We start from the raw sequence: 56,614 nt of genomic DNA, 5'->3' as shown, positions 1-56,614 counted from the left end.
GACGCGTCTACACCCAGGCGCAAATCCGGGTGTGCGTTCAGCCAGCTACGTTCGTCGTCAGTCAGAGTCAGCGCGCCAGCCGTTGCGGTCCAGGTCATCAGCGACAGCAAAAAAAGCACGGTCGGCAGTCTGGGCATAACGGTCTCGTTATGGCTCGGGGGAATGTTTCGAGTGTAGACGGGCTAGGCGGCGGGGGGGAGGTACGGGGGATTTAATCTGCATAAAGCAAAACCCCCGGCCTGGGCCGGGGGTTCTGTTATTACTCGTCGAGGAAGGAGCGCAAATGCTCGCTTCTCGTCGGGTGGCGCAGCTTGCGCAGTGCCTTGGCTTCGATCTGACGAATCCGTTCACGGGTCACGTCGAACTGCTTACCAACCTCCTCAAGGGTGTGGTCGGTATTCATGTCGATACCGAAGCGCATGCGCAGAACCTTGGCTTCACGGGCAGTGAGGCCGGACAGGACTTCGCGAGTCGCTTCTTTAAGGCTCTCAACAGTGGCGACATCGATTGGCGACTGCATGGTCGAGTCTTCGATGAAGTCACCCAGATGGGAGTCTTCGTCATCACCGATCGGGGTTTCCATGGAGATCGGCTCTTTAGCGATCTTCAATACCTTGCGGATCTTGTCCTCAGGCATTTCCATGCGTTCGCCCAGCTCTTCCGGGGTCGGCTCGCGACCCATTTCCTGCAACATCTGCCGGGAAATACGGTTGAGCTTGTTGATCGTCTCGATCATGTGCACCGGAATACGGATGGTGCGGGCCTGGTCGGCGATCGAGCGAGTGATCGCCTGACGGATCCACCAGGTGGCATAAGTCGAGAATTTGTAGCCGCGGCGGTATTCGAACTTGTCTACCGCTTTCATCAAACCGATGTTGCCTTCCTGGATCAGATCGAGGAACTGCAGGCCACGGTTGGTGTACTTCTTGGCGATGGAGATCACCAGACGCAAGTTCGCTTCAACCATCTCTTTCTTCGCGCGGCGGGCCTTGGCCTCACCGATCGACATGCGACGGTTGATGTCCTTGATCTCGGCGATCGTCAAACCGGTTTCGGTTTCCAGCGCGGTCAGCTTCTGCTGGCAACGAACGATGTCCGGTTGCAGGCGACCAATGGCTTCAGCGTATTTGCTTTTGCCTTTGGCCAGCGCATCGGTCCAGCTTTCGTCAACTTCGTTGCCCGGGAACTGGCGCAGGAAGTCGGCACGCGGCATGCGGGCATCACGAACGCAAAGTTGCATGATCGCGCGCTCTTGCTGACGCAGACGATCCAGGGCACTGCGAACACGCTCGACCAGGCCTTCGAATTGCTTCGGAACCAGTTTGATCGGCATGAACAGCTCAGCCAGGAGCAACAGTTCGGCGATTGCCAGCTTATTGCCACGACCGTGCTTTTTCAGCGCCTTGCGGGTGACTTCCATCTGATCGGAGACAGCGCCAAAACGCTGGGCTGCGATGACCGGATCCGGACCGCTTTCGGCTTCTTCTTCGTCATCCGTTGCTTCGGCGTCATCGTCGTCAGTGTCGTCATCCGCTTTCACGGCTTTCGGATCGATCGGCGGCGGCACTTCTGCTGCAGGCGGCGCAATGCCGTCGTCCGGGTCGATATAACCGCTCAGGACGTCGGACAGGCGGCCACCTTCGGTGGTGACGCGAGTGTACTCGGAGAGAATATGATCAACCGTGCCAGGGAAGTGCGCAATTGCGCCCATCACTTCACGGATGCCCTCTTCAATACGTTTGGCGATTTCGATTTCGCCTTCACGTGTGAGGAGCTCTACCGTACCCATTTCACGCATGTACATGCGCACTGGGTCGGTGGTGCGACCAATGTCGGTCTCGACCGCTGCCAACGCTGCTGCTGCCTCTTCGGCCGCAGCTTCGTCGGTATCGGCGTCGGCCAGCATAAGGGAATCCTTATCTGGCGCAACCTCGAATACGTTGATCCCCATGTCATTGATCATGCGGATGATGTCTTCCACCTGTTCCGGATCTGAAATATCCTCCGGCAGGTGGTCGTTGACCTCTGCGTAAGTCAGGTAACCCTGCTCACGACCAAGTGTGATCAACTCTTTGATACGAGACTGCTGTTGCGCTTTTCCGGACATAACACCCTATCCACTGAAGGTCTTGGCGGGCAAAAAACAAGCCGAGGATTATACCTGAGCTATGACCTCACGCGCCAGTTGAGGTCGGGTTTGATACAGCCATATTGCGTTTTAATAGGTCGCGCATCTGATTTGCGATCTGATTTGCTTCCTCCGGGGTCAATCCCGGCTGTCTGGCTTTCCTGATAAGTACTTCCAGGCTATCCGTGTGTTGAGCGGCCGATAACCTAGTAATGGTGTCTAAAAACTGTTGTTCAAGGTTATCGCCTGCAATCAGCCATTCCTTTTCTGCCAACGCTTTGAGCAATCGTCCCTGTTCGGTCCCGTGCCAGCGCGCCATTAGCTGAATTGAGTTTAGCTTAGGATTTTTTTGCACCGCCTCGATCAGGGCCACGAGCAGTTGTGCGTAGGTATTGCTCTCATTGGCAAAATGGTTGGCGGTTTCTACCCGGCCAGCCAGATCCGGATGATGAATGAGGGTGCGCAGCGCGATCAGCGTGGGCGCTTCGACAGCAATCGGTGTGCGCGGGGCGCTCGGTTGATCACGATCGCCGCGTTTGCCGTTCTTGTCCCACGGTTTCTTGTCCCACTTCTTGCCGCCGGCGCCGGGTTTCTTCGGCGTCCACTCCTGCTGCGGCACATACATTTCTTGTGACTGCGGCTGATGGTAGTCGCTGTAGTCCGGCATGGCGTCGTAATCCATGCCGGGATCGTAGGCCGGTGGCGCGTCCTGAGGGGCGCTTTGCACCAGTTGGCTCACCGCTTCGCCGCTGAGGCCGGTAATTTCGGTCAGGCGCTGACGCATCAGGATGCGCAGGTTCGCGCCCGGGACTTTATCGATGAGCGGCGCGGCGAGGGTGGCCATGTGGGCCTTGCCCTCCAGCGAACGCGGGTCCGACTCTTCAGTCAGCTGCTGGAAGAAATAGTCCGCCAGCGGCTGGGCATGCTGGTTGATTCGGGCGCGGAAAGCATCCGTGCCTTCGGAACGAACCAGCGTATCCGGGTCTTCGCCTTCTGGCAGGAACAGAAAACGTGCGCGCCGCCCGTCTTGCAGGCAGGGCAGCGTCGCTTCCAGTGCTCGCCAGGCAGCGTTGCGACCAGCCTGGTCACCGTCAAAACAGAACAACACGTTGGGTACGACGCGAAACAGTCGCTTCAAGTGCTCTTCGCTGGTGGCGGTGCCCAGGGTTGCCACGGCATTGCGCAGGCCTTGCTGGGCGAGGGCGATGACGTCCATATAACCTTCGACGACGATGATTTCGTCGAGGTTGCGGTTGTTCTTGCGTGCTTCATAAAGGCCGTAGAGTTCCTGGCCTTTATGGAATACCGGGGTTTCCGGTGAGTTCAGGTATTTCGGCTTGTCGTCGCCCAGTACCCGGCCACCGAAAGCGATGATGCGCCCGCGGCTGTCGCGAATCGGGAACATCACGCGATCGCGGAAGCGGTCATAGCGTTTGCCGGTTTCGGCGTTCTCGATCAGCAGGCCGGCATCGACCATGGCTTTCTGTTGCAGGGTGTCGCTGCTCAAATGTTTGAACAGGTTATCCCAGCCTGGCGGAGCAAAGCCGAGGCCGAAGTCGCGGGCAATCTCGCCCGTCAGTCCGCGGCCCTTCAGGTAATCCACGGCCGCTTTGCGTGATGGATGACTTTTCAGCGCTTGGCGGTAAAAGTCGGCGGCGGCGGTGAGTAGCGGGTACAGCGGCGAATCGGTCGGTTGCCGCGGTTTGTGCGGCCGGCCGCTTTCTTCGCGGGGGATTTCCATGCCGGCGGCTTTGGCCAGCTCCTCGACGGCCTGGACGAAATCCAGGTTGTCGTGGTCCATCATGAAGCCGAGGGCGTTACCGCCAGCACCGCAACCGAAGCAGTAATAGAACTGTTTGTCAGGGCTGACGCTGAAAGACGGGGTTTTTTCTTTGTGGAACGGGCAGCAAGCGGTGTAGTTCTTGCCGGCCTTTTTCATTTGCAGGCGCGAGCTGACCACATCGACGATGTCGGTGCGGTTCAGAAGGTCGTCAATGAAGCTCTGGGGAATTAGCCCGGCCATGGCGTTCTCGTCATCTGCGCTGAAAGGGACCTATAACGAAGTGCGGCCGAACGCGGGTCGTTGCTTGAGGCGCGCAAAAGATGCGGCTCGACCGGTGTCGTCTGCGTAATCGCTATCGGGGAGTGTATCTGCCGAAAATCCACTGACGTTAATACCAATCAGTAATCGACTGTTTGAAAGTGTTGCGCTGAATCCGCTGCGGCCTGTCGATGGCCTCGGATAGCTCAATAAGCGGGCACGCAAGCAGGTGCCTTGGGCTGATCGTCGTGAGAGGAATCAGTGGGTGTGCTCGTCAGTAGCCTTGGAAGGCTCGTCAGAAAAGACGTGCACCGCTGGCAAAAGAGCCAGGTCTGACGCTGTGAAGCAGATTTGTCTCGGTCGCGTCTGCGGCTTCGACGGTGAAGCATCAAGCGTTTTACGCAAATGCCATTAGCCCGGCTTGGAGCCGGGCTTGGCAGAAGCTTGCTACGATCGTCTGTGTATTAGTACAGACGAACGGCGCGGCGCTGTTCGCGCTGAACTTTCTTCGCGTGACGCTTAACAGCGGCTGCTGCTTTGCGCTTACGCTCAGAAGTTGGCTTCTCGTAAAATTCGCGGCTACGAACTTCAGCCAGTACACCGGCTTTTTCGCAGGAGCGCTTGAAACGACGCAGAGCTACGTCGAAGGGTTCGTTCTCTTTTACTTTGACGGCTGGCATCCAGAGCTACCTTCATTCATTACCGGGGTCAACATCCTCGCGGCAAAAGAGCACTTGAAGACGTCGGTTTTTAAGGGTTGCGGATGTTAACCCCTCATCGCTTGGAATGCAAAGCCTCTGATCGAAAACCGCTGGTCGGGGCATCACGTGGCGACTATTATGCGCGCCTTCGAATTCAGCCTAAACAAGGCGCAAACCCATGCTAGTACTGGGATTAGAAACCTCCTGCGACGAAACCGGTGTCGCATTATATGACAGTGAACGCGGGCTGTTGGCCGACGCACTGTTCAGCCAGATTGATCTGCACCGTGCCTATGGTGGCGTGGTGCCGGAGCTGGCCTCGCGCGACCACGTCAAACGCATGCTGCCCTTGATTCGTCAGGTGTTGGCCGAAGCTGACTGCGTGCCGACCGAGATCGATGCCATCGCGTATACCGCGGGTCCTGGCTTGGTCGGCGCGTTGTTGGTGGGCGCTTCCTGCGCCCAGGCGCTGGCCTTTGCCTGGGGTATTCCGGCCTTGGGCGTGCACCACATGGAAGGCCACTTGCTGGCGCCGATGCTGGAGACGCAACCGCCAGAATTCCCGTTCGTCGCTTTGTTGGTGTCCGGCGGCCATACGCAGCTGGTTCAGGTCGACGGAATCGGCCAGTACACGCTGTTGGGCGAGACACTGGACGACGCCGCCGGTGAAGCTTTCGACAAGACCGCGAAGATGATGGGGCTCAATTACCCGGGCGGCCCGGAGATCGCGCGCATGGCCGAGCAAGGCGTTGCGGGGCGATTCACGTTTCCGCGTCCGATGTGCGACCGCCCGGGCCTGGCATTCAGCTTCAGTGGCTTGAAAACCTTCGCGTTGAACACCTGGCAGCAAAGCGTCAGTGCCGGGGACGACAGCGAGCAAGCCCGTTGCGACATCTCTCTGGCGTTCCAGCAGGCCGTGGTGGAGACTTTGACCATCAAGTGCAAGCGAGCCCTCAAGCAAGCGGGCATGAAGCGCCTGGTCATCGCTGGGGGCGTCAGCGCCAACAAGGCACTGCGCACCTCGCTGGAAAAAATGCTCGGTGATATGAAGGGCGATGTGTTTTACGCCCGTCCGGAGTTCTGCACCGACAATGGCGCGATGATCGCGTTTGCCGGGTGCCAGCGCTTGCAGGCTGGCCAGCATGAAAGCCTGGCGATCAGCGTGCAGGCACGTTGGCCGATGGAGCAATTGTCGGCGCTGTGATGAGCCGCGCTCACGTCCGGTATTTAAAAATGCCGTTCGCGCCCGGCAAACAGGTCGCGTAGATTGCCGCGATGACGCCAGACAATCAGCCCGGTGAGCACGCTCATGGGCAGCAAGGCCGCCGGTTCCTGCCAGGCCAGTAACGGCAGGGTCAGCGGTGTGGCGATCAGTGCGGCGAGTGAGCTGGTGCGGGTCAGGTAGAACGTCAGCAGCCAGGCGCAGACCGCCAGCAGTGCCGCAGGCGGGTAAAGCCCCAGCAGCATGCCGGCCGCGGTGGCGACACCTTTGCCGCCGCGAAAGCGGAAGTACACTGGAAACAGATGGCCGATGACGGCGCAGATGCCGATCCAGGCCTGTTCTTGCAGCGAAAGACCAGCAAGAGCGGCGATCAGCACGGGCAGCAAGCCTTTGCAGAGGTCGCCAAGCAAGGTCAGGACGGCGAGTTTCTTGCCGGCCAGGCGCAACATGTTGGTGGCACCGGCATTGCCCGAGCCACTCATTCGCGGATCGGGGTTCCCGGTCAGGCGGCTGAGCAAAATGGCGAAGGACAGAGAGCCGAGCAGGTAGGCGAGGATCGCCAATAACCAAAACATGCTAACTATTCCGGGCGAGGACGCCCTGATTCTAACGGCGCATTGCGCCCTTGTCGTGCAGCGGAGAAAAGTGCTTGGACAGAGTGTTTATCGAGGGCCTGGAAGTCGACACCGTGATTGGTGCCTACGACTGGGAGCGAGGCATCCGACAGTGCCTGCGTCTTGATCTGAGCTTCGCCTGGGACAATCGCCCAGCCGCCGCCGGTGATGACCTGACCCTGGCGCTCGATTACGCGAGCGTTTCGTCGCGCATCCTGGCGTTTGCCGAGCAAGCGCAGTTTCAGTTGGTCGAGACCTTTGCCGAGCGTCTGGTCGAAGTGCTGATGAGTGAATTCAAGATCACCTGGGTGCGTCTCAAGCTGACCAAGCCTGGCGCTGTCCCGGCTGCCAAGGGCGGTGTGGGCGTGGAGATCGAGCGCGGATGTCGCTGACTCAGGTGTACCTCGGGCTTGGTAGCAATATCGAGCGTGAAACCCATTTGCAGGCGGGGCTTGAGGCCTTGGCGGCGTTTTTGGTGGATATCCGCTGCTCGGCCGTGTTCGAAAGCCAGCCAGTGGGCATCAAGAGCGGTCCGTTCTTCAATTTCGTGGTGTCGGCGTATACCGATCTGCCGCTGATGGAACTGGACCGTCGATTGAAGTTCATCGAGGCGGACAACGGTCGTTATGCGCCGGACCGCAAGGGTTTGCCGCTGGACATCGACGTCCTGTTGTTTGGTGATCTGGTGGGCAATTTCGATGGCTTGATCCTGCCGCGGGCAGAGATTCTGAAGAATGCCTTTGTGTTGTGGCCTTTGTCGCTGATTGCGCCGGATCGTGTGCACCCGGGTGTAGGCAAAAGCTTTGCGACCTTGTGGGGCGAAGCGCAGATTGATCAGGTGTTGGCGCCGGTGGCTTTTGAGTGGCGTGGCGAGCAGTTGACCCCTTCGAACTTGTTGTGAGGCGAAAAACGCCTTCGCGAGCAGGCTCGCTCCCACAGGATTTATGCAAAACCTGTGGGAGCGAGCTTGCTCCGGGCGGCGATCCGACGATGCTTTTCAGGCAGACGCCGCCTCTTTGTAAGCTTTCAGCGCTTTAAGCCGTTCACGCTTGATCGCCTCACCCAACTCCGGTCCCTTGAATCCCTTCTCCAGCAATGGCTGAACCGCCACGCTCCGCGCTGCCGTCGCCGCCCCGCGCAAATAATCCGCCTGTGGATAACTTCTCTGTTCCAGCCCTTTGCGCCCGCGTGCGTCCATCTCGCACGCTGCGATAAATTCCTCAAACCGCTGCGGCCGCCGGTAAACGTCAAAGCTTTGCAGCAACTCCAGCAAAGTCGAAGGTTTCAGCTCCAGAGCGCGATGGCCGTGGGTGTGATATTGACCGACCAGTAACGCCAATTCCTGACAATCCCTCGGCGCCTTGAAGCGTTCGTTAACCGCTTTGATCAGCTTCAGGCCTGTGTGTTCATGAGCAATATGGCGTGGCCATTCTTCCTCGGGCGTCAATCCTTTACCGAGGTCGTGCAGCAGGCAGGCCCAGCGCACGGTCAGTGGTTGTTTGTGCTGCGCCGACTGCTCGAGCACGCTCAACGTGTGCACGCCCGTGTCGATTTCCGGGTGGTGAGCTTCGGGCTGTGGAACGCCAAACAGCGCATCGACTTCCGGCATCAGCACCTTCAGTGCGCCGCACTTGCGTAGCACTTCAATGAACACCTGCGGCTGATCCTCCATCAACGCCCGGGAGATTTCTTTCCAGCTACGTTCAGCGGTCAGGGCTTGCAGTTCGCCGGATTCGCTGAGTTCGCGCATCAACTGAAGCGTCTCGGGAGCGACGGTAAAACCCAGCGCCGCATAGCGAGCAGCAAAGCGGGCAACGCGCAGGACACGAAGTGGATCTTCGGCGAACGCGGGGGAAACGTGACGGAGCAGGCGCGCTTCAAGATCGCGCTGGCCATGGTAGGGGTCCGTCAGGTTTTGCTGATCGTCCTCGGCCATGGCATTGATCGTCAGGTCGCGGCGGATCAGGTCTTCTTCAAGGGTGACTTCGGGACTGGCGTGAAAAGTGAAGCCGCCATAACCGCGTCCGCTTTTGCGTTCGGTGCGGGCGAGGGCGTATTCCTCGCCGCTTTTCGGATGAAGAAACACCGGAAAGTCCGCCCCCACCGGGCGAAAACCCTTGGCGAGCATTTCTTCGGTCGTGGCGCCCACCACCACCCAGTCGATATCGGTGACAGGTTTGCCGAGCAGGCGATCACGTACTGCGCCACCGACTTTATAAATCTGCATAAAAAACCTCCGTTAGCTCGACAGAATAACCGTTGCGTCGAACTTGCGGAGGTTCAAACAGGCTCAAAGATGAATGACGGCCAGGTCCAGTCGCCCGTAATCCCCTTCGCTGTGCTCGCTTCTGGGTGGAACATGATGGGTTTTCATCACTTGATCCCCTTGCAGGGTTTCCAAGTGAATATCGAAGCCCCACAACCGGTGCAGGTGCTTGAGCACCTCCTCGGTGGATTCGCCCAGCGGCTTGCGGTCGTGTTGCTGGTGACGCAGGGTCAGGGAGCGGTCGCCGCGCCGGTCGATGCTGTAAATCTGCACGTTAGGCTCGCGATTGCCCAGGTTGTACTGCGCTGCCAGGGTTTCACGGATGATGCGGTAGCCTTCTTCATCGTGGATCGCGGGTACGAGCAGGTCGTCCTTTTGGTCGTCATCGAGAATGCTGAACAACTTCAGGTCGCGGATCACTTTTGGTGACAGGTACTGCAGGATGAAGCTCTCATCCTTGAAGCTGCTCATGGCGAACTTGATGGTCGACAGCCAGTCGGTGCCGGCAATTTCCGGGAACCAGTGGCGATCTTCGTCGGTGGGTTCCTCGCACATGCGCCGGATATCCCGGTACATGGCAAACCCAAGGGTGTAAGGGTTGATACCGCTGTAGTAAGGGCTGTCAAAACCGGGTTGAAACACCACGCTGGTGTGAGATGTCAGGAACTCCATCATGAAGCCGTCGGTGACCAGGCCTTCGTCGTACAGGTCATTCATCAACGTGTAGTGCCAGAACGTGGCCCAGCCTTCGTTCATCACCTGGGTCTGACGCTGTGGATAAAAGTACTGGGCGATCTTGCGCACGATCCGCACGATTTCCCGCTGCCACGGTTCCAGTAGCGGCGCGTGTTTTTCGATGAAGTACAGGATGTTTTCCTGAGGTTCGGCGGGGAAGCGTGCATTGTCCTTGTCGCTATACTTGTCCGCGCCTTTGGGAATGGTGCGCCACAGATCGTTGATCTGTTTCTGCAGATGCTCTTCCCGATCCTTTTGCCGACGCCGTTCTTCTTCAGCGGAAATCGGGTAAGGGCGTTTGTAGCGGTCGACGCCGTAGTTCATCAGCGCATGGCAGGAATCTAGCAAGTCTTCCACCGCATCGATGCCGTGGCGTTCCTCGCACTGCATGATGTACTGCTTGGCGAACACCAGGTAATCGATGATCGAACTGGCGTCGGTCCAGGTGCGGAACAGGTAATTGCCTTTGAAAAAGCTGTTGTGCCCATAGCAGGCATGCGCCACGACCAGCGCCTGCATGCAGATGGTGTTTTCTTCCATCAGGTAGGCAATGCACGGGTCGGAGTTGATCACAATCTCGTAGGCCAGCCCCATCTGCCCACGGCTGTAGGATTTCTCGGTGCTGAGGAAGTGCTTGCCGTAGGACCAATGGTGATAGCCCAACGGCATCCCGACAGAGGCGTAGGCGTCCATCATCTGTTCGGCGGTGATCACTTCGATCTGGTTAGGGTAAGTATCGAGGGCGTAACGAGCCGCCAGGCGACTGATTTCCTTGTCGTAGGCCTGGATCAGCTCGAATGTCCATTCGGAGCCGGTGGAAATGGGTTGGCGCTTCTGCTCTTTGGCGGTCATGTCACTAACCTGCGCTGGAAGAGTTCACGGAAGACCGGGTAGATATCCCCGGCCGAGACCAGTTGCTGCTGGGCAAAAGTGTCAGAGAAGGCTTCGGCGATGCGTTCGTACTCGAACCACAGGGCCTGATGTTCGCGCGGGGTGATCTCAACGTAAGTGTAGTACTGCACGAACGGCATGATCTGGTTGATCAGAATGTCACGGCAGATCGGTGAATCGTCGTTCCAGTTATCGCCATCGGACGCCTGGGCGGCATAGATATTCCACTCGTTGCTCGGATAGCGTTCGGCCATGATCTCCTGCATCAGTTTCAAGGCGCTGGAAACGATGGTGCCGCCGGTTTCGCGCGAATAGAAGAACTCTTCTTCATCTACTTCCCGGGCGCTGGTGTGGTGGCGGATGAACACGACGTCGATCTTGTCGTAGTTACGCTTGAGAAACAGGTACAGCAGGATGAAGAAGCGCTTGGCGATGTCCTTGGTCGCCTGCGTCATGGAGCCGGACACGTCCATAAGGCAGAACATCACTGCCTTGGAGCTGGGGTTGGGCTGCTTGATCAGCAGGTTGTACTTGAGGTCGAACGTATCAAGAAACGGCACGCGATGAATCCGCGCGCTGAGTTTTTCGATTTCGGCTTCGATTTTCTGGATATCGCCGAAATTGTCCGGTTCTTCCTGCTTGAGTCGCAGCAGTTCCTCTTTGGCTTCACGCAGCTTCGCCCGGCTGCTGCCGGACAGGGCAATGCGCCGTGCATGAGCCGAGCGCAGGGTGCGGATGATGTTGATGCGCGACGGGTTGCCTTCGTTGCTGATCCCGGCGCGTACCGTTTTGAAGGTGTCGGTGCCGGTCAGGTTGCGTTTGACCAGGTTCGGCAGCTCGAGGTCCTCGAACATGAATTCGAGGAATTCCTCCTGGGTGATCTGGAAGACAAATTCGTCCATCCCTTCGCCCGAGTTGCCTGCCTTGCCGGGGCCTCTGCCACCGCCACCTCCGGGCGGGCGGGCAATGTGCTCGCCGCTGGTGAATTCCTTATTGCCGGGATGCACGACGGTTTGTTTACCGCCACGGCCATGGTGAAGCACCGGCTCGTCGATATCGCGGCCGGGAATGCTGATCTGTTCGCCGTGTTCCATATCGGTAATGGAGCGCCGGCTGACCGCCTCTTCGACAGCCTTTTTGATGTGATCACGGTAACGTCGCAGAAACCGCTGACGGTTCACCGTGCTCTTGTTCTTGCCATTGAGACGTCGGTCGATCACATAGCTCATGACTGCTCCTTAGAAGCTGTCCTGAAAGGGGCGAGCGGTGATGCAGCATCGGACCGAGGGCCAAGGGATGCGCAACGCTCCCCCAAGCGCTTTGGATGCTGCCTGAACTCGCTACCGACTTTCGAACACCTTCCAGAGGCTTGTGTAACAGAAAATGCATACACAGGCCTCTGGCTGACGACAACCGGTCTGACCGGCAGCGGGTTATTGTGATTTTCTGACCCGCAGGTACCACTCGGACAGCAGTCGTACCTGTTTGTCGGTGTAGCCGCGCTCGACCATCCGTGTGACGAAGTCGTTGTGCTTCTGCTGGTCCTCTTTGCTGGCCTTGGCATTGAAGCTGATGACCGGCAGCAGGTCCTCGGTGTTGGAGAACATTTTCTTCTCGATGACCACCCGCAGTTTTTCGTAACTGAGCCAAGTCGGGTTCTTGCCGTTGTTGTTGGCCCTGGCGCGCAGGACGAAGTTAACGATTTCGTTGCGGAAATCCTTCGGATTGCTGATGCCGGCCGGTTTTTCGATTTTCTCCAATTCTTCGTTCAGGGCGACGCGGTTGAGGATTTCGCCGGTTTCCGGGTCGCGGTATTCCTGGTCCTGGATCCAGAAGTCGGCGTACAGCACGTAGCGATCGAAGATGTTCTGGCCGTACTCGCTGTACGACTCGAGGTAGGCGGTCTGGATCTCCTTGCCAATGAACTCGATATAGCGCGGTGCCAGGTATTCCTTGAGGAAGCGCAGGTAGCGTTCGCGGGTTTCGGCCTGGAACTGTTCCTGTTCGATCTGTTGTTCCAGCACGTACAGCAAGTGCACCGGGTTGGCGGCGATTTCGTGCGGATCGAAGTTGAAGACCTTCGACAGGATCTTGAACGCGAAGCGGGTCGACAGACCGTTCATGCCTTCGTCGACACCGGCGTTGTCACGGTATTCCTGGATCGACTTGGCCTTTGGATCAGTGTCCTTGAGGTTCTCACCGTCATACACGCGCATCTTCGAGTAGATGTTCGAGTTTTCCGGCTCCTTGAGGCGCGAGAGCACGGTGAACTGGGCGAGCATCTTCAAGGTGTCGGGCGCGCAATGGGCCTTGGCCAGGGAACTGTTGAACAGCAGCTTGTCGTAGATCTTCACTTCGTCGCTGACCCGCAGGCAGTACGGCACTTTGACGATGTAGATCCGGTCGATGAACGCTTCGTTGTTCTTGTTGTTACGGAAGGTGTGCCATTCCGATTCGTTGGAGTGGGCCAGCAGGATCCCGGTAAACGGAATCGCGCCGAGGCCTTCGGTACTGTTGTAGTTGCCTTCCTGGGTGGCCGTCAGCAATGGGTGCAGCACCTTGATCGGCGCCTTGAACATTTCGACGAATTCCATCAGGCCCTGGTTGGCCCGGCACAGTGCGCCCGAGTAGCTATAAGCGTCGGCGTCGTTCTGTGGGTATTCCTCCAGTTTGCGGATATCGACCTTACCCACCAGTGCCGAGATGTCCTGGTTGTTCTCGTCTCCCGGCTCGGTTTTGGCCACGGCGATCTGATTGAGGATCGACGGATAGAGTTTCACCACGCGGAACTGGCTGATGTCGCCACCGAACTCGGCCAGGCGCTTGGTGGCCCATGGCGACATGATGGTATTGAGGTAGCGCCGCGGGATGCCGAAGTCTTCTTCGAGGATCGCGCCATCTTCAGTGGCGTTGAACAGACCCAGAGGCGACTCGAATACCGGCGAGCCCTTGATGGCGTAGAAGGGCACTTTCTCGATCAGTTGTTTCAACTTCTCGGCCAGGGACGATTTACCGCCACCAACGGGGCCGAGCAGATAGAGGATTTGTTTCTTCTCCTCCAGGCCCTGAGCGGCATGGCGGAAATACGACACGATCTGGTCGATGCATTCTTCCATCCCGTGGAAGTCTTCAAAGGCCGGATAGCGGCGGATCACCTTGTTGGAAAAGATTCGCGACAGTCTCGAGTTGGTCGAGGTGTCGAGCAGCTCCGGTTCTCCGATGGCCAGCAATAGACGCTCGGCGGCGGAGGCGTAGGCGCTGCGATCCTGTTTGCACAGCTCAAGATACTCTTGCAGCGAGAGTTCTTCCTGGCGTGTGGACTCGAAGCGTTGTTGGAAGTGGCTAAAGATACTCATGACGTCACCTCGCTCGATACGTGGAGCCGACGCCGGATCACTCAGTCGATGCTGGCAGCAACCGAACAGGCGGTCGCTGTTTACCCCCCAGAACTCTAACGGAGCTGACTACTCCGAAAGCTACTCCCGATGACCCGCGCGCCGGTGTACCGGCTCTCCCCTGTTTTGGATGGCCTGCGCTTAAGGATAGTTGCTAATTCGGGAGGTAAAGGCGAGATACGTAATTAGTTGTGGCAGACCGTTCGTCTGCCACCGCGCGAGCCCACGGGGGGCGGGGGCTCGCAGGTTACAAAAAAATTATTCGCAGGTGCCTTGCGCGGTTTCCGCAGGGTAGGTCGTACGCCACAGCTCAAAACCGCCGTCCATGCTGTAGACGTCGGAGAAACCCTGGCTGATGAGGTACGCGGCTGCGCTCTGGCTGGAATTGCCGTGATAGCAGACCACTACTGTGGGTGCATCAAGGTCGGCGGCACGGATGAAATCCGAAATGGAAACGTTGTCCAGATGCTTCGAACCGGCGATGTGCAACGCGGCATAGGTTTGCGGATCGCGGACGTCGACCACCACTGCGCCTTGTTCGCGCAGGGCCTGTGCCTGTTCCGGGGGGATACGTTTGAATTCGCTCATGGCGGGCTCCTGTGGCTCGGCTGATAGCGCAGCCTAGCGCGGGGCGCTGGCTGGGGGTTGTTCGGTGGTGGTTGGGGCGACGACGGGTTCGCTGTGGCCCTGATCGCTGCATTGGCACTGCAGGCGTTCGAAGGTGTCGACGTTCATCAGGGTCATGGCTCCGCCCCAGACACAGCCGGTGTCGAGCGCGAAGATCCCCGGTTCGTCGCAGTGGCCTTCGAGGGCCGCCCAATGGCCAAAGATGATCTTCAGGCCCTTGGTCTTGCGCTCCTTGTACGTGAACCACGGCTTGTAGCCCGGTAGCGCGGTGCCGACGCCTTCCTTGCTCTTGAGGTCGAGTTTGCCCTCGCTGGTGCAGAAGCGCATGCGGGTGAAATAGTTGGTGATGACGCGCAGGCGGGTCACGCCCTTGAGATCGTTATCCCATTTCACCGGTTCGTTGCCGTACATGCCGTCGAGGTACGGGGCGATGCGGTTGTCGTCGCGCAGGGCTTCTTCAACTTCGGCGGCGCATTTCAAGGCTTTGCGCAATGACCACTGCGGTGGAATGCCGGCGTGCACCAGTGCGATGTCGCGCTGTTCGTCGTAGTGCATGAGCTTTTGCTGGCGCAGCCACTCCAGCAGTTCCGCACAATCTGGTGCTTCGAGGATTTCGCGCAGGGTGTCGTTTTTCTTCAGGCGTTCGATGTTGCGTCCGGCGGCCAGCAAGTGCAGGTCATGGTTGCCCAGGACACACACCAGCGATTCACGAATGCCGTAGAGAAAACGCAAGGTTGCCAGCGACTGCGGACCGCGGTTGACCAGGTCGCCGACCAGCCAGAGACGATCCTTGGCCGGATCAAAAGCGACTCGCTCAAGCAGGCATTGCAGAGGCTCGAGGCAGCCTTGCAAGTCACCGACGGCGTATGTTGCCATTAGTGCAAGGCTCCGGGCACCGCCAGGCGGAATGGAGCGATGATGGCGTCGAATGTCTTACCGTCGTTGGCAATCATCTGATAGGTGCCTTGCATGGTGCCGACCTTGGTGGTCATGACCGTGCCGCTGCTGTAGGTGTGGTTTTCGCCGACCTGGATCAGCGGCTGCAAACCAACAACACCCGCACCCTTGACCTCCTCGACATGCCCGTCACCGTCGGTAATCACCCAGTGCCGCGACAGCAGTTTGGCCGGTAGTTCGCCATTGTTGTGCACGGTAATGGTGTACGCGAAGGCAAAGCGGTTTTGCTCGGGTTGCGATTGTTCTGCCAGATAGCGGGTGACGACGCTGACGTCGACCTGATAACGAGGATCGGACATGCAAGAGGCCTTAAAAACGAAGCGGGACGCGGGGCGTAGCTGATGGTGTTCAGTCTAGGCCAAGTACCGGGTAGTAAACCAGACATCGCGTCTGGCGTCCTACCCGATAACACTCGTCACCTGTCAGTCGGCGGCGGGCGGGTTCAGGACTTGTTCGCTGAGCTTGTCGGCGAGGCGCACGAAGGCGGCCAGGTCGAGTTGCTCGGGACGCAGGCTGCCATCGACGCCGGCGGCTTCGATCTCGGCATTGCTCAGCAGCAACTTGAGGGTGTTGCGCAGGGTCTTGCGGCGCTGGTTGAAGGCTTCGCGAACGACGCGCTCCAGCAATTTGTGGTCTTTGGCCGGATGTGGCAGTACCGCGTGAGGCACCAGGCGCACGATGGCCGAATCAACCTTTGGCGGCGGATTGAACGCGCCCGGGCCGACGTTGAACAGATGCTCGACCCGGCAGTGGTACTGAACCATGATCGACAAGCGACCCCAATCACCGCCGCCAGGACCCGCCGCCATGCGCTCTACCACTTCTTTTTGCAGCATGAAGTGCATGTCGCGGATCAGGCTGGCGTTATGCAGCAGGTGAAAAATCAGCGGTGTAGAGATGTTGTACGGCAGGTTGCCGACCACGCGCAGGCTACCCGGCGCAGCATTCAGGCTGGTGAAGTCGAACTTCAGCGCATCGCCCTGATGCAGGCTGAAGTTGCTCCGTCCGGCGAACTGCTGATTGAGGATCGGGACCAGGTCCTTGTCCAGCTCCACCACGTCCAGTTGCGCGCCGCTGTTGAGCAGGCCTTGAGTCAAGGCACCCTGGCCCGGGCCGATTTCCAGCACGCGGTCTTCGGCCTTGGCATGGATGGAGCGCAGGATTTTGTCGATAACACCCGCATCGTGCAGGAAGTTCTGGCCAAAGCGTTTGCGCGCCTTGTGTTGGTAATGCTCGGTCATAAACGGGTCTCGGCCATCTGGTAGGCGGTTTCCAGGGCGACTTGCAGGCTGCCGGTGTCGATTTTTCCGCTGCCGGCCAGATCCAGGGCTGTGCCGTGGTCGACCGAGGTGCGGATGATCGGCAAGCCGAGGGTCACGTTGACTGCTGCGCCGAAGCCTTTGTATTTCAGCACGGGCAGGCCCTGGTCGTGGTACATCGCCAGCACTGCGTCGCAGTGCTCCAGATATTTGGGGGTAAACAGAGTGTCGGCGGGCAGGGGACCACGAAGGTCCATGCCTTCACCGCGCAGGCGCTCTAATGTAGGTTCGATGATGTCGATTTCTTCATGGCCCAGGTGTCCGCCTTCACCGGCGTGCGGGTTAAGCCCGCAGACCAGGATACGTGGCTGGGCAATGCCGAACTTTTCTTGCAGGTCGGCGTGCAGAATTCGCGTGACCCGCTCCAGGCGCTCCGGCGTGATTGCATCGGCAATCTCGCGAAGGGGCAGGTGAGTGGTGACCAGCGCCACGCGCAATCCGCGTGTGGCAAGCATCATCACCACTTGGGCGGTATGGGTCAGGTCAGCGAGGAATTCCGTGTGGCCGGAAAAGGCGATCCCGGATTCGTTGATCACACCCTTGTGCACAGGGGCGGTGATCATCCCGGCGAAGTGCCCGTCCAGGCAGCCCTGGCCCGCACGGGTCAGGGTTTCCAGGACGAAAGCGGCATTGGCCTTGTCCAAATGGCCGGCGACGACCGGCGAATTGAGCGGTGTATCCCAGACATACAAACTGTTCGCAGGTGCAGGCACATCCGGCCAGCTGTCCGGCGTTACCGGCAGCAGATCGACAACCACACCCAGCTGCGCAGCCCGCTCAAGGAGCAGGTCGCGGCTGGTTATGGCTATCAGGGGGTGTGGCTGGGCTTGCGAGGCGAGCAGCAGGCACAGGTCAGGACCTATGCCGGCCGGTTCGCCGGGTGTCAGCGCGAAACGCTTGGGTTTCACTGCGCTGCCTGGTCTGCACCAGGGAGTTTGATCTCTACGTACGCTTCGTCACGGATCTGACGCAGCCAGGTTTGCAGCTCTTCGTCGTATTTGCGGTTACGCAATACGGTCATCGCCTGTTGCTCGCGAGCCTGGGCGGTGCTGTCGGTGGCGCGACGGCCCAGCACTTCCAGAACGTGCCAGCCGTACTGGGTCTTGAATGGCTTGGACAGCTGACCTTGCGGGGTCTTGGCCATCACTTCGCGGAACTCGGGCACCAGTACGTTCGGGTCGATCCAGTTCAGGTCGCCGCCGTTGAGGGCAGAACCCGGGTCTTCCGAGTAGCTTTTGGCCAGTTCGCTGAAATCTTCACCGGCTTCGATACGGGAGTAGAGCGACTCGACCAGGGCCTTGGTTTTCGCTTCGTCGCGGATCGGGCTTGGTTTGACCAGGATGTGGCGCACGTGCACCTCATCTCGCGTCTGGGTTGCACCGCCACGCTTGTCGAGGATCTTCAGGATGATGAAGCCACCCGGTGTACGCATTGGCTGGGTAACTTCGCCAACCGTCATGGTGCTCAACATGCGATCGAACGGAGGTGGCAGTTGAGCGGCTTTACGCCAGCCCATGTCGCCACCTTCCAGTGCAGTTTCGCTGGCAGACTTGGCGATGGCCAACTGACCGAAGTCAGCGCCTTGCTTGAGCTGCTGGTAAACCGCGTCGGCCTGTTTGGCAGCATTCTGAATCGCGTCGGAGTTGGCGCTTTCCGGCGTAGGAATCAGGATGTTGGCCAAGCGAAACTCTTCGGACAATTGCATCTTGCCAAGGTCGGAGGCGAGGAAGTTCTTCACTTCCTGTTCAGACACCTGGATGCGCTCGGCTACACGGCGTTGGCGCACACGGCTGATGACCATTTCACGGCGAATCTGTTCACGGGCGTCGTCATAAGACAGACCGTCGTGAGCCAGCGCGGCGCGGAATTGATCCACCGACATGTTGTTACGCTGGGCAATGGTGCCCACTGCCTGGTTCAGTTCTTCATCGGTAATGCGGATGCCCGAGCGTTCGCCGATCTGCAGTTGCAGGTTTTCGACGATCAGGCGCTCAAGCACCTGCTGCTGCAGCACGCTGGCTGGAGGCACGGCAGAGCCGCGCTTGGCAATGGTTGCCTGAACTTCATGAACGCGTTGGTCCAGTTGGCTCTGCATGACCACGTCGTTGTCGACGATGGCCACCACTTTGTCGATGGACTGTACGGCGGCGTTAGCCGCGGTACCCAGGAACAGCGCGCCCAGCAGCAGGGGGCGCAGACAATCAGAAAGCTTGGTCTTCACGTTCACGATAACCTTGGATGCCTTTGTCGAGGAAGCTCTCTACTTTGGCGCCGGTGAGGCCGCCGAGACCTTTCAGAACGATTTGTAGGAAGACGCCGTGGTCGCCTTTTTCGTTTTGTGGAGCTTGCTGACTGAACTCGTCATAGGAAACCCAGTAACGGTTGATCAGGCGCAATTTCCAGCAGCAGTTGTCGTACTCGAAGCCACCAAAGGCTTCCAGGGTACGGTCGCGGTTGTAGTCATACTGCCAGCGGCTGATAACGTTCCATTGAGGCACGACCGGCCAGATAACCGAGAAGTCATGCTGCTGGATCTTGTAGTAATCCTTCACGAAGTCCGGCGAGCCTGGGGTGCCGTAGTCGCCGCCAAACTGCCACTTACCGGTGTTCTGGTTGTAGATCACCTGGTCGTTACGATAGCGATAGCCGGCGTTGATGACCTTGTTCGGGTTGTCTTCAGGCTGGTAGTGGAACATCGCGCTACCCGAGCGAGGGCTGTGGCTGTCCGGGTCCCAGTTGTAGTCGGCCGTGGTGCGCCAGTCGCGGTTCCAGCGGTACTCGTATTCCAGTGCGTACGGCGAAACGTTGGCTTGAGCATCGGCACGGGTTTTTGCATCGATACCCGGCAACTGGACTTCGCGGTCCTTGAAGTACATCGCCTGGCCTACGCTGATGCGTTGACGTTCAAAGCCGTCGTCTTCGATCCAGCGGTTGGTGATGCCCAGCGACAGTTTGTTCTCGTCGCCGACACGGTCGGAGCCAGAGAAGCGATTGTCACGGAACAGCGATGCATAGTTGAAGGTGTATTCGCCGGTGTCGAAAACAGGAATGTCTTCCTGGTCTTTCTCAGGCACGTAGAGGTAGTACAGGCGCGGCTCAAGGGTCTGGCGATAGTTTTTGCCGAACCATTGGGTGTTGCGATCGAAGTACAGGCCGCTGTCGATGCTGGCAATTGGCACGGCACGATTCTGGTTGCTGCCGAAATTACCGTTGAAGTTCTCAGTCCCGGCCGCAGCGGCGGCTTGATCTTGAGCCACGATCTGGTTTTTGCCGATACTGTCCAGATCCAGTTGGTACTGGGTGTATTGGTACTTGAGTTTCGGTTTGATGAAACCATAAGTCCAGTCCAGCGGCAGGCTGACGGCTGGCGCCAGGTTGAGGCGATCGCCGTTGGCGCGGGCCAGACCTTGAACGTTAGTGTCCAGGCGCGGGGTTACGTTGCCGTCTTCATCGCTGTACGTGCCGTTTTGCAGATCTCGATCGAACCGCACGATTTCGGTGTCGTAGGTGAAGTCCAGGCCGCCTGGATGATACGGCAGCGCACCGTTGAAGGTGATTTGCGGCAAGCGATCATACGGCGTGATGTTGGCAACAGTCGCCAGCTGGTACGCCTGGGCGTTGATGCGGGCCACATAGTTGTCACCGCGGTAGCTCACGGAGCCCTGCTGGTTGACGTAGTCAGCGCTTTTCACGCCAATCTGGTCGGTCTGCAGATCCTGGAAGTAGTAAGGATCGCTGATCTTGGTGTAGTCGACTTGCGTGAGGACACGCTCATCCAGACCACCTTTGTGCTGCCAGTTATACATGTAGCGTTCTTTCTGGAAGTCGGTCTGCTTGTCGCGCTCATCGCTTTCGTCGTTGAGATACGCACCACCAAACTGCCCTTCACTCGACTTGGTCAGGTAGCGGAATTCGCCTTCCATCAACAAGCCGTGCTTTTCCATGTAACGCGGGTACAACGTGGCGTCGTAGTTCGGCGCCAGGTTGAAGTAATACGGGGTGACCAGCATGAAGCCGGTATCGCTGCCGGTGCCGATGGTCGGCGGCAGGAAGCCCGACTGGCGACGGTCGTCGATCGGGAAGTAGATGTACGGCGTGTACAGGACAGGAATGTCCTTGACCCGCAGTGTCACGTTGGTCGCGGTGCCGAAGCCGGTCGCCGGGTTAAGGGTGATGTTGTTACCCTTGAGCTGCCAGGCGTTGCTGTTCGGTTCGCACGTGGTGTACGTACCATCCTTGAGGCGGATGATCGCGTTTTCGGCGCGCTTGGCGTACAGCGCGTTACCGCGGATACGGGATTTGTGCATCACGTATTCGGCGTTGTCGACCTTGGCTTCACCGGTGTCGAGCTGCACATCGGCGTGGTCGCCGACGATCAGTGCGCCGTTGTCGCGGATGCGCACGTCGCCATTGAGTTCGGCGCGGCTCTCGGCCTGATACAGGCTGGCCTCGTCGGACTCGACCTGCATGCTGCCCTGACGCAACACGACGTCACCGGCCAGCGTGCCGACCTGATCTTCGGTGTTGTAGCGCGAGGCCTTGGCGCCGATAAAGGTCGGAGCGTCACTTTTATTCGTCTTGTCATTCATGCCAGGACGAATCGGTTCGATATAGGAACCAGAGCAATAAGGACCGGTTTCGGCCAATTGCGCGGCAGTGAGGTTCTCGCGTGGAACCCAGTCGAGGTGACTGTAGTCTGCACTACGCGACTTCATGCCACGGCCCTTGGACTCAGTAACGAGTGCAGGCTTGGCTTCGGTGCTTTCGCTGGAGCCGCTCTCGGCTGCCGCATCGGCAGTGGCTGTGACATCGCCGTTATGTACTGGACGCGGTGGCAATGCCGCCGCTGGCGATTTTGGCGCACAGTTCCAGGCACCCGAAGCAGAGACTGAGCAGTCATACTGTTCCGCGGCGACCACGAATGAAGTGGCTAGGGGTTGCAGGGCCAGCAGACTGCCGGTAACCAACAACGGAAATTTTTTACGAAACGCGGGGGATTTCAATGCCATCTTATTAGTCCGGGCTTCCTGCGTGCCATCTGCCCGCGGTGTGGGCCGCACGCCTCTCGATGGTCTGAAAAAGATGCTGGATAATAAAGCATGACCCGCTTGACGGCTAGCGCCGTCGGAGACCCTTGCAATGCCTGACCAAGATGTACGTTTGCAACACCTGAAAGTTTGGCTCGATGAGCAGTTGGCGATTCTCTTTGCAGAACAGGGCTGGGGCGCCGTACCCCCGGCCACGTTGACCGCGGCCAGTAGCGACGCGAGTTTTCGGCGCTATTTCCGTTGGGAAGGCGAGGGCAAAAGTTTCATTGTGATGGACGCGCCACCGCCCCAGGAAAACTGCAAACCCTTCGTGGATATCGCTTTTTTGCTGGCGAAATCCGGAATAAATGTGCCGAAAATTTATGCCGAAGACCTCGAACGCGGTTTTCTTTTGCTCAATGACCTGGGCAACAAGACTTATCTCGACGTGATCGACAGCGAAAATGCCGACAATTTGTTCAACGATGCCCTGCAAGCACTGTTGGCTTTTCAACAGTTGCCGATGGTTGCTCCGTTGCCGAGTTATGACGTCGCACTGTTGCGTCGCGAGCTGGAACTGTTCCCCGACTGGTACGTAAAACACGAGTTGGGCATCGAGTTCGACGCGGCGCAGAAAATGCTCTGGCAAAACGCTACCGATCTGTTGATCGATAGCGCCCTGGCTCAGCCCAAAGTCCTGGTGCACCGCGACTACATGCCACGCAACCTGATGCTCAGCGAACCGAATCCGGGCGTGCTGGATTTCCAGGACGCGGTGTACGGTCCCGTGACCTACGACGTGACCTGCCTGTTCAAGGACGCCTTCCTCAGCTGGCCTGAAGAACGCGTGCGCGGCTGGCTCGAAACGTACTGGCAGCAGGCCGCAACCCTCGACATTCCGGTTCAACCGGACTTCGAAGAATTCCTGCGTGCCAGCGACCTGATGGGCGTGCAGCGTCACCTGAAAGTCATCGGCATCTTCGCCCGCATCTGCCATCGCGACGGCAAGCCGCGCTACCTCGCCGACGTGCCGCGCTTCTTCGCCTATATAGAAGCTGTGATCGCCCGCCGCCCTGAACTGGCCGAGTTGGACGTATTGCTGTTGAGCCTGCGTGCCGGAGCGAATGCATGAAGGCAATGATTCTGGCGGCCGGCAAGGGCGAGCGCATGCGCCCGTTGACCCTGACCACCCCCAAACCGCTGGTTCGCGCTGGCGGCGTGCCATTGATCGAGTACCACCTGCGCGCCCTGGCGGCGGCCGGGTTCACCGAGATCGTGATCAACCACGCCTGGCTCGGTCAGCAGATCGAAGACTATCTGGGCGACGGTTCGCGCTATGGCGTCAGCATTCAGTACTCGCCCGAAGGCGAGCCGCTGGAAACCGGCGGCGGCATTTTCCGCGCATTGCCGTTGCTGGGGGACGAGGCCTTTGTGGTGGTCAATGGTGACATCTGGACCGACTACGACTTCAGCGTGCTGCATCAACCCATCAACGGGCTGGCTCACCTGGTGCTGGCGGACAACCCGGCCCATCACCCGACGGGCGATTTCACCTTGGTCGACGGGCACGTGCACGACGGTCGGCCGCAGACGACGACCCTGACGTACAGCGGCATCGCGGTGCTGCATCCGCAACTGTTCGACGGCTGTTCGGACGGGGCCTTCAAGCTTGCGCCGCTGTTGCGCAAAGCCATGGCCGAGGGGCAAGTGACGGGTGAGCGCCTGAAAGGCCATTGGGTGGATGTCGGCACGCACGAACGCCTGGCCGACGTTGAAACCCTGATAGAAGCGAGCCGCTGAGATGCTGTGGCCAGGGACTCTGATCGGAGCCGGAGCAGGCTTTGCCATAGCCAGCATTCCGGGGGCCATGCTCGGCGCCTTGTTGGGGCAGGCGCTGGATCGGCGCTTGCACCTGCAAAGTTTTGGGCACTTGCTTGAAAAGCTCGGCGGTCGTCCGATGCTGCGCAATGATGAACTGCTGTTCGTGTTGTTGGGGCGCTTGGCCAAGAGTGACGGGCGAGTGGTGGATGGCCACATCCAGCAGGCCCGCCAGGAAATGCGCTCTCTGGAAATGACGGACCCGGCGCAGCGGCGTGCCATTGCGGCGTTCAATCGCGGCAAGTCCGGCAATGACCGGTTACGCGGCTATTTGCGACGTTTGAGTGCTCAACCGCATGCGGCGGAAGGTGTGTTGCGCGCCTGTTGGCGGATGGTCTGGGCCGATGGCCGTGCCGGCAATCGCGAGCGCGAGCTGATTGCCCAGTGGGGTAAATGGCTGGGCTGGACGCCGTATCAGGTTCAGGCGCTGGCCGCCGATTACGAGCAGCACAAGCGGCCGCAGGTCAGCAGCGCGATCACTTATCAGGATGCGTTGCGGCTTTTGGGGGTGTCGGCAACCAGCGAGCCGGCGCAGATCAAGCGCGCTTATCGACGCCTGTTGAGTCGTCATCATCCGGACAAGATCGCCGGCAGCGGGGCGACGGCGTTGCAGGTGCGTGAGGCAACGGACAAGACGCGTGAATTGCATACGGCTTATACGTTGATTCGTGAGCGGCGGGATTTTCGCTAGGGATTGTGTCGCCTGTCAGGACGCCTTCGCGAGCAAGCCCGCTCCCACATTAAATTTTCAGTCGGCACAAAATCTGTGTGCGACGAAGATCAAATGTGGGAGCGGGCTTGCTCGCGAATGGGGCAACTCGGTCTATCAGTCCGCCGCGTTCTGCGGATTCAACCAACCGCGCACCCGGCGCACCAATTGCTCCTGCTCAGCCTTGGCATCACCCGGCAATGCCTTGAGCGAGACCTGACTGAACGCCGACGTCTTCAACCGTTTGCTGGCCTGCATGCGTTCCAGCGCCGCTTTGCGGTCCAGCGGCTTATCCACATAGAAAAGGTCAGCAGTCGGCAGCTTCAACGTCGGCGTCAGCTCGGCCAACTCAGGCTTTGCCGTCACCGGTGTCTGGGCGGCGACCATCACAAACTTTTCCACTTGCGAGGGCTGTCTCTCGCTCAGATAACGCGCAGCCCAGTAAGCGCCAGTGCCATGACCCAGCACGACAATGCTGCGGGCACTTTGCTGTTCGGCATAAGCAATGGCGGCGTCGATGCGCGCAAAGATGCGCTCGGCGTCGGCCTTGGCCTGTTCTTCGGTTGTTTCAGCAATGGCCTTGTCAGCCACTTCCGCTTCGCCGCCGGCGGCCTGCTCAATGGGCGCCGCCGTGGTGGAATCCTTGCTGCCGGTCTCCGGTGCTTTAGGCGCCGGCGCGACTTCGACGATGCGTGGTGCAATGGCGTCGCTTTGCAGGTCCGGCAAGGTGATACTCAGGCTGCTCCATTTGGCGTCCGGCAATTGACGGCGCAAAGGACCGATTGCTTGCGGCCAGTCAACAGTTTCACCAGCGCCGGGGATGATAATCACTGCGCCCTTGGGCTCGGCGGTATTGGCCGGCTTCCACAAGGCGAGAAAAGTATCGGTGCCGGCTTGCAGCTGTTGCTGTTCCTGAGCGGGGATTTTTCGCTCAAGTGCTGTCGCTTCTTCCTGGCTACGCTCAGGCAATGGCTGGCGTTCGACCGGTTTTTCTTCGGCTGGTTTTTCCGCCGCGGCAGGGGCCGGGTCGGCGGCCTCGACAGAAAAGGCACAAGGCAGGATCAGCGACAGGCACAATGCTGGCAGTGCCAGGCGGTAGACAGGGGGCATCGGATATTCCAGGCCAGAAGTGATTCCGGCAGCCTAATGGGTTAGTCAGTGTTTGTCAGTGTGTGAGACTTCGATGATGCGTTTTCGCTGCCTGTGGGTTATCGGCTGTTTGTGGTTTCCCTTGATGGGGTGGGCGGCGTCCGCACCACCGGGGCATGCCGCGACCTTGTCACCCGAGCAACAACAATGGCTCGCGGCCCACGACGAATTGCGCGTCGGCGTGGTGTTGCAGGCGCCTTATGCTCAATACGATCGCCGCTTGCAGCGCTTGTCCGGGGTCAACGTCGAGCTGATGAAATGGCTGGCCAGTGCGCTCAAGGTCGAGCTCAGCTGGCGCAACTTCCCGGACGTCGCGCAGCTGGAAGACGCCGCGCGCGAGGGTGAAATCGACATCGCCGTAGGGCTGACGCAAACCCCGGCCGGTTTGCGCCTGTGGCAATTTACCGACCCGTACATGCGGGTTCCACAACTGGTGGTCAGTGATGAAAAAGGCACCGGTGTCGTGGAGCTGGAGAAGCTCGACAGCCAGACGCGCGTCGCGGTGCGCATGCCCAGCGCGACCGCCGATTATTTGCGCAGCAATTATCCGCATCTGAACCTGCAAGGCGTGCCCATCGAGCGTCAGGCGCTGCAATTGTTGCTCAGTCAGCAAGCCGGGTACGCCGTGGTCGACGAAGCGCAACTGGGGCGTTTGTCCGCCGAACCGGAGTTCGCCGGCCTGGTCGTGGTGGGCGACATCGGCCTGCCACAATTGCTGCGCGTGGCCACTCGCCGGGATTGGCCGGAACTGGCCAGTATTGTCGAAAGCGCGCTGCGGGCAATCCCGGCCAAGGACCTGGAGCAACTGCACAGCCAATGGCTGCAACCCAAATACCCGCGACTGACCGAGTCCCCCGGTTTCTGGCAAAACCTGTGCCTGCTGTTTGCCGTCATGTTGTTGAGCAGCATGGCCATCGTGTTTTGGCAGCGGCGGCAACAACACAATCTGGAGGCGCGTCTGTTGGCTGCGCGTGAAGACATTGCCTTGCGCGAGGCCAGCGAAGAGGCGTTGCGCCTGACGCAGTTTTCCATCGATCAGAGCACGGTCGGTATTCTCTGGGTCAACTGGGACAGCCATGTGCGCTACGCCAACCGCGCCGCCGAAAACATGCTCGGCTACGCCCCGGGCGGGATCATCGATCGGCCGCTGATCGACTTCGAGCCCGGCCTGCACATGGACCGCTGGTTGAATCTGTGGAAACGCGCACGGGCCAGTGACGACGGACCGCAAAGCTTCGAAACCCACTGCGTGCGGGCCGATGGCAGCATTTTGCCGACGGATGTCTCGTTGAGCTTCATGCGCTTTCGTGATGGCGAATACCTGGTGGTCTACCTCAATGACGTCACCGAACGCCGCCGCGCGCTGGCCGCATTGCAGGAAAGCGAGGCACGTTTGCAGGGGATCGCCGCCAACGTGCCGGGCCTGGTCTTTCGCCTGGAGCGCGCACCGGTGACGGGGCAGATCGACTTTGCCTACATCAGTGAAGGCAGTGAAACCCTGGTGGGTTACTCGCCGGCCACCCTGGCCCATCGCGACAAAGGCCTGCGCAGTCTGGTGCACCCGGACGACAAGGCCAGCTATCACCAGACGCAGGACCATGCGCTGGACACCGACAGCGACTGGTCGTGGCAAGGGCGGATCCTGACCCGTTCGGGCGAACAACGCTGGGCTGAGATCAAGGCCATCACCCGCAAGCTCGAAGATGGCGCTTACGTCTGGGACGGTATCGTCTGGGACATCAGCGAGAGCAAGCGCATTGAGCTGGAACTGGCCAGCTCCCGCGAACAGTTGCGTGAATTGTCGGCTCACCTGGAAAGCGTGCGCGAAGAGGAAAAGGCGCGCATCGCCAGGGAAGTTCATGACGAACTGGGCCAGATGCTGACCGTGCTCAAACTGGAAACGTCCATGTGCGAACTGGCCTACGCGCAACTCGACCCGGGCCTGCACGAACGCTTGAACAGCATGAAGCGCTTGATCGCCCAGCTGTTCCAGTTGGTGCGCGACGTGGCCACGGCGCTGCGACCTCCGATTCTCGATGCCGGGATTGCTTCCGCCATCGAATGGCAGGCCCGGCGTTTCGAGGCGCGCACGCAGATTCCGTGTCTGGTGCAGGTGCCGGACAATCTGCCGATGCTCAGCGACGCCAAGGCGATTGGCTTGTTCCGGATCCTTCAGGAAGCCCTGACCAATGTCATGCGCCATGCCCAGGCGCATACTGTTGAACTGTCGCTGGCGCTGGAAGGCGACGAGTTGTGCCTGACCGTCAGTGATGATGGCGTAGGATTTGTTCCCGCGACGGGCAGGCCGACCTCCTTCGGGGTGGTGGGCATGCGTGAGCGGGTGTTGATCATGGGTGGGCGGTTGTCGCTTGAGAGCGAGCCGGGGGAGGGCACCACGCTGAGTGTGCGGGTGCCGCTGGATGCAGCCTGATTTTTTGTAGTGTCTTTGCTGCCCCCTTCGCGAGCAGGCTCGCTCCCACATTGGATGTGCCTCGTTCACAAAACCCTGTGGGAGCGAGCCTGCTCGCGAAAGATCTTGGCTCTGAAATAAAAACAATGGAGAAGAACGTGATCCGTGTACTGGTAGCCGAAGACCACACCATCGTCCGTGAAGGCATCAAACAGTTGATCGGCCTGGCCAAGGATTTGCTGGTGGTGGGGGAGGCGAGCAATGGTGAACAGTTGCTCGAAACCTTGCGGCATGTGCCGTGTGAGGTGGTATTGCTCGACATCTCCATGCCGGGCGTGAATGGCCTGGAGGCGATTCCGCGGATTCGTGCGCTGAACAATCCGCCCGCCATCCTCGTATTGTCGATGCACGACGAGGCGCAAATGGCCGCGCGGGCGTTGAAGGTTGGCGCTGCCGGTTACGCGACCAAGGACAGTGATCCGGCGCTGCTGTTGACCGCCATTCGTAAAGTGGCGGCGGGCGGGCGCTACATCGACCCCGACCTCGCCGACCGCATGGTGTTCGAAGTCGGCCTGACCGATTCTCGGCCGTTGCATTCATTGCTGTCGGAGCGCGAGTTTTCGGTGTTCGAACGCCTGGCCCAGGGCGTCAACGTCAATGACATCGCCCAGCAACTGGCCCTGAGCAGCAAAACCATCAGCACTCATAAGGCGCGGCTGATGCAGAAGCTCAACATCACCTCGCTGGCTGAACTGGTGAAGTACGCGATGGAACACAAACTCCTCTAAAACCCTCCCACAGGGTTTTTGGTGGCATGTCCAAATGCGACATGCTTCCAGCGCTGCTTTTGTCGGTTCTTGCGGCTTGTAGCTGACAGCTTGCCGCTGCGTTTGTCAAAACGCGCCATCCTTGTAGGGCAATCCCTACCCCAAACCTTCCATCCGGCTGAGGCGATTCTCTCCTGCACCCCGATTTGCGTGGTCGGCAGGGTCCACTAGGCTTAGTCCCACAGCAGTCATCAATAACAAAGGTGTGGGTATGAGCCAGGTCGATTCAAGCGCAGGGGCCAGTGACATTCTGGTCAGCTTTCGTGGAGTGCAGAAAAGCTACGACGGCGAGAACCTGATCGTCAAAGACCTCAACCTGGACATTCGCAAAGGCGAATTCCTCACCTTGCTCGGGCCGTCCGGTTCCGGCAAGACCACCAGCCTGATGATGCTCGCCGGTTTCGAAACACCGACCGCAGGCGAAATCCTGCTGGCCGGGCGCTCCATCAACAACGTGCCGCCACACAAGCGTGATATCGGCATGGTGTTCCAGAACTACGCGTTGTTCCCGCACATGACCGTCGCCGAGAACCTCGCGTTCCCGCTGACCGTGCGCGGCCTGAACAAGAGCGACGTCAGCGACAAGGTCAAAAAAGTCCTGAGCATGGTCCAGCTCGACGCCTTTGCTCAGCGCTATCCGGCACAACTGTCCGGCGGCCAGCAACAGCGTGTGGCGCTGGCCCGTGCCTTGGTGTTCGAACCGCAGCTGGTGCTGATGGACGAACCCCTCGGCGCACTCGATAAACAACTGCGCGAACACATGCAGATGGAGATCAAACACCTGCATCAGCGCCTCGGCGTGACCGTGGTCTACGTGACCCACGACCAGGGCGAAGCCCTGACCATGTCCGACCGTGTAGCGGTGTTCCACCAAGGCGAGATCCAGCAGATCGCGCCGCCGCGCACCCTCTACGAAGAACCGAAAAACACCTTCGTCGCCAACTTCATCGGTGAGAACAACCGCCTCAACGGTCGCTTGCACAGCCAGACCGGCGATCGCTGCATTGTTGAACTGAGTCGTGGTGAAAAAGTTGAAGCGCTGGCGGTCAACGTCGGCAAGACCGGTGAGCCGGTCACGCTGTCGATTCGTCCCGAGCGCATCAGCCTCAACGGTTCCAGCGAGTCATGCGTCAACCGCTTCTCAGGGAGGGTGGCGGAATTCATCTATCTGGGCGATCACGTCCGGGTTCGCCTGGAAGTCTGCGGCAAGACCGACTTCTTCGTGAAACAACCGATTGCCGAGCTCGATCCCGCGCTGGCTGTCGGCGACGTGGTACCGCTTGGCTGGCAGGTCGAACACGTTCGCGCGCTCGACCCCCTTCTAGAGGCGAACTGATCGCCCCGGCTACACCAACACCAACCCTGCACGTGGAGAGAACAATAAATGTTGAGATCCCTGAAATTCACCGCCCTGGTCATGGGCATGATCGGTGCGGCACACGCGATGGCGGCGGGCCCGGACCTGACCGTGGTGTCCTTTGGCGGGGCGAACAAGGCTGCGCAGGTCAAAGCCTTCTACGCACCGTGGGAAGCGGCAGGCAACGGCAAGATCGTGGCGGGCGAGTACAACGGCGAAATGGCCAAGGTCAAAGCCATGGTCGACACCAAGAGCGTGTCCTGGGACCTGGTAGAAGTTGAATCGCCAGAACTGTCCCGTGGTTGCGACGAAGACATGTTCGAGCAGCTGGATCCGAAGCTGTTCGGCAAGACCGAAGACTACGTCAAAGGCGCTATCCAGCCGTGCGGCGTGGGTTTCTTCGTGTGGTCGACCGTACTGGCCTACAACGCCGACAAACTGGCTTCCGCGCCAACCAGTTGGGTGGATTTCTGGGACACCAAGAAATTCCCGGGCAAGCGTGGCCTGCGTAAAGGCGCCAAGTACACCCTGGAATTCGCTCTGATGGCCGACGGCGTTGCGCCGAAAGACGTCTACAAAGTATTGGCCGGCAAGGATGGCCAGGACCGCGCGTTCAAGAAGCTTGATGAGCTGAAGCCAAGCATTCAGTGGTGGGAAGCCGGCGCACAACCGCCGCAGTACCTCGCCTCGGGTGACGTGGTCATGAGCTCGGCCTACAACGGCCGGATCGCTGCCGTGCAGAAAGAAAGCAACCTGAAAGTCGTGTGGAACGGCGGCATCTACGACTTCGACGCATGGGCGATTCCAAAAGGTCTGGACAAGGCACGCGCTGAAGCGGCGAAGAAATTCATCGCTTTCTCGGTGATGCCGCAGCAGCAGAAGACCTACTCGGAAAACATCGCTTACGGCCCGGCTAACACCCAAGCCGTACCGTTGCTGTCCAAGGACGTCCTGAAAGACATGCCGACCACCCCGGAAAACATCGCCAACCAGGTGCAGATCGACGTCAGCTTCTGGGCTGACAACGGCGAGCAACTGGAACAGCGCTTCAATTCCTGGGCTGCGAAGTAACCAGAGGGCTCGCCCTCCTGTGAGGGCGAGCTTTTGTGGCGAGGGAGCTTGCTCCCGCTTGAGTGCGCAGCACTCACAAAATTGGAAGTTGTCAGCAGAATTTTGGGGCCGCTTCGCAGCCCAGCGCGAGCAAGCTCGCTCGCCACAAAAGTTCGCTCCCACTTTAATGATCGTTTAAAGATTTCCGGAGTACGCCATGGCCACCGCCATTCCCCTGAACGCGGGCACTGACCCCACCTTGAAGCAGCGACTCAGGCACGCCGAGCGGGTCAACCGCTGGAAAGCCCAAGCCTTGATCGCGCCGCTGGTGCTGTTTCTGTTGCTGGTGTTCCTGGTGCCGATCGTGGCGCTGCTCTACAAAAGCGTGGGCAACCCGGAAGTGGTCGGCGGCATGCCGCGCACCGTGTCCGCCATCGCCAGCTGGGACGGCCGAGGCCTGCCTGCTGAACCGGTTTACAAAGCGGCCAGCGAAGACCTCGCCGAAGCCCGCAAGAATCAAACCCTGGGCGATTTGTCCAAGCGCCTGAACATGGAACTGGCCGGCTACCGCAGCCTGCTGACCAAAACCGCCCGCGCCTTGCCGTTCGCTACCGAGCCGGCCTCTTATAAAGAAGCGCTGGAAGGTCTCGACGAACGCTGGGGCGACCCGGCCTACTGGCAAGCGGTGCGCCGCAACGCCAGCAGCATCACGCCTTACTACCTGTTGGCGGCGGTCGATCACCGTATCGATGACCTCGGTGAAATCGCCCCGGCCACACCTGACCAGGCGATCTACCTCGACATCTTCGCCCGGACCTTCTGGATGGGCCTGATCATTACGGTGATCTGCCTGCTGCTCGCGTATCCATTGGCTTACCTGCTGGCGAACCTGCCATCGCGCCAAAGCAACCTGTTGATGATTCTGGTCCTGCTGCCGTTCTGGACCTCGATCCTGGTGCGCGTCGCCGCGTGGATCGTGTTGCTGCAATCGGGCGGGCTGATCAACAGCGGTTTGATGGCGATGGGCATCATCGATAAACCGCTGGAGCTGGTGTTCAACCGCACCGGCGTCTACATCTCCATGGTGCACATCCTGCTGCCGTTCATGATCCTGCCGATCTACAGCGTCATGAAAGGCATCTCGCCGACGTACATGCGCGCCGCGATTTCCCTCGGCTGCCACCCGTTCGCCAGCTTCTGGCGGGTGTACTTCCCGCAGACCTATGCCGGTGTCGGCGCCGGTTGCCTGTTGGTGTTCATCCTCGCCATCGGCTACTACATCACCCCGGCGTTGCTGGGCAGCCCGAACGATCAGATGGTCAGTTACTTCGTCGCCTTCTACACCAACACCAGCATCAACTGGGGCATGGCGACCGCACTGGGCGGGCTGCTGTTGCTGGCGACCGTGGTGCTTTATCTGATTTACAGCTGGCTGGTGGGCGCCAGTCGCCTGCGCCTGAGCTAAGGGGAGAACGAAATGCTGAGTCCTTATATGTCGCCCGTTGAGCGGGTGTGGTTCTACAGTTTGCGGATTCTCTGCGGCTTGATTCTGTTGTTCCTGATTCTGCCAGTGCTGGTGATTATTCCGCTGTCGTTCAACTCGGGCAGTTTCCTCGTGTACCCGCTGCAAGGTTTCTCGCTGCACTGGTACCAGGATTTCTTCGCTTCGGCTGAATGGATGCGCGCCCTGAAGAACAGCATCATTGTCGCCCCGGCGGCGACGGTGCTGGCGATGGTCTTCGGCACGCTGGCGGCGATTGGCCTGACCCGTGGTGATTTTCCCGGCAAGGCGCTGGTCATGGCGCTGGTGATTTCGCCGATGGTGGTGCCGGTGGTGATCATCGGTGTGGCGAGTTACCTGTTCTTTGCCCCGTTGGGGTTGGGCAACAGCTTCTTCTCGCTGATCGTCGTGCACGCGGTGCTGGGTGTGCCGTTTGTGATCATCACAGTGTCGGCGACCTTGCAGGGTTTCAACCATAACCTGGTGCGCGCCGCTGCAAGCCTGGGTGCTTCGCCGCTGACCGCGTTTCGCCGGGTGACGTTGCCGCTGATTGCGCCGGGTGTGATTTCGGGGGCACTGTTCGCCTTCGCGACGTCGTTCGATGAAGTGGTGGTGACGTTGTTCCTCGCCGGTCCCGAGCAAGCGACCTTGCCTCGGCAGATGTTCAGCGGGATCCGCGAAAACCTCAGCCCGACCATCGCCGCTGCCGCAACGCTGTTGATCGCCTTCTCGGTGATCCTGCTGCTGACCCTGGAATGGCTGCGCGGTCGCAGCGAAAAACTGCGCACCGCCCAGGTCTAAAGCCCTGCACCATCCCCTGTGGGAGCGAGCCTGCTCGCGAAAGCGTAGTGTCAGTCGACATCGATGTTGAATGACACACCGTCTTCGCGAGCAGGCTCGATCCCGCAGTTGTTTTTGGGGTGTTTTCGGGATCGTTGGTCATTCACGACCTGAATAGCAGACAAACCCCAATCCCCAGCTACTATTGTGCCCAGCTCCCCTATCTATAAGAGGCTGCGCACGATGAGTCTTTCCTCTTTCAAAATCGCTCACAAACTGATCACCGGCGCAGGTGCCATCGAGCAGCTCGCCGCTGAACTGACCCGTCTGGATGTCGACAACCCGCTGATCGTCACCGATGCCGCGCTGGTCAAGTCCGGCACGGTCGAACTGGCGCTGGCGCAGCTGGGGGACCGGTCCTACGAGATATTCGATCGGGTGCTGCCAGACCCGGAAATCGCCATCGTCGAAGACTGCATGCGGGTGTATCGCGACGGCGGGCATGACGGCTTGATCGGTCTGGGCGGCGGCAGTGCCATCGATATCGCCAAGAGCGTGGCGGCGTATGCCGGTTACCACGGCGCGCTGGAAGATTTGTTCGGCATCGATCAGGTGCCGCGCAAGGGGCCGCCGCTGATCGCGATCCCGACCACCGCCGGCACCGGTTCGGAAGTCACCAACGTGGCGATCCTTTCCGACAAGGTCGCGCAGCTGAAAAAAGGCATCGTCAGCGACTATCTGTTGCCGGACGTGGCGCTGGTCAGTCCGCAAATGACCCTGACCTGCCCGCGCAGTGTCACGGCCGCCAGTGGCGTCGACGCGCTGGTGCATGCCATTGAATCCTACCTGTCCGTCAACGCCTCTCCCATCACCGACGCCCTGGCCATCGGTGCCATCAAGCTGATCGCCAAGGCGCTGCCCAAGGCCTATGCCAATCCGTCCAACCTGCAAGCCCGCGAAGACATGGCCACCGCCAGCCTGATGGCGGGCATGGCATTCGGCAATGCAGGGGTCGGCGCGGTGCATGCGTTGGCGTATCCGCTGGGCGGACGTTTCAACATCGCCCACGGTGTCAGCAACGCCTTGTTGCTGCCCTATGTCATGACTTGGAACAAGATGGCCTGCGTCGAGCGCATGCAGGATATTGCCGAGGCCATGGGGGTGAAGACCGCGCACTTGAGCGTCAACGAAGCGGCGGACAAAGCCGTGGAGGCGATGACCGCTCTGTGTGCGGCGGTCGAAATCCCGTTGGGCTTGCGCAGTTTCGGTGTGCCCGAAGACGCTATCCCGGCCATGGCCGCAGAAGCGGCAGGGATCGAGCGCCTGATGCGCAACAATCCGCGCAAATTGAGCGCCGTCGATATCGAGAAGATCTACCGGGCGGCGTACTAGAGCTCTTCGTGACTTATTGATCGAAGGCAGCCCCAATCATCGCGGTCACAGTGCGCGCGCCAAACTATGAGGTATACAATGCGCGCCATCGTGATTCTGCTCAAAAAAGGTGCGTCATGCAGCCCTTCGTCATTGCTCCGTCGATTCTCTCCGCCGACTTCGCCCGCCTGGGTGAAGAAGTGGACAACGTCCTGGCCGCCGGTGCCGACTTCGTGCACTTCGATGTCATGGACAACCACTACGTGCCGAACCTGACCATCGGCCCGATGGTGTGCGCGGCGCTGCGCAAGTACGGCGTGACCGCGCCGATCGACGCGCACCTGATGGTCAGCCCGGTGGACCGCATCGTCGGTGACTTCATCGAAGCCGGTGCGACCTACATCACCTTCCACCCGGAAGCCTCGCAGCACGTCGACCGTTCCCTGCAACTGATCCGCGAGGGCGGTTGCAAATCGGGCCTGGTGTTCAACCCGGCTACACCCCTGAGCGTGCTCGAATACGTGATGGACAAGGTCGACATGATCTTGCTGATGAGCGTCAACCCGGGCTTCGGCGGGCAGAAATTCATCCCCGGCACCCTCGATAAACTGCGTCAGGCGCGTGCCCTGATCGATGCGTCCGGGCGTGACATCCGCCTGGAAATCGACGGCGGCGTGAACGTGAACAACATTCGTGAAATCGCTGCGGCGGGCGCCGATACCTTTGTGGCAGGCTCGGCGATTTTCAACGCACCGAACTATCAGGAAGTGATAGAGAAGATGCGCGCCGAACTGGCGCTGGCTCGCCCATGAGTGGTTTTGAGCAGCTGTTCCCGGGGCGTCTGCCGCGGCTGGTGATGTTCGATCTGGATGGCACGCTGATCGATTCGGTCCCGGACCTCGCAGCGGCTGTGGATCACATGCTGCTCAAGCTGGGCCGCAAACCCGCCGGCATCGAATCGGTACGTGAATGGGTCGGTAACGGCGCGCCGGTATTGGTGCGCCGTGCGCTGGCGGGTGGCATCGAACACTCGACGGTCGACGATGTCGAGGCTGAACACGCGCTGGAGATTTTCATGCAGGCCTATGGCGCGAGCCATGAGCTGACCGTGGTTTACCCCGGTGTGCGTGACACCCTCAAGTGGCTGAACAAACAAGGCGTGGAAATGGCGCTGATCACCAACAAGCCGGAGCGTTTCGTCGCGCCGCTGCTGGATCAGATGAAAATCGGCCGCTACTTCAAATGGATCATCGGCGGCGATACCTTGCCGCAGAAGAAACCCGACCCGGCCGCGCTGTTTTTCGTGATGAAAATGGCCAACATCCCGGCCTCGCAATCCTTGTTCGTCGGCGATTCGCGCAGCGATGTGCTCGCGGCGAAAGCGGCGGGGGTCAAGTGTGTGGCGCTCAGTTACGGCTACAACCATGGCCGGCCGATTGCCGAAGAGTCGCCGGCGCTGGTGATCGACGATCTGCGCAAGTTAATTCCCGGTTGCCTGGATTCGGCCGCTGAGATAACGTTGCCCGACGCTGTTCAACCCCCTGCTGGAAACGCCATCGTGGTGGTCACTCGCAAACTCTGGATGAAAGTCATCAAGGCCCTGGCCCGCTGGCGTTGGCGCGCCTGACTTGTTCCTGGCCGGCATACCGGCGCGTTTGCATACCTGACTGTTAGACCCTCAAGCCACGAGGCTACCCCATGATCCGCGAAGAATTCCTGCGTTTGGCCGCTGCCGGCTACAACCGCATCCCGCTTGCCTGCGAAACCCTGGCTGACTTCGACACGCCGCTGTCGATCTACCTGAAACTGGCCGACGAGCCGAACTCCTACCTGCTGGAATCGGTTCAGGGCGGGGAGAAGTGGGGCCGTTACTCGATAATCGGCTTGCCATGCCGCACCGTGCTGCGGGTGCATGACCATCACGTCAGTGTGACCGTCGACGGCATCGAGACCGAAAGCCACGATGTGGAAGACCCGCTGGCGTTCGTCGAAACCTTCAAGGCTCGCTATAACGTGCCGACCATCGCTGGCCTGCCGCGTTTCAACGGCGGCCTGGTGGGCTATTTCGGTTATGACTGCGTGCGGTATGTGGAGAAGCGTCTGGGCAAATGCCCGAACCCGGATCCTCTGGGCGTGCCGGACATTCTGCTGATGGTCTCTGACGCGGTGGTGGTGTTCGATAACCTCGCCGGCAAGATGCACGCGATTGTGCTGGCCGACCCGGCGCAGGACGGTGCTTTCGAGCAAGGCCTGGAACGTCTGGAAGAACTGATGGAAAAACTCCGCCAGCCGATCACGCCGCGCCGTGGCCTGGATTTCAGCAAGCAACAGTCGGCTGATCCGGTGTTCCGTTCGAGTTTCACCCAGGACGATTACGAAAAAGCCGTCGACACCATCAAGGAATACATCCTGGCCGGTGACTGCATGCAGGTCGTGCCGTCCCAGCGCATGTCGATCGACTTCAAGGCTGCACCGATCGATTTGTACCGGGCGTTGCGCTGCTTCAACCCGACGCCTTACATGTACTTCTTCAACTTCGGCGACTTCCATGTCGTCGGCAGTTCCCCGGAAGTGCTGGTGCGGGTCGAAGACAACTTGATCACCGTGCGCCCGATTGCCGGCACCCGTCCACGCGGGGCTAACGAAGAGGCTGACCTGGCGCTGGAAAAAGACCTGCTGTCCGATGACAAGGAAATCGCCGAGCACTTGATGCTGATCGACCTCGGTCGTAACGACACCGGTCGGGTCTCGGAGATCGGTTCTGTGAAACTCACCGAGAAAATGGTCATCGAGCGTTATTCCAACGTCATGCACATCGTGTCCAACGTCACCGGGCAGTTGAAGGCCGGGCTGACGGCGATGGACGCGTTGCGGGCGATCCTGCCGGCGGGCACGTTGTCGGGTGCACCGAAGATTCGCGCGATGGAAATCATCGATGAACTGGAACCGGTGAAACGTGGCGTCTACGGCGGTGCGGTCGGTTACTTTGCCTGGAACGGCAACATGGACACGGCCATCGCCATCCGTACCGCGGTGATCAAGAACGGCGAACTGCACGTGCAGGCCGGTGGCGGCATCGTGGCCGACTCGGTACCGGCGCTGGAATGGGAAGAAACCCTGAACAAACGCCGCGCGATGTTCCGCGCCGTAGCCCTGGCCGAACAAACCCCGGACACCTGAACCTGTGTGAGCCTTTGTGGCGAGGGAGCTTGCTCCCGCTGGCCTGCGAAGCAGGCCCAATTGACGACTGCTACGCAGCCGAGCGCGAGCAAGCTCGCTCGCCACAGTAAGTATTCAGCACAAAAAAAACGCGGCGCCTGTGAAGGCGCCGCGTTTTTTATGGCCGATCGATTTAGAAGTCCAACGCAACCCCTAAATTAATCCCTTGCTGGGTAAAGTCGTCATCCTTGCGAATGTTGTAGCTGGCGCGCAGTGCCAGTTCCTTGGTGAGGTTGTGGCTTACGCCCAGGTTCACCCGGTTCAGGTTGGTTTGCGGGGTGTAGCCTTCCAGCGTGAACTGGTTGTTTGGCAGGGTGTTGAGGTTGATCGCCACGTCCTGGGTATCGTCGTTGTACTCACGCTCGTGAGCCACTTCGCCAAACACCTGGGTTTGTGGGGTGATCTGGAATTTGCCCTGCAAGCCGATGCCGAGGCGACGGGAAATACTGTCCTGATCGCCATAGGTCAGCGCTGTGGAGTTATTGCCGTCCTCCGAGTAGCCATCGACTTTGACCTTGGAGAAGTCGGCGCTGACAAACGGCGACAGGTGCCAAGGGCTGCTGGCTTGCTGTGCGATGTCATAACCGATGCGAGCACTGAAGGCCTCAACGTAGCCATTGGTGTCGCCTTTTTCGCCGCGTTCGTTGGCGCCCAACTGGAATTTACGCTTGAGGCTCTCGTAATCCAGGTGCCCGGCGGTCAACGCCATGTCCGCCCAGATGCGGTTTTGTTGGTACTGGGCGAATGCGGTACCGAGGTAAGTGTTGAGCTTGTAGTCGGAGTCGTTCGACCCGGCTTCGAGTTTCTGGTTATAGAAACCGGCCGCTACACCCACACGCCAGGCGTCGTCGAGGCGATAGCTGCCACCGATGTTCAGGTTGTACCCATTGCCGTCGGCACTGACGACGCTGTCCTGACCATCAAAGTCCTGATGTTGGCCACCGCCGGAAACAATCGCGCGCCATTGACCCACGTCTTGCCAGTTTTCCCAATCGGCCAGCCATTGGTTACGCAGTTCATCCTGGTGCGCGCGCAAGGTGCCTTGGGCCATTTGCGGCAGCAGCGTCAGTTCCCACGGCGCTGACAACAGCGAATATGCGTAATCGGCAATCAGGCGTTGCCCGGCTTCGGTCGGGTGTACCGCGTCGTTGTAGATCAGCTTGGTCGGGTCGGGTGTGGCGCTGTTGATGCCGTAACGGGCGTTCTCGGTGCAGCCGTTACCGCTGAAACAGGTGGCGCTGAGGTTCTGGTCGGTGGCCAGGCCAAATTGCGCCGGGTTGGCGAACGTCTCTTTGAGCAGCACCGGAATGTTCAGCGGGATGATTTCGGCATTGATGTTCTGCAGTCGGCTGACCAGTTCAGTGTTGAACTGGGCGCTCAGCTGAGAAGTGAACGCTTGCAGCGGGGAGCCGTTGAACGCCGGTGTGAAGCCGATATCGGGCAGCAGCCAGACCATGACGTATTTTGCGCCAGCGGTTTGCAGCGTCTGTACGCTGTCGGCCAGACGGTCGGCGGCGGCACTGGCCTGAGGCAGGCTGGTGACGCGTCCCTGCAGGAAGTCGTTACCGCCACCCGACAGGTAATACAGCGCGTTCGGGTCGGCACGGAAGTTGTTCGACGGCAGGTACCCGGCACGGACGCGTTCGCCAGTGTCGGAGGTGGTGGTGATCGAATCGAGAATCTGATCGGTGCGATAACCGCCGACAGCCCAGTTGTTGCCGTCGGGTTGGCCATTGCTGGCGCGCACCGCCGACGACGATGAAGCGGTCTGGTCCGCCGTGTACCCCAGTTTGCCACCGAGGATCTGCGTGGAGTTGAGCGAGCGGACTTCGCCGCTGCCATCCAGATAAACCGGCCCCGTCCGGTTGGTGAAGCGTTCCGTCGACCCGGCAGGTCCGCCGGTGTCGGCAAAGGTCCCCGCGTCATTGAGACTGTCGCCGAAGACGACGAAATTGGTGTATGGATTCGGTGCGGCGTACGCCTGGGCGCAGGCCATTGCCAGCAAGCATCCTGCGAGCGGTACAAGCAACGTCTGTTTGATCATGAGCAAGTCCGTTTATTTATTGTTTTAAGAGAACGAAACGACAGTACCAAAAACTTCCGGCCTTTTGCCATCCGTCGCGAAGCCTTTGAGAGTTTCGCGAGCAGCAGCCCCGGCCATATTGCACGCTCTGCCCAGCTAAGTTACTGTGCCGAGACGTATGAATGAGACCTTCCCCGTGTTGATCATCAGTAAACTCCTGGATCAAGTCATCAAGGCACACGCCCGCTGGCGTTGGCGCGCCTGAATTCTTTTGCCGGCCTCGCCGGACCTGTACCGCTTTGCCTTCTTTACCTGTTTGAAATGCCGCTTTGCTGGCGCTACCCCGGCACCTGACAAAGCGTAGCGCTCTGCGGGTCAATCATTCGAAGGCCATCTTTAAAGTCAGTGAATTCAAGAGGTTCAAAACGCCATGTTGCTGATGATCGATAACTACGACTCCTTTACCTACAACGTTGTGCAGTACCTCGGTGAGCTTGGCTCCCAGGTCAAAGTCGTGCGCAACGATGAACTGACCATCGCTGAAATCGAAGCCCTCAACCCAGAGCGCATCGTGGTATCCCCCGGTCCTTGCACCCCGACCGAAGCCGGGATCTCGATTGAAGCGATCAAGCATTTCGCCGGCAAACTGCCAATTCTTGGCGTCTGCCTCGGCCACCAGTCCATCGGCCAAGCCTTTGGCGGTGATGTGGTTCGCGCTCGTCAAGTGATGCACGGTAAGACTAGCCCGGTATTCCACGAGGACAAGGGCGTCTTTGAAGGCCTGAATCGTCCATTGACAGTCACCCGCTATCATTCGCTGATCGTCAAACGCGAGACCCTGCCCGATTGCCTGGAGCTGACTGCCTGGACCCAGCTTGAAGACGGCTCGGTCGACGAGATCATGGGCCTGCGCCACAAGACCCTGAACATCGAAGGCGTGCAGTTTCACCCCGAGTCGATCCTGACCGAGCAGGGCCACGAATTGTTCGCTAACTTCCTCAAACAAACCGGCGGCACGCGCTAAGGACTTTTCATGAATATCAAGACAGCCTTGGGCCGTATCGTCGATCACCTCGACCTCAGCACCGATGAGATGCGCGATGTAATGCGCGAAATCATGACCGGCCAATGCACGGATGCGCAGATCGGCGCATTCATGATGGCCATGCGCATGAAAAGCGAGAGCATCGACGAAATCGTCGGCGCCGTTTCGGTCATGCGCGAGCTGGCCGACAAGGTCGAACTCAAGACCCTCGACGGCGTTGTCGACGTGGTCGGTACCGGCGGTGACGGTGCGAATATTTTCAACGTATCGACCGCTTCTGCCTTCGTCGTTGCGGCGGCCGGTTGCACCGTAGCCAAACACGGTAACCGTGCAGTGTCGGGCAAAAGCGGCAGCGCAGATCTGCTGGAGGCGGCGGGCATCTACCTGAGCCTGACGCCGGTCCAGGTCGCACGCTGCATCGACAATGTCGGCATCGGCTTCATGTTCGCCCAGACTCACCACAGTGCCATGAAGTACGCCGCCGGTCCGCGCAAGGATCTTGGCCTGCGCACCCTGTTCAACATGCTCGGCCCGCTTACGAATCCGGCCGGTGTGAAGCATCAGGTGGTGGGCGTGTTCAATCAGGCGCTGTGCCGGCCATTGGCCGAAGTCCTGCAGCGATTGGGCAGCAAGCATGTGTTGGTGGTGCATTCAAAAGATGGCCTGGACGAGTTCAGCCTGGCCGCGCCGACCTTCGTGGCGGAATTGAAGAACGACCAGATCAGCGAATATTGGGTCGAGCCTGAAGACCTGGGCATGAAGAGCCAGAGCCTGCATGGCCTGGCCGTGGAAAGCCCGGCGGCCTCGCTGGAACTGATTCGCGATGCCTTGGGCAAACGCAAAACCGAAAGCGGTCAGAAAGCTGCCGAAATGATTATGCTCAATGCCGGTGCCGCGTTGTACGCCGCCGACCATGCAACCAGTTTGAAAGAAGGCGTTGCCCTGGCGCACGATGCGCTGCACACAGGCCTCGCTCGGGAGAAACTGGAGGAGTTGGGTGCATTTACCGCGGTATTCAAAGTGGAGAATGAGGGATGAGTGTACCGACGGTTCTGGAAAACATTCTGGCGCGCAAGGTCCAGGAAGTCGCCGAGCGTAGCGCTCGTGTGAGCCTGGCCGAGCTGGAAAGTCTGGCCAAGGCGGCCGATGCACCCCGTGGTTTTGCCCAGGCATTGTTGGCGCAGGCCAAGCTCAAGCAGCCAGCGGTGATTGCCGAAATCAAGAAAGCTTCGCCGAGCAAGGGCGTGATCCGCGAGAACTTCGTTCCCGCCGATATCGCCAAGAGCTACGAGAAGGGCGGCGCGACGTGTTTGTCGGTGCTGACCGATATCGATTTCTTTCAGGGCGCCGATGCGTATCTGCAGCAGGCCCGGGCGGCGTGCAAACTGCCGGTGATCCGCAAGGACTTCATGATCGATCCTTACCAGATCGTCGAAGCGCGGGCGTTGGGCGCCGATTGCGTGTTGTTGATCGTCTCCGCGCTGGATGACGTGAAAATGGCCGAGCTGGCTGCCGTGGCAAAAAGTGTCGGCCTCGATGTGCTGGTGGAAGTTCACGACGGTGACGAGTTGGAGCGGGCCTTGAAAACCCTCGACACACCGCTGGTCGGCATCAACAACCGCAACCTGCACACGTTCGATGTCAGCCTGGAAACCACCCTCGACCTGTTGCCGCGCATCCCTCGTGATCGCCTGGTGATTACCGAAAGCGGCATTCTTAACCGCGCTGATGTCGAGCTGATGGAAATCAGCGACGTGTATGCGTTCCTGGTCGGCGAGGCGTTCATGCGCGCCGAAAGCCCGGGGACCGAGTTGCAGCGACTGTTCTTTCCGGAGCGCGGTACAGCGGTGAGTGGTTCTACACTCGACTGAAAAAGCTTCGCGAGCAGGCTCGCTCCCGCAGGAAATTGGATTTCAATGTGGGAGCGAGCCTGCTCGCGAAGGCGGCATAAGACGCACCATAGACTTAAGGTCCGACGGAATACCTTATGACCCTGATTACCTCCCTGACCACCGAAGCCGGCCTGCTCGCCGAGCAGGATCTATTGGCCCATGTCTGCACCGGCGCCTCGGAATTCGGCTTGCTGTTCTGGCAACCCAATGACCGCGCCCTGGTCATGCCGCGACGCCTGAATCGCTTACCCGGTTTCGAAGCAGCCTGCGAGGTTTCAGCTGCTGCCGGCTGGCCCGTGCTGTTGCGTGAAACCGGCGGTGAGCCGGTGCCGCAATCGGCGTCCACCATCAACATCGCATTGGTCTACGCACCGCCACGCAGCGAAGGCGATCAAAACCGCATCGAAACCGCCTATCACCGACTCTGCGATCCGATCTGCCAGTTGCTGGATGAACTGGGCGGTGTGTCGTCCCTCGGCGAAATCGAAGGTGCGTTCTGCGACGGCCGTTTCAACGTCAATCTCAATGGCCGCAAGATGGTCGGCACTGCTCAGCGCTGGCGCCAGAGCAAGGGCGGCACGCGTCCAGTCGGATTGGTGCACGGCGCGTTGTTGCTGGATAACGAGCGGGAATCGATGGTTGCGGCGGTCAATCGTTTTAATGAAGCCTGCGGCCTGGAGCAGCGGGTTCGCGCCGAAAGCCACATCGCCCTGCATGAGAAGTTCGCCGCGCCCGATGCGCTCGGGCGGCTCGATGCGCTTTATCGCCAATTGCTGGCAGACATGTTCAAGGCTTAGCGCGTACCGAAGACCACCATGGTCTTGCCTTTGACGTCCACCAGGTTGCGCTCTTCCAGATCCTTGAGCACGCGACCGACCATCTCACGCGAACAACCGACAATCCGGCCGATTTCCTGACGGGTCACTTTGATCTGCATGCCGTCCGGGTGGGTCATCGCATCCGGCTGCTTGCACAGTTCCAGCAGGCAACGGGCGACGCGACCGGTCACGTCGAAGAACGCCAGGTCGCCGACCTTGCGCGTGGTGTTACGCAGGCGCTGTGCGATTTGTCCGCTGAGGACGTAAAGAATGTCCGGATCTTGCTGGGACAGTTCGCGGAATTTCGCGTAGCTGATTTCCGCGACTTCGCATTCGATCTTGGCGCGCACCCAGGCACTGCGTGCCTGTTCCAGGCCAGCCTGTTCGAACAGACCCAACTCACCGAAAAAATCCCCGGCATTCAAGTAGGCGATGATCATTTCACGACCATCGTCATCCTCAATCAGGATCGTGACCGAGCCCTTGATGATGAAGAACAGGGTTTCCGAGCGATCGCCCGCGCAAATGATGTTGCTCTTGGCCGCATAGCGACGGCGCTGGCAATGCATCAACAGCTTGTCGAGGTTTTTGATTTTGGGTATTGGGGTAATAGCAACCATGGTTGTATCCCGAAAAGACGTCACGGTGTGTGTTTGATTTTCTTATGGGTCGCCGACAACGGCGGAAGCAAAGCTGGCTATGCGCCAGCGAATTGGCGTCAGCTTAACAGACACTTCCTGCAATATTTGAGAATTTACCTACAGCTTGGGCACCTGCGTCCCAGGAAGGTGAAACGCTGTCAATCCGGGGCCCTGTGCTAAGCTGGCGACCCTTTTTTTAGACAGTGGAGTCTTGGCGATGAAGGCACGCATCCAATGGGCTGGCGAAGCCATGTTCCTCGGTGAATCCGGCAGCGGTCATGTCGTGGTCATGGACGGTCCGCCCGATGCCGGCGGTCGCAACCTGGGTGTCCGGCCAATGGAAATGCTCCTGCTGGGTGTCGGCGGTTGCAGCAATTTCGACGTGGTCAGCATCCTCAAGAAATCCCGCCAGGCCGTCGAAAGCTGCGAAGCCTTCCTCGAAGCCGAGCGTGCGACCGAGGACCCGAAGGTCTTCACCAAGATTCACATGCACTTCGTGGTCAAGGGCCGCGGGCTGAAGGAAGCCCAAGTCAAGCGCGCCATCGAGCTGTCGGCGGAGAAGTATTGCTCGGCCTCGATCATGCTCGGCGCAGCTGGCGTGGCGATTACCCACGACTACGAGATCATCGAACTCGGTTGAGCCGACATTCAACTATCATAAAAGCGGTGCAGACTCTGGCGAACCCAAGCTGACGTCTGCATAATGCGCCACTTTTTTCAGGGTAGTGGTCCGTCAACCGACAGGCCGCGCCCCCGAACTGACAACCAAAATCGCCATCGCGAAGAGGTGTTAACCGTCCTACGCAGGTGCGTTGTTCGCATTTGACGGGCATGCTTGATCACGCGGCCGGGCCGCAATACATAGAGAGTTTTTAACGGTGAAAAGCAAACTCAAGCTCCACGGGTTCAATAACCTGACAAAGACCTTGAGCTTCAACATCTATGACATCTGCTACGCGGAAACCCCGCAAGACCAACAGGCTTACGTTGAGTACATCAATAAAGAGTACAACGCGAAACGCCTGACGCAGATCCTCACGGAAGTTGTCGATATCATTGGTGCCAACATCCTGAACATTGCCAGTCAGGACTACGAACCTCAGGGCGCCAGCGTCACGATTCTGATCTCTGAAGAGCCGGTAACCCCGACCGACAGCCAGATCGAAGAGTCCCCGGGCCCGTTGCCTGAAATTATCCTGGCCCACCTCGACAAGAGCCACATCACGGTGCACACCTACCCGGAAATCCATCCGGTGGATGGTATTGCGACTTTCCGTGTGGACATTGACGTGTCGACCTGTGGTGTCATCTCACCGTTGAAAGCGCTCAACTTCCTGATTCACCAGTTCGATTCGGACATCGTGACCGTGGATTATCGTGTGCGCGGCTTCACCCGTGACGTTGAAGGCAAAAAGCACTTCATCGACCACGAGATCAATTCGATCCAGAACTACCTGTCCGACGACACCCGCGACGCGTACCAGATGACCGACGTGAATGTGTACCAGGAAAACCTGTTCCACACCAAAATGCTGCTGAAGAACTTCGAACTGGATAACTACCTGTTCGGTGACGCCACCAGCAGCTTGTCTACTGAGCAACGTGCCCAGGTGACCGACCGTGTGAAACACGAAATGCTCGAAATCTTCTACGCACGCAACATGGCGTAAGACTCTCGAACACAAAAAAAGGCGACTCCCTCACGGCAGTCGCCTTTTTCATGTCTGTCGCAAAAAGCCCCAGAGATCAGATCCGATAAGTGCTCTTGGTCATCACCTTGGCCAACAGACTCATCCCGAACTTAACCGGTGCCGGAAAACGGAACCCGCCGGCGTCCAGCGCACTTTCCGCATGATGTTCTTCATCAATACGCATCTGCTCAAGAATCGCCCGGGATTTCTCATCTTCTGCCGGCAATTGCTCAAGGTGTTCATTCAAGTGCTTGCACACTTGATGTTCAGTGGCGGCAACAAAACCGAGGCTGACTTTGTCGCTGATCAACCCGGCCACTGCGCCAATCCCGAAGGACATGCCGTAGAACAGCGGGTTAAGAATGCTGGTATGGCTGCCCAACTGATGAATGCGTTGCTCGCACCAGACCAGATGGTCGATTTCTTCTTCGGCAGCATGCTCCATGGCGGCGCGTACATGCGGGAGCTTGGCGGTCAGGGCTTGCCCTTGATACAACGCCTGGGCGCAGACTTCACCGGTGTGGTTGATGCGCATCAGGCCGGCAACGTGCCGGGTGTCCTCATCGCTCAATTTTGCATCGGGCTGGACGATGGCTGGCGACGGACGGTAAGGCTGGCCACTGAAGGGCAGCAGGGTGCGCATGGCGGCATCGGCTTGCAGCAGAAGACGGTCAATTGGCGAGTAGTGACGTTGGGTAGTCATGCTGACCTCCGGGAAAAATCTCGGCGGCCAGTTTAACCCAATCGGCCGGGGAAGGTTTGAGCTGGGTCATGCGGGAGTGGCTGGCCACTCCCCTGGAACAGCCGGCAATCAGCCCGGCGGCCAGTGCATCTGACGCTGACCCAGCACGTGCATATGAATGTGATAGACAGTCTGCCCACCTTCTTCATTGCAGTTCATGACAACGCGAAAACCTTTTTCGCAACCCAGCTCCAGCGCCAGACGCTGCGCGGTGAACAGAATATGCCCGGCCAGTGCCTTGTCGTCCTCGGTGAGGTCGTTAAGGGTGCGCACGGGTTTTTTCGGGATCACCAGAAAATGCACCGGTGCCTGTGGGGCGATATCGTGGAAGGCCAGTACCTGGTCGTCCTCGTAAATGATCTTGGCCGGGATTTCCCGGTTGATGATCTTGGTGAACAGAGTATCCACAGCTGTTTTCTCCGTTGTTTTGGCTGGCCTGAGTGTACCCATGGTTTAACCGTAGGACCATTCAGCGTGGGCAGTAAACCTTGTTGACCATGCCAGCGATTGTCCGATTCAACCAGCGCGAGCCGAGCCGTGGCAAAAAGGCGCGCCAACGGTTGCGTCGGCCGGGGATGATGATTGCGCGATTTTTCTCCAGGGCGCGTACGGTGTAGAGCGCCACTTCTTCAGGACTCATGAGCATTTTGCTGTCGCTCAGTTTGCCGGTGTCCAATTGCGCGGTACGGAAGAAACCGGTGCGCGTCGGGCCGGGGCACAGCACCGAGACCTTGACTGCGCATTTCTTCAGCTCGACGCGCAAGCCCTCGGAAAAATGCAGCACATACGCCTTGCTCGCGTAGTAGGTGCTCATCCACGGGCCGGGCAGGAACGCGGCGACCGAGGCAACATTGAGGATCTGCCCGCCACCCTGCAAGGCCATGGAGTTTCCGATGGCGTGGCAGAGGCGGGTGAGTGCCAGGATGTTCACTTCGATCAGGTCCTGCTCGGTCATCCAGTCTTGAGCGAGAAAGGGACCGCAGGTGCCCATGCCGGCGCAGTTGACCAGCAGATCGATCTGACGGTCACCTTCCTCCAGTTCCAGCAGAAAGCCCGACAGGCGTAGCGGCTCGCCAAGGTCACAGGCACGAAACAGTACTTCCACGCCAAAACGTTGAGTCAGTTCAATCGCAATACTTTCCAGCTGATCACGCTGTCGGGCCACCAGAATCAGGCTGCGGCCACGGCGGGCCAGCGCTTCGGCCATCGCCAGGCCGATGCCGCTGGAAGCGCCAGTGATCAGAGCGTAACGGGTCATGCAGTTCTCCATCGCAACAGCTCCGCGCCGCGACGCAGGTGTCACGGGCGGGGAGCGCTGTTTATTCTTTCGCAGAGTCTACAGGGGCCGGGGCTTCTTCGGCTTCATCGTCTGCAGAATCCGGTGCGGGTTCGGCCGCTTCGGCCGGTTCGACTTCAACATCTTCGGTTGTCACCGCGCCGCTGTCGTAGCTGCTTGTCGTGGTGCTTTCATACTCTTCCTGAATCGCACTGTAACCGCCGGCCAGAGCGCCCACGATGACGATGGCGATAAACACGACCCACAACGAAGAAAGAACCTTGACCGCAGTGCTATTGGGCGGAGGTGGCGGGCCGTAGCGATTGGCGATGTTGGTGCCGGGAGCGACCATGATCACCAGCGGGAAGAAACTGCCCACGAACGGGACGAGGTTCAACAGCCAGAGCCAGCCGGACCAGCCGATGTCGTGCAAGCGTTGAACGCTGAACTGGATACTGGCGACCGCGACTGCGATGAACAGAATGAACGCGACCAGACCACCGATAATCAAGCCTGCCGTCGAATCGGCACTGATGATGGCGACCGCCGGGATGGCCAGGACCAAAACGACGCCGAGAATGACCAGGGTCAGGGCCATCGTCCAGGCCAGGTAACGCAAGCGGCCGATGCGACCTTCGACACTGAACGGTTTGAGTGTGGCGAACGCCGGCAGGTTTTCGCCGACGCTGGCCTGAGGCGGAGCGTAGGGCGAGACCGGTTCGGCGAAGACAGGCTGGGGCCTGGCGGGAACGTGTTCGTGTTCGTGTGCGTCGGCCAGGTTCAGTTCGATGGACGATTCGCTTTCGATCCGTGCCTTGATGCCGGTTTTCGTCAGCGCCTGCAGGTAGATTTGTGCATCGGCGTGCGACAAGTCCTGCTTGAGCGTGACGGTCTTGCCGGTGAACAGCCGTTCAACCGCAGCGACTTCGCTTTTGTACAGTGCGGCGAGATTCTGCTTGGCGGTCGTGAGGTCGACGCCTGGCAGCAGAGCGCCGTCGAATACGATCTTGAAACGGTTTTCGCTCATTGCGAGGCATCCTTGTCGCGTGTGTTTGAGTTAGAAAGTGTTACAGCGACAGAGTGTAAGGCCAGCCGGGTTGGGCTGGCCAAAATTTTCCTCTCAGCGCGGCCAGCGTTTTGGCAGCTGTGCCGCCAATTCCAGTGCCTTGCGGTATTCCGCGTCCAGCCGTGCGACCAATTGATCGACACTTGGTAAATCATCGATTTCCCCGACGCCCTGACCCGCAGACCACACGGTTTTCCAGGCCTTGGCTTCATCGCTGACCGGTTTCAGTTTGGAACCGAAGTTGACCTCACCCTTGTTTTGCAAGGCCGCCATGTCGAAACCGGCGGCTTCCAGGCTTTGGCGCATGAAACTCGCCGGTATGCCGGACACCGCTGGAGTATGGACGATGTCCGCCGCCCTGGAAGTCAGCAACATCTCTTTGTAAGCGTCAGGCGCATGACTTTCAGTGGTGCCGATAAATCGCGTACCGAAGTAGGCCAAATCCGCACCAAGCAATTGAGCGGCGAGAATCTCGTGGCCATGGTTCAGGCAGCCGGCGAGCAATAGCGTCTTGTCGAAGAACTGACGAATTTCGGCGATTAGTGAGAATGGGCTCCAGGTGCCAGCGTGACCACCGGCGCCCGCGGCCACGGCGATCAAGCCGTCCACCCCGGCCTCGGCGGCTTTTTCCGCGTGGCGGCGAGTCGTCACGTCGTGGAACACCAGGCCGCCGTAGCTGTGCACGGCGTCGACCACTTCTTTCACCGCGCCGAGGCTGGTGATCACAATCGGCACTTTGTGCTCGATGCAGATCGCCAGGTCCGCTTGCAGGCGTGGGTTGCTGTTGTGAACGATCAGGTTGACCGCATAAGGGGCCGGGTTCTCCAGTGTCGCCAGGCCTGCCTCGATCTCTTCCAGCCAGGCCTTGAACCCGCTGCTCTCGCGCTGGTTCAACGCGGGGAAGCTGCCCACCACGCCATTGCGGCAGCAGGCGAGCACCAATTGCGGATTGGAAATCAGGAACATCGGCGCAGCCACGACCGGCAGACGCAAACGTTGTTCGAGCAGAGCGGGCAGCGACATTGGGAGTACCCCGGTGAGTGGTGCGTATTGAAGTTAGAACGGCCGAACGACGACCAGAATTACGATAGCCAGCAATATCAGAACCGGGACTTCATTGAACCAGCGATAAAAGACATGGCTGCGGGTATTTTCGCCACGGGCAAAACGTTTTACCTGAGCGCCGCACATGTGGTGGTAACCGATCAGGATCACCACCAGGGTCAGTTTGGCGTGAATCCACGCGCCTTGACTGAAGATGCTCGGATTGAGGGCGATCAGCGCAATGCCGAAGATCAGGGTGGCGATCATCGCCGGGCCCATGATGCCTCGGTACAGCTTGCGCTCCATGACGCTGAAGCGTTCCTTGCTGACCGTGTCTTCACTTTGTGCGTGATAGACGAACAGGCGCGGCAGATAGAACAGGCCGGCAAACCAGCAGACCATGCTGACGATGTGAAACGCTTTGAGCCACAGATAGAGCATTTTTAGTTATTCCCAGGTTCACGGTAGCCCGGATAGTAGAGGCTTGAGCGGCCGCACGTCACCTTGCCGGTTGTCGCAGGACGATACGCACCCTATTATCGACGGCTTTCCAGTGGGTTCGTTGAGGGCAGGTTTATGGTCAAGGTCGGTATCGTCGGCGGCACGGGTTACACCGGTGTCGAACTGCTGCGTCTGTTGGCACAGCATCCGCAAGCTGAAGTGGTAGTGATCACTTCCCGATCCGAGGCTGGCATGGCCGTGGCCGACATGTACCCGAACCTGCGAGGCCATTACGACGGCCTGGCGTTCAGTGTTCCGGACATAAAGACATTGGGTGCTTGTGACGTGGTGTTCTTTGCCACACCACACGGTGTTGCCCATGCTTTGGCCGGCGAACTGTTGGCCGCCGGTACCAAGGTCATCGACCTGTCGGCGGACTTCCGTCTGCAGGACTCCGTCGAGTGGGCCAAATGGTACGGCCAACCGCACGGCGCTCCGGAACTGCTGGAAGAGGCGGTTTACGGCTTGCCGGAAGTCAATCGTGAGCAGATCAAGGAGGCTCGCCTGATCGCTGTGCCGGGTTGCTATCCGACCGCTACGCAATTGGGGTTCCTGCCGCTGCTCGAAGCGGGCCTGGCGGATACCACCCGCTTGATCGCTGACTGCAAATCCGGGGTCAGCGGTGCCGGGCGTGGCGCCTCTGTAGGATCGCTGTACTCCGAGACGTCGGAAAGCATGAAGGCTTATTCGGTCAAAGGTCACCGTCACTTGCCGGAAATCCGCCAGGGACTGCGTCGCGCAGCAGGCAAGGACGTCGGCCTGACCTTCGTTCCGCACCTGACGCCAATGATTCGCGGTATTCACTCGACGCTTTATGCGACCGTCGTGGATCGTTCGGTCGATCTGCAAGCGTTGTTTGAAAAGCGCTACGCCAACGAACCGTTCGTCGATGTAATGCCTGCCGGCAGCCACCCGGAAACCCGCAGCGTGCGCGGTGCCAATGTGTGCCGGATTGCCGTGCATCGTCCGCAGGATGGTGATCTGGTGGTGGTGTTGTCGGTCATCGACAACCTGGTCAAAGGCGCGTCGGGTCAGGCGGTGCAGAACATGAACATCCTGTTCGGCCTGGATGAGCGCTTCGGCTTGTCCCACGCGGGCATGCTGCCGTAAGGCTCAATCCCGGACAGCAAAAAGGCCCATTGAATGGGCCTTTTTGCATTCTGGTCGGACAGTTTGCTTGATTGATATACCGTAACAATAGTTGACCGATTTTCTAGGAGAAGCGGATAATGCGCGTCATCACGCATTATGGCGGCGTAACGCCGGGAGATAGTCAGCATGAGCGTCGAATCCTTCACCCCCACGGCTTTGCAATTCACCCACGGTGCCGCGCACAAGGTGAAGAGCCTGGTCGATGAAGAGGGGAATGATCGCTTGAAGCTGCGCGTATTCGTTACGGGCGGCGGTTGTTCAGGTTTTCAGTACGGCTTCACCTTCGATGAAGAAGTGGCCGATGACGACACCATCGTCGAACGCGAAGGCGTGAGCCTGGTCGTGGACCCGATGAGCTTCCAGTACCTGGCAGGCGCCGAGGTGGATTATCAGGAAGGTCTGGAAGGTTCGCGCTTCGTGATCAAGAACCCGAACGCCAGCACTACCTGTGGCTGCGGTTCTTCGTTCTCGATCTGATCGCACCTTCAGCACACTGTAAAACGCCGCAGAACCTTATGGGTTATGCGGCGTTTTGCTGTCTGGGGTTTATGCGGGGTAGATCGCGCCGAGTACGCGCAAGCCGCGGGCGCCGGTGACACTTGGGCGGTTGGCGGCGATGCCTTCGAGGCAGCAATGGGCCAGCCAGGCAAAGGCCATGGCTTCAACCCAGTCGGGGTCTACACCGTGAGTGGCAGTGCTGCTGACTTTCGCATTCGGCAGTAAGCCGGCCAAACGCTTCATCAGCGTGGCGTTGTGCGCGCCGCCGCCGCAGACCAGCAGTTCTTGCGTATTCAACTGGGCATGTTGCAGTGACTCAACGATGGTCAGCGCGGTGAGTTCGAGCAGGGTGGCTTGTACGTCTTCGGCGGCGAATGCCGGCAGTTTCGACAGGTGCTGTGTCAGCCAGGGCAGGTTGAACACTTCGCGGCCGGTACTTTTGGGGCCTTTGGTCACGAAGAAAGGATCGCTGAGCAATTCATTCAGCAGATCCGGCTCGACGTTGCCGCTGGCGGCCCATTGACCGTCACGATCGAAGTTGTTGCCGCGCTGTTGGTGAATCCAGGCGTCCAGCAGCACATTGCCAGGGCCGCAGTCGAAACCCGCTACCGGTTTGCCGGGTTCAATCAGGCTGAGGTTGCTGAATCCGCCCACATTCAACACTGCGCGATGACCTGCGCTTTCATCAAACAAGGCTTCGTGGAAGGCTGGCACCAGCGGAGCGCCTTGCCCGCCTGCGGCCACATCGCGGCTGCGGAAGTCACTGACTACGGTGATGCCAGTCAACTCGGTCAGCAGGGCGGCGTTGCCTATCTGCACAGTAAAGCCGCGCGCCGGTTCGTGGCGAATGGTCTGGCCGTGGCTGCCAATCGCACGAATGTCTTCGGGCTTCAGGTTTTGTTGAGCAAGCAGGGAGTGAATGCCCTGGGCCGCCAGTTTTACCCAGTTTTGTTGGGCGATGGCAGAGCGGGCAATCTCGTCCGGGCCGCTGGCGCACAAGCCGAGCAGCTCGATGCGCAGGGATTCCGGCATGGGAATGTAGTGCGTGGCGATCAGCTTGATCGCGGGGGAGAGCTCAACCAGTGCGATGTCCAGGCCATCGAGACTGGTTCCGGACATCACACCAATATAGAGCGTCATGGCTTAGCGCTTGCTCGAAGCCAGCAGGGTGGCCTTCTCTTGATCCATACGCGCCATCAACGGTTGGCTCTGCGCTAGGAAGCGTGAGCGTTCGGCCTTGGCGATCGGATCGGCCATTGGCAACTTCTGGCCCAGCGGGTCGACGTGAACGCCATTGACCTGGAATTCGTAGTGCAAGTGCGGGCCAGTGGAGAGCCCGGTGGTGCCGATGAAGCCGATCACCTGGCCCTGCTTAACCGTACCGCCGGTTTTTACGCCTTTGGCGAAGCCTTGCATGTGGCCATACAGCGTGGTGTAGGTGGCGCCGTGCTGGATGATCACGGTGTTGCCATAGCCGCCGCGGCGACCGGCCAACAATACTTTACCGTCGCCGGCAGCCTTGATTGGCGTGCCCCGTGGTGCGGCATAGTCAACGCCTTTGTGGGCGCGAATCTTGTTCAGGATCGGGTGCTTGCGGCCCATGGAGAACTTCGAACTGATGCGGGCGAAGTCAACCGGGGTTCGGATGAACGCTTTGCGCATGCTGTTGCCGTCAGCGGTGTAGTAGCTGCTGTTGCCTTGTTTATTGATGTAACGCACGGCGGTGTAGGTTTTGCCGCGGTTGGTGAAGCGTGCGGAAAGGATCGGGCCGTTGCCGACAGCCTTGCCGTTGACGACTTTCTGTTCGTAGATCACATCGAACTCGTCGCCCTGGCGAATATCCTGGGCGAAGTCGACGTCGTAGCCAAACACGCTGGCCATGTCCATGGTCAAGCTGTGGGACAGGCCGGCGCGAGCGGCGGATTGCGACAGCGAACTGTTGATGACGCCATGAACATAGGCGGAACGCACAGTGGGCTTGGCGGTGATGCGGTTGAATGCATAACCCTTGTCATTCTTGGTCAGGGTAATGCTTTCGACGTCGCTGATCTTGCTGTGCAGGTTGGTCAGCTGGCCTTCAGGGTTCAGTTCGAATTCGAGTTTCTGCCCATGTTTAAGCTGGCTGAACTGCTTGGCTTGCTTGTCGCTGGCCAGAATTTCATGCACCGAAGCGGCCGGGAGGCCGACTTTCTCAAACAGGGTGGAGAGCGTATCGCCCTTGGAGACGATCACTTCCCTGTGGTTTGGAGCCTTCTTTTCTTCGACCACAGGCGCGGCCTGAGCGGTTTCCTGCGGTTCTTCGGCGGCGCTTTCGATCTGCGCGAAAGGGGAGGCCACTGGTTCATTTGTGGCTTGAGCGGCCTCAGCGGCGTCTTGTTCTTGTGACAGTTGTTCAGCAGGGGTTTCCAGTTCAAGACTCAGGGTGGTCTTTTTGGCTTCAACATCGCTGGAAGGGAATACCAGAAGCGCCAGGCTCAGCAGAGCGGCGATGCCACTTGCTGCGAGCAGGTGGGTCTTCGGGTAAAGCGGTGGCGCTTTAGACGATTCTTTGGTCATAAGTAATTTTTGACTTTGAAAAAAGATGAATTGGAAAAGATGAATGACATGATGAAGATGAAATAACTGTATAAAATATAACCAAATCATCTCTGAAGCAAGTCCGCGGACACTCTGCCGGCGGATTGGCGTCATTGCGCCGGCCAAACTTTGTATTTGACGCGTGATCTTGTATGGTTGGTCCCCTTTGAATTCGAGCCTTGCGGGTCTGTTATGAAGTCGGTTGAAGAGCAGCTAGCGCTGATTAAACGTGGTGCGGAAGAACTGTTGGTCGAGTCCGAGCTGATCGAGAAGCTCAAACGTGGCCAACCGCTACGTATTAAGGCTGGCTTCGATCCGACTGCACCGGATTTGCACCTGGGTCATACCGTGCTTATTAATAAGCTGCGCCAGTTCCAGGAGCTGGGGCATCAGGTGATCTTCCTTATTGGTGACTTCACCGGGATGATTGGTGATCCGAGCGGGAAGAGCGTGACACGTCCGCCGCTTACCCGTGAGCAGGTTCTCGAGAACGCCGAGACCTACAAGACCCAAGTCTTCAAGATTCTTGATCCGGCTAAAACCGAAGTTGCGTTCAACTCCACCTGGATGGATCAGATGGGGCCGGCCGACTTCATTCGCCTGACTTCGCAGTACACCGTTGCGCGCATGCTCGAGCGCGACGATTTCGACAAGCGCTATACATCCAATCAGCCCATCGCCATTCATGAGTTCCTCTATCCGCTGGTTCAGGGTTATGACTCGGTCGCGTTGCGCGCAGATGTCGAGTTGGGCGGTACCGACCAAAAATTCAACCTGTTGATGGGGCGTGAGCTTCAGCGCGGGTACGGTCAAGAGCCGCAGTGCATTCTGACCATGCCGTTGCTTGAAGGTCTGGATGGCGTGAAGAAGATGTCCAAGTCCCTGGGCAATTATGTCGGTATCCAGGAAGCACCAGGTGTCATGTATAGCAAGCTGGTTTCCATTCCGGATGCGCTGATGTGGCGTTACTTCGAATTGCTCAGCTTCCGCTCCATGGATGAGATCAATGCATTCCGTGCCGATGTCGAAGCTGGTGCGAACCCGCGTGACATCAAGATCAAGCTGGCTGAAGAGATCGTTGCGCGTTTCCATGGAGAGGAGGCTGCGGCCAATGCTCACCGTGGAGCAGGCAATCGTATGAAGGAGGGCGAGCTGCCGGATGATCTGCCTGAGATCGAATTGACTGCTGCTGAGGATATGCCGATTGCGGCTGTCCTTAATAAGGCAGGGCTGGTGAAGAACTCGGCAGTAGCGCGTGATCTGTTGAATGCTGGCGGTGTGCGCATAGATGGTGAAGTGGTTGATCGCACCTTTATATACGTACTGGGTGCCACGCACGTTTGTCAGGCCGGCAAGAAGGCATTTGCGCGTATTTCGCTGAAATCCGAGTAAAGCCGAAATCAGTGCTTGACGGCAGATTCTGGATGTCTATAATTCGCCCCACTTCCGGCGCAGTCGAAACGGAAAACTCCTT

52 protein-coding genes (1 of these 52 cut by a window edge) are annotated in these 56,614 nt (G+C 59.2%); 25 read left to right on the top strand and 27 right to left on the bottom strand.

Annotation, left to right across the window (positions count from 1 at the left end):
- From ACWKV5_RS22940 to rpsU, 4 genes are all read right to left on the bottom strand, one after another.
- Positions 1–137 carry the 5' portion of a bifunctional diguanylate cyclase/phosphodiesterase gene (locus ACWKV5_RS22940; RefSeq protein WP_483843103.1) on the bottom strand. Its footprint begins 3,610 nt before the window's first position, so 137 of the gene's 3,747 nt are visible here — the first part of the coding sequence; its start codon is at positions 135–137; its stop codon lies beyond the left edge, outside the window.
- A 122-nt stretch (positions 138–259) separates the two neighbouring features.
- The gene (gene rpoD, locus ACWKV5_RS22935; protein ID WP_483843102.1) at positions 260–2,107 is read right to left on the bottom strand and encodes an RNA polymerase sigma factor RpoD; all 1,848 of its coding nucleotides are present in this window, start codon (positions 2,105–2,107) and stop codon (positions 260–262) included.
- A gap of 67 nt (positions 2,108–2,174) precedes the next feature.
- Positions 2,175–4,151, bottom strand: coding sequence for a DNA primase (gene dnaG / locus ACWKV5_RS22930; RefSeq protein WP_483843101.1), 1,977 nt, complete (start codon positions 4,149–4,151; stop codon positions 2,175–2,177).
- Positions 4,152–4,633: 482 nt separating this feature from the next.
- Positions 4,634–4,849: a 30S ribosomal protein S21 gene (gene rpsU, locus ACWKV5_RS22925; protein WP_002551877.1), complete on the bottom strand. Its 216-nt coding sequence runs from the start codon at positions 4,847–4,849 to the stop codon at positions 4,634–4,636.
- 199 nt (positions 4,850–5,048) lie between these two features.
- On the opposite strand from rpsU, the gene tsaD reads away from it, so the two are divergent.
- Positions 5,049–6,074 (top strand): tRNA (adenosine(37)-N6)-threonylcarbamoyltransferase complex transferase subunit TsaD, encoded by a 1,026-nt coding sequence (gene tsaD / locus ACWKV5_RS22920; RefSeq protein WP_483843100.1) that lies wholly within the window; start codon positions 5,049–5,051, stop codon positions 6,072–6,074.
- 23 nt (positions 6,075–6,097) lie between these two features.
- Here the strand turns inward: tsaD and plsY are convergent, their stop codons facing one another.
- Positions 6,098–6,667 (bottom strand): glycerol-3-phosphate 1-O-acyltransferase PlsY, encoded by a 570-nt coding sequence (gene plsY, locus ACWKV5_RS22915; protein ID WP_483843099.1) that lies wholly within the window; start codon positions 6,665–6,667, stop codon positions 6,098–6,100.
- A 74-nt stretch (positions 6,668–6,741) separates the two neighbouring features.
- On the opposite strand from plsY, the gene folB reads away from it, so the two are divergent.
- A complete protein-coding gene (gene folB / locus ACWKV5_RS22910) occupies positions 6,742–7,098 on the top strand; it encodes a dihydroneopterin aldolase (RefSeq protein WP_483843098.1) in 357 nt (118 codons plus the stop codon).
- Positions 7,089–7,607, top strand: a complete 519-nt coding sequence (folK, locus tag ACWKV5_RS22905; RefSeq protein WP_483843097.1) for a 2-amino-4-hydroxy-6-hydroxymethyldihydropteridine diphosphokinase — start codon at positions 7,089–7,091, stop codon at positions 7,605–7,607. Before folB ends, folK begins: the two co-directional genes overlap by 10 nt.
- A gap of 96 nt (positions 7,608–7,703) precedes the next feature.
- Here the strand turns inward: folK and ACWKV5_RS22900 are convergent, their stop codons facing one another.
- The 11 genes from ACWKV5_RS22900 to ACWKV5_RS22850 form a co-directional block, all read right to left on the bottom strand.
- Positions 7,704–8,933: a multifunctional CCA addition/repair protein gene (locus ACWKV5_RS22900; protein ID WP_483843096.1), complete on the bottom strand. Its 1,230-nt coding sequence runs from the start codon at positions 8,931–8,933 to the stop codon at positions 7,704–7,706.
- 63 nt (positions 8,934–8,996) lie between these two features.
- Complete coding sequence (locus ACWKV5_RS22895; RefSeq protein ID WP_123433089.1) at positions 8,997–10,559, bottom strand: SpoVR family protein; 1,563 nt, start codon at positions 10,557–10,559, stop codon at positions 8,997–8,999.
- Entirely contained in the window at positions 10,556–11,827 is a 1,272-nt protein-coding gene (locus ACWKV5_RS22890) for a YeaH/YhbH family protein (protein WP_007947798.1), read from the bottom strand. Before ACWKV5_RS22890 ends, ACWKV5_RS22895 begins: the two co-directional genes overlap by 4 nt.
- Before the next feature lie 204 nt (positions 11,828–12,031).
- Positions 12,032–13,954 (bottom strand): PrkA family serine protein kinase, encoded by a 1,923-nt coding sequence (locus tag ACWKV5_RS22885; protein WP_010467160.1) that lies wholly within the window; start codon positions 13,952–13,954, stop codon positions 12,032–12,034.
- A 297-nt stretch (positions 13,955–14,251) separates the two neighbouring features.
- Complete coding sequence (gene glpE / locus ACWKV5_RS22880) at positions 14,252–14,581, bottom strand: thiosulfate sulfurtransferase GlpE (RefSeq protein WP_483843095.1); 330 nt, start codon at positions 14,579–14,581, stop codon at positions 14,252–14,254.
- A 33-nt stretch (positions 14,582–14,614) separates the two neighbouring features.
- Entirely contained in the window at positions 14,615–15,496 is an 882-nt protein-coding gene (locus ACWKV5_RS22875) for a symmetrical bis(5'-nucleosyl)-tetraphosphatase (RefSeq protein WP_483843094.1), read from the bottom strand.
- The gene (gene apaG / locus ACWKV5_RS22870) at positions 15,496–15,876 is read right to left on the bottom strand and encodes a Co2+/Mg2+ efflux protein ApaG (RefSeq protein ID WP_483843093.1); all 381 of its coding nucleotides are present in this window, start codon (positions 15,874–15,876) and stop codon (positions 15,496–15,498) included. Before apaG ends, ACWKV5_RS22875 begins: the two co-directional genes overlap by 1 nt.
- Positions 15,877–15,999: 123 nt before the next feature.
- Positions 16,000–16,818 (bottom strand): 16S rRNA (adenine(1518)-N(6)/adenine(1519)-N(6))-dimethyltransferase RsmA, encoded by an 819-nt coding sequence (gene rsmA, locus ACWKV5_RS22865; RefSeq protein ID WP_123433093.1) that lies wholly within the window; start codon positions 16,816–16,818, stop codon positions 16,000–16,002.
- Positions 16,815–17,804 carry a 4-hydroxythreonine-4-phosphate dehydrogenase PdxA gene (gene pdxA, locus ACWKV5_RS22860; RefSeq protein ID WP_483843092.1) on the bottom strand — a complete coding sequence of 330 codons (990 nt, stop codon included), beginning with the start codon at positions 17,802–17,804 and terminating at the stop codon, positions 16,815–16,817. Before pdxA ends, rsmA begins: the two co-directional genes overlap by 4 nt.
- On the bottom strand, positions 17,801–19,123 hold the full coding sequence (gene surA, locus ACWKV5_RS22855) for a peptidylprolyl isomerase SurA (protein WP_483843091.1): 1,323 nt from the start codon (positions 19,121–19,123) through the stop codon (positions 17,801–17,803). The genes pdxA and surA overlap by 4 nt, the downstream gene beginning before the upstream one ends.
- On the bottom strand, positions 19,098–21,905 hold the full coding sequence (locus tag ACWKV5_RS22850) for an LPS-assembly protein LptD (protein WP_483843090.1): 2,808 nt from the start codon (positions 21,903–21,905) through the stop codon (positions 19,098–19,100). Before ACWKV5_RS22850 ends, surA begins: the two co-directional genes overlap by 26 nt.
- Before the next feature lie 130 nt (positions 21,906–22,035).
- On the opposite strand from ACWKV5_RS22850, the gene ACWKV5_RS22845 reads away from it, so the two are divergent.
- The 3 genes from ACWKV5_RS22845 to ACWKV5_RS22835 are packed head-to-tail and all read left to right on the top strand — an operon-like array spanning position 22,036 to position 24,492.
- Positions 22,036–23,055 carry an aminoglycoside phosphotransferase family protein gene (locus tag ACWKV5_RS22845; RefSeq protein ID WP_483843089.1) on the top strand — a complete coding sequence of 340 codons (1,020 nt, stop codon included), beginning with the start codon at positions 22,036–22,038 and terminating at the stop codon, positions 23,053–23,055.
- Positions 23,052–23,723, top strand: coding sequence for an N-acetylmuramate alpha-1-phosphate uridylyltransferase MurU (gene murU, locus ACWKV5_RS22840; protein WP_483843088.1), 672 nt, complete (start codon positions 23,052–23,054; stop codon positions 23,721–23,723). The genes ACWKV5_RS22845 and murU overlap by 4 nt, the downstream gene beginning before the upstream one ends.
- A gap of 1 nt (position 23,724) precedes the next feature.
- Positions 23,725–24,492 (top strand): TerB family tellurite resistance protein, encoded by a 768-nt coding sequence (locus ACWKV5_RS22835; RefSeq protein WP_483843087.1) that lies wholly within the window; start codon positions 23,725–23,727, stop codon positions 24,490–24,492.
- Positions 24,493–24,627: 135 nt separating this feature from the next.
- On the opposite strand, the gene ACWKV5_RS22830 is transcribed toward ACWKV5_RS22835, so the two are convergent.
- Positions 24,628–25,620 carry an alpha/beta hydrolase family protein gene (locus ACWKV5_RS22830; RefSeq protein WP_483843086.1) on the bottom strand — a complete coding sequence of 331 codons (993 nt, stop codon included), beginning with the start codon at positions 25,618–25,620 and terminating at the stop codon, positions 24,628–24,630.
- A 73-nt stretch (positions 25,621–25,693) separates the two neighbouring features.
- On the opposite strand from ACWKV5_RS22830, the gene ACWKV5_RS22825 reads away from it, so the two are divergent.
- From ACWKV5_RS22825 to trpE, 10 genes are all read left to right on the top strand, one after another.
- Complete coding sequence (locus tag ACWKV5_RS22825; protein WP_483843085.1) at positions 25,694–28,090, top strand: PAS domain-containing sensor histidine kinase; 2,397 nt, start codon at positions 25,694–25,696, stop codon at positions 28,088–28,090.
- Between the two features lie 137 nt (positions 28,091–28,227).
- Positions 28,228–28,857 carry a response regulator gene (locus ACWKV5_RS22820; protein WP_027926737.1) on the top strand — a complete coding sequence of 210 codons (630 nt, stop codon included), beginning with the start codon at positions 28,228–28,230 and terminating at the stop codon, positions 28,855–28,857.
- Positions 28,858–29,107: 250 nt separating this feature from the next.
- Complete coding sequence (locus tag ACWKV5_RS22815) at positions 29,108–30,232, top strand: ABC transporter ATP-binding protein (RefSeq protein WP_483843084.1); 1,125 nt, start codon at positions 29,108–29,110, stop codon at positions 30,230–30,232.
- 48 nt (positions 30,233–30,280) lie between these two features.
- A complete protein-coding gene (locus ACWKV5_RS22810) occupies positions 30,281–31,324 on the top strand; it encodes an ABC transporter substrate-binding protein (protein ID WP_123433102.1) in 1,044 nt (347 codons plus the stop codon).
- Between the two features lie 196 nt (positions 31,325–31,520).
- A complete protein-coding gene (locus ACWKV5_RS22805) occupies positions 31,521–32,768 on the top strand; it encodes an ABC transporter permease (protein WP_483843083.1) in 1,248 nt (415 codons plus the stop codon).
- 12 nt (positions 32,769–32,780) lie between these two features.
- On the top strand, positions 32,781–33,605 hold the full coding sequence (locus tag ACWKV5_RS22800) for an ABC transporter permease (protein WP_027926741.1): 825 nt from the start codon (positions 32,781–32,783) through the stop codon (positions 33,603–33,605).
- A 222-nt stretch (positions 33,606–33,827) separates the two neighbouring features.
- A complete protein-coding gene (locus tag ACWKV5_RS22795) occupies positions 33,828–34,976 on the top strand; it encodes an iron-containing alcohol dehydrogenase (RefSeq protein ID WP_483843082.1) in 1,149 nt (382 codons plus the stop codon).
- Positions 34,977–35,092: 116 nt separating this feature from the next.
- Entirely contained in the window at positions 35,093–35,767 is a 675-nt protein-coding gene (gene rpe, locus ACWKV5_RS22790; RefSeq protein ID WP_027926743.1) for a ribulose-phosphate 3-epimerase, read from the top strand.
- On the top strand, positions 35,764–36,582 hold the full coding sequence (locus ACWKV5_RS22785; protein WP_483843081.1) for a phosphoglycolate phosphatase: 819 nt from the start codon (positions 35,764–35,766) through the stop codon (positions 36,580–36,582). The genes rpe and ACWKV5_RS22785 overlap by 4 nt, the downstream gene beginning before the upstream one ends.
- Positions 36,583–36,653: 71 nt before the next feature.
- A complete protein-coding gene (gene trpE / locus ACWKV5_RS22780; protein WP_483843080.1) occupies positions 36,654–38,135 on the top strand; it encodes an anthranilate synthase component I in 1,482 nt (493 codons plus the stop codon).
- A gap of 172 nt (positions 38,136–38,307) precedes the next feature.
- Here the strand turns inward: trpE and estP are convergent, their stop codons facing one another.
- Positions 38,308–40,218 carry an esterase EstP gene (gene estP, locus ACWKV5_RS22775; protein WP_483843079.1) on the bottom strand — a complete coding sequence of 637 codons (1,911 nt, stop codon included), beginning with the start codon at positions 40,216–40,218 and terminating at the stop codon, positions 38,308–38,310.
- A 409-nt stretch (positions 40,219–40,627) separates the two neighbouring features.
- Between estP and ACWKV5_RS22770 the strand changes: the two genes are divergently transcribed.
- The 4 genes from ACWKV5_RS22770 (at position 40,628) to ACWKV5_RS22755 (ending at position 43,931) form a co-directional block, all read left to right on the top strand.
- Positions 40,628–41,221 carry an aminodeoxychorismate/anthranilate synthase component II gene (locus ACWKV5_RS22770; protein WP_007906885.1) on the top strand — a complete coding sequence of 198 codons (594 nt, stop codon included), beginning with the start codon at positions 40,628–40,630 and terminating at the stop codon, positions 41,219–41,221.
- A 9-nt stretch (positions 41,222–41,230) separates the two neighbouring features.
- Positions 41,231–42,280 (top strand): anthranilate phosphoribosyltransferase, encoded by a 1,050-nt coding sequence (trpD, locus tag ACWKV5_RS22765; protein WP_483843078.1) that lies wholly within the window; start codon positions 41,231–41,233, stop codon positions 42,278–42,280.
- Positions 42,277–43,113: an indole-3-glycerol phosphate synthase TrpC gene (trpC, locus tag ACWKV5_RS22760; protein ID WP_483843077.1), complete on the top strand. Its 837-nt coding sequence runs from the start codon at positions 42,277–42,279 to the stop codon at positions 43,111–43,113. The genes trpD and trpC overlap by 4 nt, the downstream gene beginning before the upstream one ends.
- 116 nt (positions 43,114–43,229) lie before the next feature.
- Complete coding sequence (locus tag ACWKV5_RS22755; RefSeq protein ID WP_483843076.1) at positions 43,230–43,931, top strand: lipoate--protein ligase family protein; 702 nt, start codon at positions 43,230–43,232, stop codon at positions 43,929–43,931.
- On the opposite strand, the gene crp is transcribed toward ACWKV5_RS22755, so the two are convergent.
- Positions 43,928–44,572, bottom strand: coding sequence for a cAMP-activated global transcriptional regulator CRP (gene crp, locus ACWKV5_RS22750; RefSeq protein WP_027926750.1), 645 nt, complete (start codon positions 44,570–44,572; stop codon positions 43,928–43,930). The two genes, ACWKV5_RS22755 and crp, sit on opposite strands and share 4 nt — an antisense overlap.
- A gap of 238 nt (positions 44,573–44,810) precedes the next feature.
- Between crp and ACWKV5_RS22745 the strand changes: the two genes are divergently transcribed.
- Together ACWKV5_RS22745 and speD are read left to right on the top strand one after the other, a co-directional pair.
- The gene (locus tag ACWKV5_RS22745; protein ID WP_007941657.1) at positions 44,811–45,233 is read left to right on the top strand and encodes an OsmC family protein; all 423 of its coding nucleotides are present in this window, start codon (positions 44,811–44,813) and stop codon (positions 45,231–45,233) included.
- Positions 45,234–45,471: 238 nt separating this feature from the next.
- The gene (speD, locus tag ACWKV5_RS22740) at positions 45,472–46,263 is read left to right on the top strand and encodes an adenosylmethionine decarboxylase (protein ID WP_483843075.1); all 792 of its coding nucleotides are present in this window, start codon (positions 45,472–45,474) and stop codon (positions 46,261–46,263) included.
- A gap of 76 nt (positions 46,264–46,339) precedes the next feature.
- Here speD and coq7 read toward each other — a convergent pair whose 3' ends face one another.
- The 6 genes from coq7 to hemJ all read right to left on the bottom strand — a co-directional run bounded on the left by coq7 (position 46,340) and on the right by hemJ (position 50,853).
- Positions 46,340–46,987 carry a 2-polyprenyl-3-methyl-6-methoxy-1,4-benzoquinone monooxygenase gene (gene coq7, locus ACWKV5_RS22735; protein WP_027926752.1) on the bottom strand — a complete coding sequence of 216 codons (648 nt, stop codon included), beginning with the start codon at positions 46,985–46,987 and terminating at the stop codon, positions 46,340–46,342.
- A gap of 108 nt (positions 46,988–47,095) precedes the next feature.
- A complete protein-coding gene (locus tag ACWKV5_RS22730) occupies positions 47,096–47,434 on the bottom strand; it encodes a histidine triad nucleotide-binding protein (RefSeq protein WP_008027110.1) in 339 nt (112 codons plus the stop codon).
- A 61-nt stretch (positions 47,435–47,495) separates the two neighbouring features.
- Complete coding sequence (locus tag ACWKV5_RS22725; RefSeq protein WP_483843074.1) at positions 47,496–48,284, bottom strand: SDR family NAD(P)-dependent oxidoreductase; 789 nt, start codon at positions 48,282–48,284, stop codon at positions 47,496–47,498.
- Positions 48,285–48,345: 61 nt separating this feature from the next.
- Positions 48,346–49,329, bottom strand: a complete 984-nt coding sequence (locus ACWKV5_RS22720; RefSeq protein ID WP_483843073.1) for a DUF805 domain-containing protein — start codon at positions 49,327–49,329, stop codon at positions 48,346–48,348.
- A 93-nt stretch (positions 49,330–49,422) separates the two neighbouring features.
- Entirely contained in the window at positions 49,423–50,391 is a 969-nt protein-coding gene (locus ACWKV5_RS22715; RefSeq protein ID WP_483843072.1) for an NAD(P)H-dependent flavin oxidoreductase, read from the bottom strand.
- Positions 50,392–50,424: 33 nt separating this feature from the next.
- The gene (hemJ, locus tag ACWKV5_RS22710; protein ID WP_027926757.1) at positions 50,425–50,853 is read right to left on the bottom strand and encodes a protoporphyrinogen oxidase HemJ; all 429 of its coding nucleotides are present in this window, start codon (positions 50,851–50,853) and stop codon (positions 50,425–50,427) included.
- A 135-nt stretch (positions 50,854–50,988) separates the two neighbouring features.
- On the opposite strand from hemJ, the gene argC reads away from it, so the two are divergent.
- Positions 50,989–52,023 carry an N-acetyl-gamma-glutamyl-phosphate reductase gene (gene argC / locus ACWKV5_RS22705; RefSeq protein ID WP_483843071.1) on the top strand — a complete coding sequence of 345 codons (1,035 nt, stop codon included), beginning with the start codon at positions 50,989–50,991 and terminating at the stop codon, positions 52,021–52,023.
- Positions 52,024–52,191: 168 nt separating this feature from the next.
- Positions 52,192–52,542, top strand: a complete 351-nt coding sequence (gene erpA / locus ACWKV5_RS22700) for an iron-sulfur cluster insertion protein ErpA (RefSeq protein ID WP_007947969.1) — start codon at positions 52,192–52,194, stop codon at positions 52,540–52,542.
- A gap of 69 nt (positions 52,543–52,611) precedes the next feature.
- On the opposite strand, the gene ACWKV5_RS22695 is transcribed toward erpA, so the two are convergent.
- Together ACWKV5_RS22695 and ACWKV5_RS22690 are read right to left on the bottom strand one after the other, a co-directional pair.
- Positions 52,612–53,703: an anhydro-N-acetylmuramic acid kinase gene (locus ACWKV5_RS22695; RefSeq protein ID WP_483843070.1), complete on the bottom strand. Its 1,092-nt coding sequence runs from the start codon at positions 53,701–53,703 to the stop codon at positions 52,612–52,614.
- Positions 53,704–53,706: 3 nt separating this feature from the next.
- Positions 53,707–55,119 carry a peptidoglycan DD-metalloendopeptidase family protein gene (locus ACWKV5_RS22690; RefSeq protein ID WP_483843069.1) on the bottom strand — a complete coding sequence of 471 codons (1,413 nt, stop codon included), beginning with the start codon at positions 55,117–55,119 and terminating at the stop codon, positions 53,707–53,709.
- Positions 55,120–55,332: 213 nt separating this feature from the next.
- Between ACWKV5_RS22690 and tyrS the strand changes: the two genes are divergently transcribed.
- On the top strand, positions 55,333–56,532 hold the full coding sequence (tyrS, locus tag ACWKV5_RS22685) for a tyrosine--tRNA ligase (protein ID WP_483843068.1): 1,200 nt from the start codon (positions 55,333–55,335) through the stop codon (positions 56,530–56,532).
- Positions 56,533–56,614: the final 82 nt, after the last annotated feature.

Source organism: Pseudomonas oplopanacis (assembly GCF_057128725.1).
This window is presented reverse-complemented; position numbering and strand designations above follow the sequence as displayed.

Excerpts from the sequence above, each read along its gene's own strand:
- erpA (WP_007947969.1), top strand. The coding sequence starts at position 52,192 with ATGAGCGTCGAATCCTTCACCCCCACGGCTTTGCAATTCACCCACGGT.
- estP (WP_483843079.1), bottom strand. The coding sequence starts at position 40,218 with ATGATCAAACAGACGTTGCTTGTACCGCTCGCAGGATGCTTGCTGGCA.
- ACWKV5_RS22795 (WP_483843082.1), top strand. The coding sequence starts at position 33,828 with ATGAGTCTTTCCTCTTTCAAAATCGCTCACAAACTGATCACCGGCGCA.
- ACWKV5_RS22725 (WP_483843074.1), bottom strand. The coding sequence starts at position 48,284 with ATGACCCGTTACGCTCTGATCACTGGCGCTTCCAGCGGCATCGGCCTG.
- dnaG (WP_483843101.1), bottom strand. The coding sequence starts at position 4,151 with ATGGCCGGGCTAATTCCCCAGAGCTTCATTGACGACCTTCTGAACCGC.
- rpe (WP_027926743.1), top strand. The coding sequence starts at position 35,093 with ATGCAGCCCTTCGTCATTGCTCCGTCGATTCTCTCCGCCGACTTCGCC.
- rpoD (WP_483843102.1), bottom strand. The coding sequence starts at position 2,107 with ATGTCCGGAAAAGCGCAACAGCAGTCTCGTATCAAAGAGTTGATCACA.
- glpE (WP_483843095.1), bottom strand. The coding sequence starts at position 14,581 with ATGAGCGAATTCAAACGTATCCCCCCGGAACAGGCACAGGCCCTGCGC.
- ACWKV5_RS22720 (WP_483843073.1), bottom strand. The coding sequence starts at position 49,329 with ATGAGCGAAAACCGTTTCAAGATCGTATTCGACGGCGCTCTGCTGCCA.
- ACWKV5_RS22800 (WP_027926741.1), top strand. The coding sequence starts at position 32,781 with ATGCTGAGTCCTTATATGTCGCCCGTTGAGCGGGTGTGGTTCTACAGT.
- ACWKV5_RS22850 (WP_483843090.1), bottom strand. The coding sequence starts at position 21,905 with ATGGCATTGAAATCCCCCGCGTTTCGTAAAAAATTTCCGTTGTTGGTT.
- ACWKV5_RS22715 (WP_483843072.1), bottom strand. The coding sequence starts at position 50,391 with ATGTCGCTGCCCGCTCTGCTCGAACAACGTTTGCGTCTGCCGGTCGTG.
- ACWKV5_RS22900 (WP_483843096.1), bottom strand. The coding sequence starts at position 8,933 with ATGCAGATTTATAAAGTCGGTGGCGCAGTACGTGATCGCCTGCTCGGC.
- hemJ (WP_027926757.1), bottom strand. The coding sequence starts at position 50,853 with ATGCTCTATCTGTGGCTCAAAGCGTTTCACATCGTCAGCATGGTCTGC.
- tsaD (WP_483843100.1), top strand. The coding sequence starts at position 5,049 with ATGCTAGTACTGGGATTAGAAACCTCCTGCGACGAAACCGGTGTCGCA.
- trpD (WP_483843078.1), top strand. The coding sequence starts at position 41,231 with ATGAATATCAAGACAGCCTTGGGCCGTATCGTCGATCACCTCGACCTC.
- ACWKV5_RS22770 (WP_007906885.1), top strand. The coding sequence starts at position 40,628 with ATGTTGCTGATGATCGATAACTACGACTCCTTTACCTACAACGTTGTG.
- crp (WP_027926750.1), bottom strand. The coding sequence starts at position 44,572 with ATGGTTGCTATTACCCCAATACCCAAAATCAAAAACCTCGACAAGCTG.
- ACWKV5_RS22690 (WP_483843069.1), bottom strand. The coding sequence starts at position 55,119 with ATGACCAAAGAATCGTCTAAAGCGCCACCGCTTTACCCGAAGACCCAC.
- rpsU (WP_002551877.1), bottom strand. The coding sequence starts at position 4,849 with ATGCCAGCCGTCAAAGTAAAAGAGAACGAACCCTTCGACGTAGCTCTG.
- apaG (WP_483843093.1), bottom strand. The coding sequence starts at position 15,876 with ATGTCCGATCCTCGTTATCAGGTCGACGTCAGCGTCGTCACCCGCTAT.
- ACWKV5_RS22835 (WP_483843087.1), top strand. The coding sequence starts at position 23,725 with ATGCTGTGGCCAGGGACTCTGATCGGAGCCGGAGCAGGCTTTGCCATA.
- ACWKV5_RS22755 (WP_483843076.1), top strand. The coding sequence starts at position 43,230 with ATGACCCTGATTACCTCCCTGACCACCGAAGCCGGCCTGCTCGCCGAG.
- trpE (WP_483843080.1), top strand. The coding sequence starts at position 36,654 with ATGATCCGCGAAGAATTCCTGCGTTTGGCCGCTGCCGGCTACAACCGC.
- argC (WP_483843071.1), top strand. The coding sequence starts at position 50,989 with ATGGTCAAGGTCGGTATCGTCGGCGGCACGGGTTACACCGGTGTCGAA.
- coq7 (WP_027926752.1), bottom strand. The coding sequence starts at position 46,987 with ATGACTACCCAACGTCACTACTCGCCAATTGACCGTCTTCTGCTGCAA.
- ACWKV5_RS22830 (WP_483843086.1), bottom strand. The coding sequence starts at position 25,620 with ATGCCCCCTGTCTACCGCCTGGCACTGCCAGCATTGTGCCTGTCGCTG.
- trpC (WP_483843077.1), top strand. The coding sequence starts at position 42,277 with ATGAGTGTACCGACGGTTCTGGAAAACATTCTGGCGCGCAAGGTCCAG.
- ACWKV5_RS22825 (WP_483843085.1), top strand. The coding sequence starts at position 25,694 with ATGATGCGTTTTCGCTGCCTGTGGGTTATCGGCTGTTTGTGGTTTCCC.
- ACWKV5_RS22745 (WP_007941657.1), top strand. The coding sequence starts at position 44,811 with ATGAAGGCACGCATCCAATGGGCTGGCGAAGCCATGTTCCTCGGTGAA.
- tyrS (WP_483843068.1), top strand. The coding sequence starts at position 55,333 with ATGAAGTCGGTTGAAGAGCAGCTAGCGCTGATTAAACGTGGTGCGGAA.
- ACWKV5_RS22845 (WP_483843089.1), top strand. The coding sequence starts at position 22,036 with ATGCCTGACCAAGATGTACGTTTGCAACACCTGAAAGTTTGGCTCGAT.
- ACWKV5_RS22895 (WP_123433089.1), bottom strand. The coding sequence starts at position 10,559 with ATGACCGCCAAAGAGCAGAAGCGCCAACCCATTTCCACCGGCTCCGAA.
- ACWKV5_RS22805 (WP_483843083.1), top strand. The coding sequence starts at position 31,521 with ATGGCCACCGCCATTCCCCTGAACGCGGGCACTGACCCCACCTTGAAG.
- ACWKV5_RS22695 (WP_483843070.1), bottom strand. The coding sequence starts at position 53,703 with ATGACGCTCTATATTGGTGTGATGTCCGGAACCAGTCTCGATGGCCTG.
- murU (WP_483843088.1), top strand. The coding sequence starts at position 23,052 with ATGAAGGCAATGATTCTGGCGGCCGGCAAGGGCGAGCGCATGCGCCCG.
- folK (WP_483843097.1), top strand. The coding sequence starts at position 7,089 with ATGTCGCTGACTCAGGTGTACCTCGGGCTTGGTAGCAATATCGAGCGT.
- ACWKV5_RS22815 (WP_483843084.1), top strand. The coding sequence starts at position 29,108 with ATGAGCCAGGTCGATTCAAGCGCAGGGGCCAGTGACATTCTGGTCAGC.
- ACWKV5_RS22810 (WP_123433102.1), top strand. The coding sequence starts at position 30,281 with ATGTTGAGATCCCTGAAATTCACCGCCCTGGTCATGGGCATGATCGGT.
- rsmA (WP_123433093.1), bottom strand. The coding sequence starts at position 16,818 with ATGACCGAGCATTACCAACACAAGGCGCGCAAACGCTTTGGCCAGAAC.
- plsY (WP_483843099.1), bottom strand. The coding sequence starts at position 6,667 with ATGTTTTGGTTATTGGCGATCCTCGCCTACCTGCTCGGCTCTCTGTCC.
- ACWKV5_RS22890 (WP_007947798.1), bottom strand. The coding sequence starts at position 11,827 with ATGAGCTATGTGATCGACCGACGTCTCAATGGCAAGAACAAGAGCACG.
- ACWKV5_RS22875 (WP_483843094.1), bottom strand. The coding sequence starts at position 15,496 with ATGGCAACATACGCCGTCGGTGACTTGCAAGGCTGCCTCGAGCCTCTG.
- ACWKV5_RS22885 (WP_010467160.1), bottom strand. The coding sequence starts at position 13,954 with ATGAGTATCTTTAGCCACTTCCAACAACGCTTCGAGTCCACACGCCAG.
- ACWKV5_RS22785 (WP_483843081.1), top strand. The coding sequence starts at position 35,764 with ATGAGTGGTTTTGAGCAGCTGTTCCCGGGGCGTCTGCCGCGGCTGGTG.